The 56793-nt window shown below is 76.2% G+C and carries 47 protein-coding genes (2 of these 47 only partly in view); 32 read left to right on the top strand and 15 right to left on the bottom strand.

Going from position 1 to position 56793, the window contains the following annotated elements; genetic code table 11:
• Positions 1-10 carry the 5' portion of a glycoside hydrolase family 27 protein gene (locus MUU72_RS17295; RefSeq protein WP_248014175.1) on the bottom strand. The gene continues 1286 nt to the left of window position 1, outside the view, so the window shows 10 of its 1296 coding nt (coding positions 1-10); its start codon is at positions 8-10; its stop codon lies off the left edge, out of view.
• Between the two features lie 195 nt (positions 11-205).
• Between MUU72_RS17295 and MUU72_RS17300 the strand changes: the two genes are divergently transcribed.
• From MUU72_RS17300 to MUU72_RS17320, 5 genes are all read left to right on the top strand, one after another.
• Positions 206-1774: a phytoene desaturase family protein gene (locus tag MUU72_RS17300; RefSeq protein WP_248014176.1), complete on the top strand. Its 1569-nt coding sequence runs from the start codon at positions 206-208 to the stop codon at positions 1772-1774.
• 100 nt (positions 1775-1874) lie between these two features.
• On the top strand, positions 1875-2978 hold the full coding sequence (locus MUU72_RS17305) for an NAD(P)H-dependent flavin oxidoreductase (protein WP_248014177.1): 1104 nt from the start codon (positions 1875-1877) through the stop codon (positions 2976-2978).
• Positions 2979-3016: 38 nt separating this feature from the next.
• Positions 3017-4567: an acyl-CoA synthetase gene (locus MUU72_RS17310; protein ID WP_248014178.1), complete on the top strand. Its 1551-nt coding sequence runs from the start codon at positions 3017-3019 to the stop codon at positions 4565-4567.
• A gap of 103 nt (positions 4568-4670) precedes the next feature.
• Positions 4671-6233 (top strand): acyl-CoA synthetase, encoded by a 1563-nt coding sequence (locus MUU72_RS17315; RefSeq protein WP_248014179.1) that lies wholly within the window; start codon positions 4671-4673, stop codon positions 6231-6233.
• Positions 6234-6314: 81 nt separating this feature from the next.
• Positions 6315-7115: a VOC family protein gene (locus tag MUU72_RS17320; protein ID WP_248014180.1), complete on the top strand. Its 801-nt coding sequence runs from the start codon at positions 6315-6317 to the stop codon at positions 7113-7115.
• 54 nt (positions 7116-7169) lie between these two features.
• On the opposite strand, the gene paaK is transcribed toward MUU72_RS17320, so the two are convergent.
• Positions 7170-8531 carry a phenylacetate--CoA ligase PaaK gene (gene paaK / locus MUU72_RS17325; RefSeq protein ID WP_248014229.1) on the bottom strand — a complete coding sequence of 454 codons (1362 nt, stop codon included), beginning with the start codon at positions 8529-8531 and terminating at the stop codon, positions 7170-7172.
• Positions 8532-8652: 121 nt separating this feature from the next.
• On the opposite strand from paaK, the gene MUU72_RS17330 reads away from it, so the two are divergent.
• The gene (locus MUU72_RS17330) at positions 8653-9348 is read left to right on the top strand and encodes an alpha/beta fold hydrolase (RefSeq protein ID WP_248014181.1); all 696 of its coding nucleotides are present in this window, start codon (positions 8653-8655) and stop codon (positions 9346-9348) included.
• A 79-nt stretch (positions 9349-9427) separates the two neighbouring features.
• Entirely contained in the window at positions 9428-10099 is a 672-nt protein-coding gene (locus MUU72_RS17335) for a chorismate mutase (protein ID WP_248014182.1), read from the top strand.
• A 48-nt stretch (positions 10100-10147) separates the two neighbouring features.
• Here MUU72_RS17335 and MUU72_RS17340 read toward each other — a convergent pair whose 3' ends face one another.
• Positions 10148-11788 carry an acyl-CoA synthetase gene (locus MUU72_RS17340; protein ID WP_248014183.1) on the bottom strand — a complete coding sequence of 547 codons (1641 nt, stop codon included), beginning with the start codon at positions 11786-11788 and terminating at the stop codon, positions 10148-10150.
• A gap of 162 nt (positions 11789-11950) precedes the next feature.
• On the opposite strand from MUU72_RS17340, the gene MUU72_RS17345 reads away from it, so the two are divergent.
• The 5 genes from MUU72_RS17345 to MUU72_RS17365 all read left to right on the top strand — a co-directional run bounded on the left by MUU72_RS17345 (position 11951) and on the right by MUU72_RS17365 (position 16334).
• Entirely contained in the window at positions 11951-12796 is an 846-nt protein-coding gene (locus MUU72_RS17345; protein ID WP_248014184.1) for a crotonase/enoyl-CoA hydratase family protein, read from the top strand.
• Positions 12797-12820: 24 nt separating this feature from the next.
• A complete protein-coding gene (locus MUU72_RS17350) occupies positions 12821-13768 on the top strand; it encodes a Zn-ribbon domain-containing OB-fold protein (RefSeq protein ID WP_248014185.1) in 948 nt (315 codons plus the stop codon).
• Entirely contained in the window at positions 13768-14814 is a 1047-nt protein-coding gene (locus tag MUU72_RS17355) for a thiolase family protein (protein WP_248014186.1), read from the top strand. Before MUU72_RS17350 ends, MUU72_RS17355 begins: the two co-directional genes overlap by 1 nt.
• Positions 14811-15992 (top strand): thiolase family protein, encoded by a 1182-nt coding sequence (locus MUU72_RS17360; protein WP_248014187.1) that lies wholly within the window; start codon positions 14811-14813, stop codon positions 15990-15992. The genes MUU72_RS17355 and MUU72_RS17360 overlap by 4 nt, the downstream gene beginning before the upstream one ends.
• A gap of 99 nt (positions 15993-16091) precedes the next feature.
• Positions 16092-16334: a DUF397 domain-containing protein gene (locus MUU72_RS17365; protein ID WP_248014188.1), complete on the top strand. Its 243-nt coding sequence runs from the start codon at positions 16092-16094 to the stop codon at positions 16332-16334.
• Positions 16335-16420: 86 nt separating this feature from the next.
• Here the strand turns inward: MUU72_RS17365 and MUU72_RS17370 are convergent, their stop codons facing one another.
• From MUU72_RS17370 to MUU72_RS17380, 3 genes are read right to left on the bottom strand one after another with little or no spacing between them, the layout of a single operon-like run.
• Positions 16421-17131: a leucine-rich repeat domain-containing protein gene (locus MUU72_RS17370; RefSeq protein WP_248014230.1), complete on the bottom strand. Its 711-nt coding sequence runs from the start codon at positions 17129-17131 to the stop codon at positions 16421-16423.
• 23 nt (positions 17132-17154) lie between these two features.
• Entirely contained in the window at positions 17155-17919 is a 765-nt protein-coding gene (locus MUU72_RS17375) for a maleylpyruvate isomerase family mycothiol-dependent enzyme (RefSeq protein ID WP_248014189.1), read from the bottom strand.
• Positions 17916-18572, bottom strand: coding sequence for a pyridoxine/pyridoxamine 5'-phosphate oxidase (locus MUU72_RS17380; RefSeq protein ID WP_248014190.1), 657 nt, complete (start codon positions 18570-18572; stop codon positions 17916-17918). The genes MUU72_RS17375 and MUU72_RS17380 overlap by 4 nt, the downstream gene beginning before the upstream one ends.
• Before the next feature lie 51 nt (positions 18573-18623).
• Here MUU72_RS17380 and MUU72_RS17385 point away from each other — a divergent pair, with 51 nt between their 5' ends.
• Both MUU72_RS17385 and MUU72_RS17390 read left to right on the top strand, forming a co-directional pair.
• Complete coding sequence (locus MUU72_RS17385) at positions 18624-19238, top strand: CGNR zinc finger domain-containing protein (RefSeq protein ID WP_248014191.1); 615 nt, start codon at positions 18624-18626, stop codon at positions 19236-19238.
• A 75-nt stretch (positions 19239-19313) separates the two neighbouring features.
• Positions 19314-19814, top strand: a complete 501-nt coding sequence (locus MUU72_RS17390; RefSeq protein ID WP_248014192.1) for a hypothetical protein — start codon at positions 19314-19316, stop codon at positions 19812-19814.
• Positions 19815-19907: 93 nt separating this feature from the next.
• Here MUU72_RS17390 and MUU72_RS17395 read toward each other — a convergent pair whose 3' ends face one another.
• Together MUU72_RS17395 and MUU72_RS17400 are read right to left on the bottom strand one after the other, a co-directional pair.
• A complete protein-coding gene (locus tag MUU72_RS17395) occupies positions 19908-21923 on the bottom strand; it encodes an N-acetylmuramoyl-L-alanine amidase (RefSeq protein ID WP_248014193.1) in 2016 nt (671 codons plus the stop codon).
• A gap of 336 nt (positions 21924-22259) precedes the next feature.
• Positions 22260-23387: an aminoglycoside phosphotransferase family protein gene (locus MUU72_RS17400; RefSeq protein WP_248014194.1), complete on the bottom strand. Its 1128-nt coding sequence runs from the start codon at positions 23385-23387 to the stop codon at positions 22260-22262.
• A 285-nt stretch (positions 23388-23672) separates the two neighbouring features.
• Here MUU72_RS17400 and MUU72_RS17405 point away from each other — a divergent pair, with 285 nt between their 5' ends.
• Positions 23673-25193, top strand: coding sequence for a DNA-binding protein NsdB (locus tag MUU72_RS17405; protein WP_248014195.1), 1521 nt, complete (start codon positions 23673-23675; stop codon positions 25191-25193).
• Between the two features lie 235 nt (positions 25194-25428).
• On the opposite strand, the gene MUU72_RS17410 is transcribed toward MUU72_RS17405, so the two are convergent.
• On the bottom strand, positions 25429-26895 hold the full coding sequence (locus MUU72_RS17410) for a PP2C family protein-serine/threonine phosphatase (protein ID WP_248014196.1): 1467 nt from the start codon (positions 26893-26895) through the stop codon (positions 25429-25431).
• 312 nt (positions 26896-27207) lie between these two features.
• Here MUU72_RS17410 and MUU72_RS17415 point away from each other — a divergent pair, with 312 nt between their 5' ends.
• The 5 genes from MUU72_RS17415 to MUU72_RS17435 all read left to right on the top strand — a co-directional run bounded on the left by MUU72_RS17415 (position 27208) and on the right by MUU72_RS17435 (position 35577).
• Entirely contained in the window at positions 27208-28632 is a 1425-nt protein-coding gene (locus MUU72_RS17415; RefSeq protein WP_248014197.1) for a HEAT repeat domain-containing protein, read from the top strand.
• A gap of 111 nt (positions 28633-28743) precedes the next feature.
• Positions 28744-29865 (top strand): glycosyltransferase family 4 protein, encoded by a 1122-nt coding sequence (locus tag MUU72_RS17420; protein ID WP_248014198.1) that lies wholly within the window; start codon positions 28744-28746, stop codon positions 29863-29865.
• On the top strand, positions 29862-31097 hold the full coding sequence (locus MUU72_RS17425; protein ID WP_248014199.1) for a glycosyltransferase: 1236 nt from the start codon (positions 29862-29864) through the stop codon (positions 31095-31097). The genes MUU72_RS17420 and MUU72_RS17425 overlap by 4 nt, the downstream gene beginning before the upstream one ends.
• Complete coding sequence (locus MUU72_RS17430) at positions 31094-31954, top strand: SGNH/GDSL hydrolase family protein (RefSeq protein ID WP_248014200.1); 861 nt, start codon at positions 31094-31096, stop codon at positions 31952-31954. The genes MUU72_RS17425 and MUU72_RS17430 overlap by 4 nt, the downstream gene beginning before the upstream one ends.
• Positions 31951-35577 (top strand): hydantoinase B/oxoprolinase family protein, encoded by a 3627-nt coding sequence (locus MUU72_RS17435; protein WP_248014201.1) that lies wholly within the window; start codon positions 31951-31953, stop codon positions 35575-35577. Before MUU72_RS17430 ends, MUU72_RS17435 begins: the two co-directional genes overlap by 4 nt.
• Before the next feature lie 238 nt (positions 35578-35815).
• On the opposite strand, the gene MUU72_RS17440 is transcribed toward MUU72_RS17435, so the two are convergent.
• The 3 genes from MUU72_RS17440 to MUU72_RS17450 are packed head-to-tail and all read right to left on the bottom strand — an operon-like array spanning position 35816 to position 38159.
• Positions 35816-36682 (bottom strand): 5-oxoprolinase subunit C family protein, encoded by an 867-nt coding sequence (locus MUU72_RS17440; RefSeq protein WP_248014202.1) that lies wholly within the window; start codon positions 36680-36682, stop codon positions 35816-35818.
• Positions 36679-37386: a 5-oxoprolinase subunit PxpB gene (pxpB, locus tag MUU72_RS17445; protein ID WP_248014203.1), complete on the bottom strand. Its 708-nt coding sequence runs from the start codon at positions 37384-37386 to the stop codon at positions 36679-36681. The genes MUU72_RS17440 and pxpB overlap by 4 nt, the downstream gene beginning before the upstream one ends.
• Entirely contained in the window at positions 37383-38159 is a 777-nt protein-coding gene (locus tag MUU72_RS17450) for a LamB/YcsF family protein (protein ID WP_248014204.1), read from the bottom strand. Before MUU72_RS17450 ends, pxpB begins: the two co-directional genes overlap by 4 nt.
• A gap of 226 nt (positions 38160-38385) precedes the next feature.
• Here MUU72_RS17450 and MUU72_RS17455 point away from each other — a divergent pair, with 226 nt between their 5' ends.
• The 7 genes from MUU72_RS17455 (at position 38386) to MUU72_RS17485 (ending at position 49155) form a co-directional block, all read left to right on the top strand.
• Positions 38386-39129, top strand: coding sequence for a GntR family transcriptional regulator (locus tag MUU72_RS17455; protein ID WP_248014205.1), 744 nt, complete (start codon positions 38386-38388; stop codon positions 39127-39129).
• A 162-nt stretch (positions 39130-39291) separates the two neighbouring features.
• Complete coding sequence (locus MUU72_RS17460) at positions 39292-40002, top strand: DUF969 domain-containing protein (RefSeq protein WP_248014206.1); 711 nt, start codon at positions 39292-39294, stop codon at positions 40000-40002.
• Positions 39999-40967 (top strand): DUF979 domain-containing protein, encoded by a 969-nt coding sequence (locus MUU72_RS17465; protein ID WP_248014207.1) that lies wholly within the window; start codon positions 39999-40001, stop codon positions 40965-40967. The genes MUU72_RS17460 and MUU72_RS17465 overlap by 4 nt, the downstream gene beginning before the upstream one ends.
• Before the next feature lie 14 nt (positions 40968-40981).
• Positions 40982-41662, top strand: a complete 681-nt coding sequence (pcp, locus tag MUU72_RS17470; protein ID WP_248014208.1) for a pyroglutamyl-peptidase I — start codon at positions 40982-40984, stop codon at positions 41660-41662.
• 145 nt (positions 41663-41807) lie between these two features.
• Positions 41808-43346: a hypothetical protein gene (locus MUU72_RS17475; RefSeq protein ID WP_248014209.1), complete on the top strand. Its 1539-nt coding sequence runs from the start codon at positions 41808-41810 to the stop codon at positions 43344-43346.
• A gap of 154 nt (positions 43347-43500) precedes the next feature.
• Positions 43501-44412 (top strand): hypothetical protein, encoded by a 912-nt coding sequence (locus MUU72_RS17480; protein ID WP_372503154.1) that lies wholly within the window; start codon positions 43501-43503, stop codon positions 44410-44412.
• Positions 44413-44478: 66 nt separating this feature from the next.
• Positions 44479-49155 carry a coiled-coil domain-containing protein gene (locus MUU72_RS17485; RefSeq protein ID WP_248014210.1) on the top strand — a complete coding sequence of 1559 codons (4677 nt, stop codon included), beginning with the start codon at positions 44479-44481 and terminating at the stop codon, positions 49153-49155.
• Positions 49156-49158: 3 nt separating this feature from the next.
• Here MUU72_RS17485 and MUU72_RS17490 read toward each other — a convergent pair whose 3' ends face one another.
• Positions 49159-49962, bottom strand: coding sequence for an IclR family transcriptional regulator (locus MUU72_RS17490; RefSeq protein WP_248014211.1), 804 nt, complete (start codon positions 49960-49962; stop codon positions 49159-49161).
• A gap of 193 nt (positions 49963-50155) precedes the next feature.
• A complete protein-coding gene (locus tag MUU72_RS17495) occupies positions 50156-50539 on the bottom strand; it encodes a hypothetical protein (RefSeq protein ID WP_248014212.1) in 384 nt (127 codons plus the stop codon).
• 368 nt (positions 50540-50907) lie between these two features.
• Here MUU72_RS17495 and MUU72_RS17500 point away from each other — a divergent pair, with 368 nt between their 5' ends.
• From MUU72_RS17500 to MUU72_RS17520, 5 genes are all read left to right on the top strand, one after another.
• Complete coding sequence (locus MUU72_RS17500; protein ID WP_248014213.1) at positions 50908-53523, top strand: sensor histidine kinase; 2616 nt, start codon at positions 50908-50910, stop codon at positions 53521-53523.
• Positions 53520-53945: a roadblock/LC7 domain-containing protein gene (locus MUU72_RS17505; protein WP_248014214.1), complete on the top strand. Its 426-nt coding sequence runs from the start codon at positions 53520-53522 to the stop codon at positions 53943-53945. The genes MUU72_RS17500 and MUU72_RS17505 overlap by 4 nt, the downstream gene beginning before the upstream one ends.
• Before the next feature lie 31 nt (positions 53946-53976).
• Complete coding sequence (locus MUU72_RS17510) at positions 53977-54390, top strand: DUF742 domain-containing protein (RefSeq protein WP_248014215.1); 414 nt, start codon at positions 53977-53979, stop codon at positions 54388-54390.
• A 74-nt stretch (positions 54391-54464) separates the two neighbouring features.
• On the top strand, positions 54465-55334 hold the full coding sequence (locus tag MUU72_RS17515) for an alpha/beta fold hydrolase (RefSeq protein ID WP_248014216.1): 870 nt from the start codon (positions 54465-54467) through the stop codon (positions 55332-55334).
• A gap of 206 nt (positions 55335-55540) precedes the next feature.
• Positions 55541-56152, top strand: coding sequence for a GTP-binding protein (locus MUU72_RS17520; RefSeq protein WP_248014217.1), 612 nt, complete (start codon positions 55541-55543; stop codon positions 56150-56152).
• Between the two features lie 118 nt (positions 56153-56270).
• On the opposite strand, the gene MUU72_RS17525 is transcribed toward MUU72_RS17520, so the two are convergent.
• Positions 56271-56793, bottom strand: the final stretch of a protein-coding gene (locus MUU72_RS17525; RefSeq protein WP_248014218.1) for a GGDEF domain-containing protein. It continues 1172 nt past the right edge of the window; the window shows 523 of its 1695 coding nt (coding positions 1173-1695); the start codon falls outside the window, past its right edge; the stop codon is at positions 56271-56273.

Genomic DNA, 56793 nt, shown 5'->3' on the forward strand with positions numbered 1-56793 from the left:
GACGGGGCACGGGTCACCTCACGTGGTGGGTGGGTCGGCCGGGAGAACGGCCGGCGGGGCGGTTCCAGGGCGGCGCACGGCCGGACGCTAGGAGCAGCCTGACGGGCGGTCAAGAAGCCGCACCGGCACGAACAGACGATTCATTCCGCTGCCGCCGCCCCGCGGCCTCCCTGGCGGCCGCCGGTCCCGCGTGCTACCAAGAGGCATGCCGGAACGGACTTCGTACGACGTGGTCATCGTCGGTGGCGGGCACAACGGCCTGGTCGCGGCCGGGTACCTCGCCCGCGCCGGGCGGAGCGTGCTGGTGCTGGAGCGGCTGGACCGCACCGGTGGCGCCGCCGTCTCCGCCCGCGCCTTCGCCGGGACCGACGCCCGGCTCTCCCGCTACTCCTACCTCGTCAGCCTGCTGCCGCCGAAGATCGTGCGGGACCTCGGGCTGCGCTTCGCGGTCCGCAAGCGCACCGTCTCCTCCTACACCCCGGCGGTGCGCGCCGGGCGCCCCACCGGCCTGCTGGTCGGCGGCGGCCGGGCCCGCACCCGGGAGTCGTTCGCCCGGCTCACCGGCTCGGACCGCGAGTACGACGCCTGGCGGGACTTCTACGCCACCACCCGCCGGCTCGCCGAGCGGGTCTTCCCCACCCTCACCGAACCGCTCCCCACCCGCGCCGCGCTGCGCGCCCGGATCGGTGACGACGCCACCTGGCACGCCCTCTTCGAACGCCCCCTCGGGGAGCTGATCGAGCGCACCTTCCAGGACGACCTGGTGCGCGGGGTGGTGCTCACCGACGGGCTGATCGGCACCTTCACCACCGCCCACGACCCGGAGCTCCGGCAGAACCGCTGCTTCCTCTACCACGTCATCGGGGGCGGCACCGGCGACTGGGACGTGCCGCTCGGCGGGATGGGCGCGCTGACCGACGCGCTGGCCGGCGCCGCCCGCCGGGCCGGCGCCGAGCTGGTCACCGGGTGCCCGGTCACCGCACTGGCCACCGACGGCCGCTCCGCGGAGGTCACCACCGGGGACGGGCGCACGATCGCCGCCCGCCGCGTCCTGGTCAACGCCGCCCCCCGCGAACTGGCCCGCCTGCTCGGCGAGCCCGAACCGCCGGCCGCCGACGGGTCCCAGCTCAAGGTCAACATGCTGCTCACCCGGCTGCCCCGGCTCCGCGACCGGCACACCGACCCCCGGGAGGCGTTCTCCGGCACCTTCCACATCGCCGAGGGCTACGGCCAGTTGGAGGCCGCCTACCAGGAGGCGGCGGCCGGCCGGCTGCCCGCCGCCCCGCCCTCGGAGATCTACTGCCACTCCCTGACCGACCCCGCGATCCTGGGCGCCGACCTGGTCCGCCGCGGCTACCACACCCTCACCCTCTTCGGCCTGCACACCCCCGCCCGCCTGTTCGCGGCCGACCACGACGCCACCCGCGACCGGCTGCTGGCCGCCACCCTCGCCCAGCTGGACGCCCACCTCGCCGAACCGCTCGCCGACTGCCTGGCCCTGGACGCCGACGGCCGCCCCTGCGTCGAGGCCCGCACGCCGCTGGACCTGGACCGCGAACTGCGGCTGCCCGGCGGCAACATCTTCCACCGCGAGCTGGCCTTCCCCTACGCGCCCGACGAGGACGCCCTGACCACCCCCGCCGCCCGCTGGGGCGTGGCCACCGCCCACCCCGCCGTCCTCCTGTGCGGCGCCGGCGCCCTCCGCGGCGGCGGCGTCAGCGGCATTCCCGGCCACAACGCGGCCATGGCCGTACTGGAGGAAGCGGCGGGGTGACCCGGCCGCGCGGTCGATCAACTGCCCTTGCCGGGCAAGTTTCTGACGTAGCATCAGAAAATCTCTTCCCTCGGGCGGCGGGCTGCGGCATCCTGCGCGCATGCAGACGGAGCTGAGCAACGCGCTGGGAGCCGAGCACGCCGTCTTCGGGTTCACGCCGTTCCCCGCGGTGGCCGCGGCGATCACCCGGGCCGGCGGCTTCGGGGTGCTCGGCGCGGTCCGCTACACCGCCCCCGGTGACCTGGCCCGCGACCTGGACTGGATGCAGGAGCACACCGACGGACTGCCCTACGGGCTGGACGTGGTGATGCCCGCCAAGAAGGTCGAGGGCGTCACCGAGGCCGACGTCGAGGCGATGATCCCCGAGGAGCACCGGCGGTACACCGAGGCGCTTCTGGCGAAGTACGGCGTGCCGCCGCTCCCGCCCGGCGAGGCGTCCGGCTGGCGGATCACCGGCTGGATGGAGCAGGTCGCCCGCACCCAGCTCGACGTCGCCTTCGACTACCCGATCAAGCTGCTCGCCAACGCACTGGGCTCACCGCCCGCCGACGTCATCGAGCGCGCCCACGCGCACGACGTCCGGGTCGCCGCGCTGGCCGGCAGCCCGCGCCACGCCCGCCACCACAAGGCCGCCGGGATCGACGTCGTGGTGGCGCAGGGCTACGAGGCCGGCGGGCACACCGGCGAGATCGCGACCATGGTGCTCACCCCCGAGGTGGTGGCCGCCGTCGACCCGCTGCCGGTGCTCGCCGCGGGCGGTATCGGCACCGGCGAGCAGATCGCCGCCGGCCTCGCGCTCGGCGCGCAGGGCGTCTGGCTCGGCTCGATCTGGCTCACCACCGAGGAGGCCGATCTGCACTCCCGGCGGCTGACCGCGAAACTGCTCGCCGCGGGCCCCGGCGACACCGTCCGCTCCCGCGCCCTGACCGGGAAACCCGCCCGCCAGCTGCGCACCGCCTGGACCGACGCCTGGGACGACCCCGAGGGCCCCGGCACGCTGCCGATGCCGCTCCAGGGCCTGCTGGTCGCCGAGGCCAACTCCCGGATCCAGCGGCACGAGGTCGAGCCGCTGCTCGGCACCCCGGTCGGCCAGATCGTCGGCCGGATGACCGCTGAACGCAGTGTCCAGGCCGTCTTCGACGACCTCACCCGCGGCTTCGAGCGGGCCATCGACCGCATCAACCGGATCGCCGGACGCGCCTGACCCCGCCCGGCCGAGGAGGACCCCAGGAGGGCACCGCCATGACCGACACGCCCAACGGCTTCTGGGCGCAGGCCACCGCCGACCCCGGCCGGACGGTCCTGATCGCCCCGGACGGCGCCGAGTGGACCGCCGGACGGCTGCACGCCGCCGCCAACCGGCTCGTCCACGGCCTGCGCGCCGCCGGACTGGAACGAGGTGACGCGTTCGCCGCCGTCCTCCCCAACGGGGTGGAGTTCTTCACCGCCTACCTCGCCGCCGCCCAGGCCGGCTTCTACCTCGTCCCGGTCAACCACCACCTCGTCGGCCCGGAGATCGCCTGGATCGTCGCCGACTCCGGCGCCAAGGTGCTGATCGCCCACGAGCGGTTCGGTGACGCGGCCCGGGCCGCCGCCGACGAGGCCGGCCTTCCGGCCGCCCGGCGGTACGCCGTCGGCACGGTCCGCGGCTTCCGCCCGTACGCCGAACTCCTGGCCGGGCAGCCGGAGTCCGCGCCCGGGGACCGCACCCTGGGCTGGGTGATGAACTACACCTCCGGCACCACCGGGCGCCCGCGCGGCATCCGCCGCCCGCTGCCCGGCAAACCCCCCGAGGAGACCTACCTCGGCGGCTTCCTCGCCATCTTCGGCATCCGCCCGTTCGACGGCAACGTCCACCTGGTGTGCTCGCCGCTCTACCACACCGCCGTCCTCCAGTTCGCCGGCGCCTCCCTGCACCTGGGGCACCGCGTCGTCCTGATGGACAAGTGGGCGCCGGAGGAGATGCTGCGCCTGATCGAGCGGCACCGGTGCACCCACACCCATATGGTCCCCACCCAGTTCCACCGCCTCCTCGCGCTCCCGGCGGAGGGCCGCGGCCGCTACGACGTGTCGTCGATGCGGCACGCCCTGCACGGCGCCGCGCCCTGCCCCGACCACGTCAAACGCGCGATGATCGACTGGTGGGGCGGGTGCGTGGAGGAGTACTACGCGGCCAGCGAGGGCGGCGGGGCCTTCGCGACCGCCGAGGACTGGCTGAAGAAGCCCGGGACGGTCGGCCGGGCCTGGCCGATCAGTGAGATCGCGGTCTTCGACGACGACGGCACCCGGCTGCCGGCCGGCCAACTGGGCACCGTCTACCTGAAGATGACCACCGGGGGCTTCTCGTACCACAAGGACGAGGGCAAGACCCGGAAGAACCGCATCGGCGACTTCTTCACCGTCGGCGACCTCGGCTACCTCGACGAGGACGGCTACCTCTTCCTCCGCGACCGCAAGATCGACATGATCATCTCCGGCGGGGTCAACATCTACCCCGCGGAGATCGAGTCGGTGCTCCTGGCCCACCCCGCCGTCGCCGACGCCGCCGCCTTCGGCATCCCGCACGACGACTGGGGCGAGGAGGTCAAGGCGGTGGTCGAACCGGCCGAGGGCCACCGGCCCGGCCCGGAGCTGGCCGCCGCGCTCCTCGACCACTGCGCCCGCCGCCTGGCGGGCTACAAACGCCCCCGCTCCGTCGACTTCACCACCGCCCTGCCCCGCGACCCCAACGGCAAGCTCTACAAGCGGCGGCTGCGCGACCCGTACTGGGAGGGGCGCGAACGCGCCGTCTAGCGGCGCGGGCCGCCGCCGCGCGGACCCGGCGGCGGGCGCGCCGGCCCTGCGCCGCCCCGCCCGGTGCCTTGACCCGCCCCCGGGCGGCCTCCAGGATCTCGGCATGACGGAAGCCATGGAGGCCCTGGAGGGCGCGCGCGGCAACACGGTGGACGGGATCCTGCGGCGCAGTGCACGCCGGGTGCCGGAGCGGACGGCGGTGCGCTACGCCGGGCGCGCCTGGACCTACCGCGAGCTGGACGGGGCGGTGACCGCCGCCGCCCGGCTGCTGCTGTCCCGGGGCCTGCGCCCGGGGGACCGGGTGGCGTCCTACGGGCGCAACTCCGACGCGTACCTGATCGGCTTCCTGGCCTGCGCCCGCGCCGGACTGGTGCACGTACCGGTCAACCACGCCCTGACCGGCGGTGAACTGGACTACCTCCTGGGCCAGTCGGGCAGCGCGCTCGTCCTCACCGACCCGGACCTGGCCCCCCGGCTGCCGGCGGACGTGCCGGCCCTGCCGCTGCACGGGGCGCCGGACGGGCTGCTGGAGCGGCTGGCGGCGGGGGCGGGGGACGCCGGGCCGGCCGGGGAGGGCCCGCTGCCCGCGGTGGGCGGCGACGCCCTCGTCCAGCTCCTCTACACCTCGGGCACCACCGCGCTCCCCAAGGGCGCGATGATGACCCACCGCGCCCTGGTGCACGCGTACACCAGCGCGATCGTCGCCCTCGACCTCGCGGAGACCGACCGCCCCGTCCACGCGCTGCCGCTCTACCACTCCGCCCAGATGCACGTCTTCCTGCTGCCCTACCTGGCGGTGGGCGCGGAGAACACCGTCCTGGACGGGCCGGACCCGGAGCGGATCCTGGCACTGGCCGAGGAGGGCCGCGCGGACAGCCTGTTCGCCCCGCCGACGGTGTGGATCGCGCTCGCCGGCCACCCCGGCTTCGGCACCCGCGACCTGAGCGGGCTGCGGAAGGCGTACTACGGCGCGTCGGTCATGCCGGTGCCGGTCCTGGAACGGCTCCGCGAGCGGCTGCCGGACCTCGCCTTCTACAACTGCTTCGGGCAGAGCGAGATCGGCCCGCTGGCGACCGTGCTGCGGCCGGAGGAGCACGCGGGCCGGATGGACTCCTGCGGGCGCCCGGTGCTGTTCGTGGAGGCCCGGGTGGTCGGCGAGGACGGCCGGGAGGTGCCGGACGGCACCCGGGGCGAGATCGTCTACCGCTCACCGCAGCTGTGCACGGGCTACTGGGACAAGCCGGAGGAGACCGCCGAGGCGTTCCGGGACGGCTGGTTCCACTCCGGCGACCTCGCCGTCCGGGACGCGGAGGGCTACTTCACGGTGGTCGACCGGGTCAAGGACGTCATCAACTCCGGCGGGGTGCTCGTCGCCTCGCGCCAGGTCGAGGACGCGCTGTACACGCATCCGCAGGTGGCCGAGGCCGCGGTCATCGGCCTGCCGGACGAGCGGTGGATCGAGGCGGTGACGGCGGTGGTGGTCCGGCGCGCCGACGGGGCGGGCGGGGCCGGTGCGGTGACCGAGGCGGAGCTGATCGCCGTGGCGCGGGCCCGGCTCGCGCCGTTCAAGGTGCCCAAGCGGGTGCTGTTCGTGGACGCGCTGCCGCGCAACGCCAGCGGCAAGGTCCTCAAGCGTGCGCTGCGCGAGCGGTTCGGCACCCGCTGAGCGGCGCGCGGCGGACGCGGTGTCAGTGCCCGCTGCCATGCTGGGGAACGGCACTGACGACCGTGTGATCGGAGCACCCTCATGCTGACGACCCGCTACGTCCCCGGCGCGCCGAACTGGCTCGATCTCGGCGCCCCCGATGTCGACGCCGCCGCGGCGTTCTACGCCGCGGTGTTCGGCTGGACGTTCCACTCGGCCGGCCCGCAGGGCGGCGGCTACGGCTTCTTCCAGCTCGACGGGAGGACCGTCGGCGCGGTCGGCCCGCTGTCGGAGGAGGGCGCGGCACCGGCCTGGACGGTGTACTTCCACACCACCGACGCGGACGCCACCTGCGCGGCGGTGGAGCAGGCCGGCGGCCGGGTCCGGGCCGCGCCGATGGACGTCTTCACGGCCGGCCGGCTGGCCCAGCTCACCGACCCCACCGGCGCCGACTTCGCCGTCTGGCAGCCCGGCGACGTCGCCGGCCTGGACGTGGTCATGGAGCCGAACACCCTGTGCTGGACGGAGCTGTACACCACCGACGTCGCCGCGGCCCAGGGCTTCTACCGCACGGTCTTCCGGTGGAGCCACCGCGACGTGCCCACCGGCGGCGAGGTCGGCTACAGCCTCGTCTCCGCGCCCGGCGGGGGCGTGGGGGAGGACACCGCGCACGGCGGCATCCTCCAGCTCCCGCAGCAGAATCTGGACGCCGGTTCGACGTCCGAGTGGCATCCGTACTTCGGCGTCACCGACTGCGACGCCGGCTATGCGGCGGCGCTCGAAGCGGGCGCCGGGGTCCTCATCCCGCCGATGGACGCCCCCGGCGTCGGCCGCCTGGCGATGGTGACGGACCCGGCGGGCGCCCCGTTCGCGATGATCAAGGGGGATCCGTCGACGGCCTGACCCGCCGGGCCCCGGGCCGCCCGGGCCGGCGCCGCCCGTCCCGCCGGCCCGGTGTCACCCCTCCCGCCGCGCGTCCACGATCCGCTTGAACTTCCCCACCGAGCGCTCCAGGGTCTCCGGATCGACGATCTCGACCGCGACCGTGACGCCGATCCCGTCCTTGACGCCGCGCGCGATCCGGCCGGCCGCCGCCGCGCGGTCGTCCGCCGTGGCATCCGGGCGGGCCTCGGCGCGGACGGTCAGCCGGTCCAGCCGGCCCTCCCGGGTCAGCCGCAGCTGGAAGTGGGGTGCGACGCCGGGCGTCCGCAGCACGATCTCCTCGATCTGGGCCGGGAAGAGATTGACCCCGCGCAGGATGATCATGTCGTCGCTGCGCCCGGTGATCTTCTCCATCCGGCGGAAGGCCGGCCGGGCGGTACCGGGCAGCAGCCGGGTCAGGTCCCGGGTGCGGTAGCGGACGATCGGCATGGCCTCCCTGGTGAGGGAGGTGAGGACCAGTTCGCCGTGCGCGCCGTCCGGGAGCACCTCGCCGGTGATCGGGTCGACGATCTCGGGCAGGAAGTGGTCCTCCCAGAGGTGCAGCCCGTCCTTGGTCTCCACGCACTCCTGCGCCACGCCGGGGCCCATCACCTCCGACAGCCCGTAGATGTCCACCGCGTCGAGGGCGAACCGCTCCTCGATCTCCCGGCGCATCTCCTGCGTCCAGGGCTCGGCCCCGAAGACGCCCACCTTCAGCGAGGTGGTCCGCGGGTCGATGCCCTGCCGTTCGAACTCGTCCAGCAGGGTGAGCATGTACGACGGCGTCACCATGATGATCTCGGGCCGGAAGTCCTGGATGAGCTGCACCTGACGGCTGGTCATACCGCCGGAGGCCGGGACGACGGTGCAGCCGAGCCGCTCCGCCCCGTAGTGCGCGCCGAGCCCGCCGGTGAACAGCCCGTAGCCGTAGGCGATGTGCACGGTGTGGCCGGGTCGGCCGCCCGCCGCGCGGAGCGAACGGGCCACCAGTTCAGCCCAGTTGGCGAGGTCCCGCTCGGTGTACCCGACGACGGTGGGCCGCCCGGTGGTGCCGCTGGACGCGTGCAGCCGGCGGATCCGGTCCCTGGGCACCGCGAACATCCCGAACGGGTAGTGCGCCCGCAGGTCGTCCTTGACCGTGAACGGGAAGCGGGCCAGGTCGGCCACCGAGCGGCAGTCCTCGGGGTGCACCCCCGCCCGGTCGAAGGCCGTGCGGTAGAAGGGGACGTTGTCGTAGGCGTGGCGCAACGAGGCGCGCAGGCGGGTGAGTTGCAGGGCGTGCAGGGCGTCCGCCGAGAGCCGCTCGGCGTCCTCGCACCACTCGCCCCCGCAGGAGCCGCCCGCCGGTCCGCCGGGCGCCCGGCCGGTCGTCGTGCTGTCCGTCGCCGCTTCCGGCATGGATCTCACCGCCTCGTGTCCCTACCGATCATTCGGTAGCCGCGTGCGGGTCCAAGTAATCAGCGCGCGGCGAACACGTCAAGAGGCGTGCCGCGGACGGTCCCCGGGTAGCGTCGGGCGCATGGGTGACGTACAGAAGGTGCAGGTCGGTGACGTCCAGCTGGCATACCGGGTCTGGGGGGAGGCGGACGCGCCCCCGGCGGTACTGCTGCACAGCCTCGGGGAGGACGGTGAGGACTGGCGCGGGGTGGTCGGCCGGCTCGCCACCACCCACCGGGTCTACGCCCCGGACCAGCGCGGACACGGCCGCAGCGACTGGCCGGGGGAGTACGGCTTCGAGCGCTGGCGGGACGACGCGATCGGCTTCGTGCAGGCGCTCGGCCTCGGCCCGGTCACGCTCATCGGCCACTCGGTGGGGGCGACCGCCGCCCTGCTGCTGGCCGCCCACCGGCCGGACCTGGTCGCGTACCTGGTCGCGGAGGAGCCCGCCCCGCCGGTGCCCGCCGAACCGCCGCAGGAGGTCCCAGCGCCGCCGCCAGGACCGGCGTCCTTCGACTGGCAGGCCAAGACCGCCGTGGTCGCCGAACGCAACGCCCCCGCGCCGCACTGGCACGCGGCCCTCGCCGGGATCACCGCCCCCACCCTGGTCATCTCCGGCGGTGCCACCAGCCCCATCCCCCCGCACCACCTCGCCGAGCTGGCCGAGGCCATCCCCACCGCCCGGCTGGTGACCATCGAGGACGCCGGCCACCTCGTCCACGAGGACCGGCCCGGCGACTACCTGGCGGCGGTGACGTCCTTCCTGGCGGGGACGTGACCGCCGCGGGCCGGTGGCCCGTAAGCTGCCACCGGCAGGGGCCCCCGCGAGGGGCCGACGCAGCGACGAAAGGGCCGATGTGCGGACGACCTCCTTCCCGCGCCGCGCGCTGATCGCCGGGGCGGCCGCGGCCGTGCTGGCCACCGGGGCCGGGAGCGCCGCCGCGGCGCCGCACGCCACCGCCGCGCGAACGGGCGCCGCCGGCCCGGCCGTTGCGGCCTCCGCGACGGCGCCCGCAAGCCCGGCCGCACGTGCGACCGCAAGCGCGTCCGGGCAGCTGCGGACGCTGGTCGCGCTGGCCGCCGAGCGGCTGGCCACCGCCGATCCGGTGGCCGCCGCGAAGTGGGGCACCGGCAGCCCGATCGACGACCCGGCCCGCGAACAGCAGGTGCTCACGGACGTGGCGGCGCAGGCCCGGGCGCTGGGCGCCGACCCCGCGGTGACGGTACGGGTCTTCCGGGACCAGATCGAGGCGAGCAAGCTCGTCCAGCGCGGACTGCACCGCCGCTGGGCCGCCGACCCCGCGCAGGCCCCCGCCACCCGCCCGGACCTGGCCCGGGTCCGCGCGGAGATCAACCGCATCAACGGCGCGCTGGTCCGGGCGCTGGCCGCCGCCCCGCGGGCCCGGACCGCCCCCGGCTGCGCACCGCGGGTGGCGGCCGACGCGCTCCGGGTGAGCCACCGGCGGCGCTGGGACGTGCTGCACACGGCGGGGCTGGCCCGGTCGCTGCGGTCGGTCTGCGGCGGGTAGCCGGCCGGGCGCGCCCGGTCCTCCCCGCGGGCGGTCCGCCGCCCCCGTTCACCCCGCCGCCGCCCCCTCGGCCCCCGCCGCGACCGCCTTCGCCCAGCGGTAGTCCGCCTTGCCGCTGGGGGAGCGCCGGATGCGGTCGGTGAAGACGACGCTGCGCGGGATCTTGTAGCCGGCCAGCCGGGTGCGGCAGTGGGACTGGAGGGCGGCCAGGTCCAACGGGCCGGATTCCGCGCGCAGTTGGACCACGGCGGCGACCCGGCTGCCCCAGCGGTCGTCGGGGACGCCGGCCACCAGCGCGTCGTAGACGTCCGGATGCGCCTTCAGGGCCTGCTCGACCTCCTCCGGGTAGATCTTCTCGCCGCCGGAGTTGATGCACTGCGAGCCCCGCCCCAGCACGGTGACCACGCCCTGCGCGTCGACGGTGGCCATGTCGCCGAGCAGCACCCACCGGTCGCCGTCCGCCTCGAAGAACGTCTCGGCGGTCTTCGCCGGGTCGTTGTGGTAGCCCAGCGGCACGTGGCCGCGCAGCGCGAGGCGGCCCACCTCGCCGGCCGCGACCGGGCGGTGGCCGGCGGCCGGATCCACCACCGCCGTACGGGAGTTGACGTGCAGCCGGAAGCCCTTCTCCGGGCCGGAGTCGTCGGTGGCGGTGCCGTTGAAGCCGGACTCCGAGGAGCCGAAGTTGTTCAGCAGCAGCGCGTGCGGCACCAGCGCGGCGAACTGCGCGCGGACCGTGTCCGAGAGGATCGCCCCGGAGCTGCTGACGCTCAGCAGCGAGGAGCAGTCGGTGCCCTTGAGCGGTCCGGCGAGCGCGTCCACCAGCGGCCGCAGCATGGCGTCGCCCACCAGGGAGATGCAGGTGACCCGCTCCCGCTCGACGGTGTGCAGCACCTCCTCCGGGGCGAACTTGCGGTGCAGTACCACCTTCTGGCCGAAGTGCAGGGCGATGAACGCGGTGAGCAGGGAGGTGCCGTGCATCAGCGGGGGCGTGGGGAAGAAGACCAGGCCCTCGCCCCCGGCCGCGACCCGTTCGGCCAGCTCCCCGGGGGAGGTGACCGGCGCGCCGGTCGGCGCGCCGCCGCCCATCCCGGAGAAGAAGAGGTCCTCGTGGCGCCACACCACGCCCTTGGGCATTCCCGTGGTCCCGCCGGTGTAGAGGACGATCCGGTCGTCGGCGGAGCGCGGCCCGAATCCGCGGGCGGGCGAACCGGCCGCCTCGGCCGCCGCCAGCGGTACGGGGGCGATCCGCGGCTCGGGCGCCCCGGCGGGCGGGGTGCCGACCCGGACCAGGTGCCGCAGCTTCGGGGTCCGCGGCAGCGCCCCGGCGACCCGCTCGGTGAACTCCGCGTCGAAGACCAGCGCCACCAGGTCCGCGTCCCGGTAGAGGTAGACCAGTTCCTCTTCCACGTACCGGTAGTTGACGTTGACCGGGACGGCCCGGATCTTCAGGCAGGCGTAGACGGCCTGGAGGTAGGCGACACCGTTGTAGAGGTGCAGTCCGACGTGGTCGCCGGGGCCGATGCCCTGGTCCTCGAGGTGGTGGGCCAGGCGGTTGGCGGCGCGGTCCAGTTCCGCGTAGGTCAGCCGCCGCTCGGCGCCGCCGCCCGGGCGGTCGGCGTGCACCAGCGCCTCCCGGTCCGGGACGGTGTCGGCGATCGACTCGAAGAGGTCGGCGAGGTTGTACTCCATGGCTCCTCCAGACCGGGCGGCGTCGGCTCGGCGGTCATTAGAGCGCCACCGGCAGGCGCAGGGAAGGGCCCGCACCAAGGAAACTGACGCAGCGTCAGAAAAAGCCTTGAACTCGCCGGCCCGCTCCTGCAACCTGTTCTCGTCGCCAGACGGGAGGACCGCATGGGCGGGACCGAACATGCCGCGAGCGCCCCGGTACGGCCGGAGGACGCCGGCACCGAACACCTCACCGTGGAACGCACCGGCGCGACGCTGGTGCTCACCCTCAACCGGCCGGAGGCCAGGAACGCGCTCTCCCTGCCGATGCTGGTCGGCCTGTACGACGGCTGGCTGGCCGCCGACGCCGACGACGGCATCCGCTCCATCGTGCTGACCGGCGCCGGCGGCGCCTTCTGCGCCGGTATGGACCTCAAGGCGCTGGCCGGCGGCGGAATGGCCGGCGAGCGGTACCGGGACCGGCTGCGCGCCGACCCCGACCTGCACTGGAAGGCGATGCTGCGCCACCACCGCCCGCGCAAACCGGTGATCGCCGCCGTCGAGGGCCACTGCGTCGCGGGCGGCACCGAGATCCTCCAGGGCACCGACATCCGGGTCGCCGGCGAGAGCGCCACCTTCGGCCTCTACGAGGTGCGCCGCGGCCTGTTCCCGATCGGCGGCTCCACCGTCCGGCTGCCCCGCCAGATCCCCCGCACGCACGCCCTGGAGATGCTGCTCACCGGTCGCCCCTACCCGGCGCCGGAGGCCGCCCGGATCGGCCTGATCGGCCGCGTCGTCCCCGACGGCACCGCGCTGGAGGCGGCCCTGGAGACCGCCGAGCGGATCAACGCCTGCGGCCCGCTCGCCGTCGAGGCGGTCAAGGCGTCCGTCTACGAGACCGCCGAACTCACCGAGGCCGACGGACTCGCCGCCGAACTCGCCCGCGGCTGGCCGGTCTTCGACACCGCCGACGCCAAGGAGGGCGCCCGCGCCTTCGCCGAGAAGCGCCCCCCGGTCTTCCGGCGCGCCTGACCCCACCCGACCCAGGAGCCCCGCATGTCAGAGGTCCTCACCGCGCCGCTCGTCGTCGAATTCCCCTTCACCCGCTCCCTCGGGCCGGTCCAGCGCGCCTTCCTCACCGGCCTGCGCGAACGCACCGTCCTCGGCGTCCGGGCCCGCGACGGCCGGATCGTGGTCCCGCCGGCCGAGTACGACCCGGTGACCGCCGACGAGCTGAGCGACCTGGTCGAGGTCGCCCCGGTGGGCACCGTCACCACCTGGGCCTGGAACCCCGCCCCGCGCCGCGGCCAGCCGCTGGCCACCCCGTTCGCCTGGGTCCTGGTCCGCCTCGACGGCGCCGACACCGCCCTGCTGCACGCCCTGGACGCCCCCGGCCCGGACGCGGTGCGCACCGGCCTGCGGGTCCGGATCCGCTGGGCCGCCGCCCGCACCGGGGCGATCACCGACATCGCCTGCTTCGAACCCGCGGACGGCGAACCGGCCGGCGGCCCGCCCGCCGCCCACCCCGGCCGGTTCGCCGACCCGGTCACCGGCATCACCGCCCCCGCCCGGCTCGACTACACCTACGCGCCCGGCCGCACCCAGTCCCGCTTCCTCCGGGGCCTCGCCGAGCGCAGGACGCTGGGCGAACGCTGCCCGGCCTGCCGCAAGGTCTACGTCCCGCCCCGCGGCGCCTGCCCCACCTGCGGGGTGGCCACCGGCGAACAGGTCGAGGTCGGCCCCCGCGGCACCGTCACCACCTTCTGCATCGTCAACATCAAGGCCCGCAACCTCGACATCGACGTGCCCTACGTCTACGCCCACATCGCCCTGGACGGCGCCGACCTCGCCCTGCACGCCCGGATCGGCGGCATCCCCTACGACCGGGTGCGGATGGGCCTGCGCGTCGAACCCGTCTGGACCGACGGCGCCCGCTACCCCGACCACTACCGCCCCACCGGCGAGCCCGACGCCGACTACGACAGCTACAAGGAGCTGATCTGATGTCCGAGCCAGTGCGCGGCCCGGTGCGCGAGGTCGCCATCGTCGCCTTCGCGCAGAGCGGGCACGTCGCCGACAGCACCGACACCTCCGAGGTCGAGATGGTGATGCCGGTCCTGCACGACGTGCTGGCCCGAACCGGCCTGAAGGCCCGGGACATCGGCTTCACCTGCTCCGGCTCCTGCGACTACCTCGCCGGCCGCGCCTTCTCCTTCACCATGGCGCTGGACGGCGTCGGCGCCTGGCCGCCGATCTCCGAATCCCACGTGGAGATGGACGGCGCCTGGGCGCTGTACGAGGCGTGGGTCGCGCTCCTGACCGGCGAGGCCGACACCGCGCTGGTCTACGCGTACGGCAAGTCCTCACCGGGCGACCTGCGCGAGGTGCTCACCCGCCAGCTCGACCCGTACTACCTCGCCCCGCTGTGGCCCGACTCGGTGGCCCTGGCCGCGCTCCAGGCCCAGGCGCTGTGCGACGCCGGGCTCACCGACGCCCGCGAACTGGCCGCGATCGGCGCGCGCAGCCGCGGCGGAGCGGACACCGGGCCGGGCCGGCAGGTCGTCGGACCGCTGCGCACCGGCGACTGCCCGCCGGTGGTCGACGGCGCCGCCGCGGTGGTGCTCGCCGCCGGCGACACCGCCCGCCGGCTCACCGAGCGCCCGGCCTGGATCCGCGGCCTGGACCACCGCATCGAGGCCCACAGCCCGGGCGCCCGTGACCTCACCGACTCGCCCTCGACCCGGCTCGCCGCCGAACGCGCCGGAGCCTTCGACGCCCCGGTCGACACCGCCGAACTGCACGCCCCGTTCAGCTCCCAGGAGGTCGTCCTGCGCCGTGCCCTGCGGCTCGACGCCCCCGGCGGCACCGTCCGGATCAACCCGTCCGGCGGCGCGCTGGCCGCCAACCCCGTGATGGCCGCCGGGCTGATCCGGCTGGGCGAGGCGGCCGCCGCCATCCACCGCGGCGCGTCCGACCGCGCCCTGGCGCACGCCACCTCGGGGCCCTGCCTCCAGCAGAACCTGGTCGCCGTCCTGGAGGGGGAGCGATGAGCGGTACCGCGTCCGCGAAGGAGCCGGTGGCCGTCGTCGGCATCGGCCAGACCAAGCACGTCGCCGCCCGGCGCGACGTCTCGATCGCCGGACTCGTCCGCGAGGCCGCCCAACGGGCCCTGGAAGACGCCGGGTTGACCTGGAGCGAGATCGACGCCGTGGTGATCGGCAAGGCGCCGGACTTCTTCGAGGGGGTGATGATGCCGGAGCTGTACCTCGCCGACGCGCTCGGCGCGGTCGGCAAACCGATGCTGCGGGTGCACACCGCCGGCTCGGTCGGCGGCTCCACCGCCCTGGTCGCCGCCAACCTCGTCGCCGCCCGGGTGCACCGCACCGTCCTCACCCTCGCCTTCGAGAAGCAGTCCGAGTCCAACGCGATGTGGGGCCTGTCCCTGCCGATCCCGTTCCAGCAGCCGCTGCTGGCCGGCGCCGGCGGCTTCTTCGCCCCGCACGTCCGCGCCTACCTGCGGCGCTCCGGCGCCCCCGCCGCCATCGGCTCCCTGGTCGCCTACAAGGACCGCCGCAACGCCCTGAAGAACCCCTACGCCCACCTCCACGAACACGACCTCACCCTGGAGAAGGTCCAGTCCTCGCCGATGCTCTGGGACCCGATCCGCTACTCCGAGACCTGCCCCTCCTCCGACGGCGCCTGCGCCATGGTCCTGACCGACCGGACCGGCGCGGCCCGCGCCCCGCACCCGCCGGCCTGGGTGCACGGCGGGGCGATGCGCAGCGAGCCCACCCTCTTCGCCGGCAAGGACTTCGTCTCCCCACGCGCCGGGAAGGACTGCGCCGCGGACGTCTACCGGCAGGCCGGCATCACCGACCCGCGCCGCGAGATCGACGCCGTCGAGATGTACGTCCCGTTCTCCTGGTACGAGCCGATGTGGCTGGAGAACCTCGGCTTCGCACCCGAGGGCGAGGGCTGGAAGCTCACCGAGTCCGGCGCCACCGAACTCGGCGGTGAGCTGCCGGTCAACCCCTCCGGCGGGGTGCTCTCCACCAACCCCATCGGCGCCTCCGGCATGCTCCGCTTCGCCGAGGCCGCGCTCCAGGTCCGCGGCCGGGCGGGCGCGCACCAGGTCGACGGCGCGCGGCGGGCGCTGGGGCACGCCTACGGCGGCGGCGCCCAGTTCTTCGCCATGTGGCTGGTGGGCGCCGAGCCCCCGCCCCGCTGACCGCCGCGGCCGCCCGCCCGGCGCCCGCCGGACGTCCTCTGTCCGTCCCCGGACCCAGTCGTTACGCTGGCCCGGACGACGACCGGGAGGAGCGGTTACGTGGCCGACAGCATCACCGACCAGCGGCTCGCGGGCGGGCCCAGGCCCCAGCTCGACCTGACCGACGCCGAGTGGCGGACCAGCACCCGCGGCGTGGGCGGAGATGTCCAGATCGCCTTCGTCGAGGGTTACGTGGCGATGCGCAACGGCCGCAGCCCGGAGATACCGGCGCTGATCTTCACCCCGGCGGAGTGGCGCGGCTTCGTCCTCGGCGCCCGGGCGGGCGAGTTCGACCTGACCTGACCTGACCTGACCTGCGGCGCGGCGGCCCCGAGGTGAACGGACCGGTGCCCGGCGGGCCTTGCGCGGCGCCCGCCGGGCACCGGACGTCAGGTGAGCACCACGCAGCCCCGCTCCCGCAGCGCCCGGACCGGTGCCGCCGTGTCCGCCACCGCGTTCCAGCGCAGGTCCAGCTTCTCCAGCGCCGGCAACGCGCCGAGCCACGCGGGCAGTTCGGTGATCCCGTTGCCGCGCAGATCCAGCCACCGCAGCCGCGGCAGCCCCCGCAGCACCCCGGGGACGCCGGGCAGCGCGTTGTCCCGCAGCTCCAGCACCCGCAGCTGGGCCAGCTGTGCGACGCCGTCCGGCAGCGCGGTCAGGGCGTTGCCGCCCAGCCACAGCTCCCGCAGTCGCCGCAGCCGCCCCACCGACGCCGGCAGTGCGCTCAACTCCGCCCGCTGCACCCGGAGTTCGACCAGCCCGGCCATCGCGCCCAGCCCCTCCGGCAGCCGCCCGAGCGGATTGTCCCCGGCGTTGAGGTACGCCAGCCGGTCCAGCCGGCACAGCGCGTCCGGCAGCGCGGCCAGGCGGTTGTCGTGGACGTAGAGGTAGCGGGTCAGTCCGCCGGCCAGCGCGCCGATCTCCGCCGGGAGCGCGGTGAGCGCGTTGTGGCCCAGATCCAGGGTGTGCAGCCGGCGCAGCCCGCCGAGCGCGCCGGACACCTCGGTCAGCCGGTTGTCCGCCAGGATCAGCACCTCGCAGTCCGTCCGCCGCCAGACCTCCTCGGGGACCGCCGCGAGACCGGCCCGCCAGTGGTTGATCCACCGGTCCGCGGGCCGCCCGGTCACGGCCACGGCCGCAGCTCGGGCAGCGGCCCGGCGGCCCCCGCGCGGTCAGCGGCCGGCGGCGCGTCCGGCTCCCGGCCGGCCAGCCACGCGGTGAGCGCGGTCAGCGGGCCGCGGACGGTCACCACCGGGGCGCCGGCCGGACCGTACTCCCGCACCGGCCGGGCCGTCCCCTCCGCGTGCGCCGTCCCCTGGTCCACCGGCACCAGGACCAGTCGCACGCCCTCCGGCGCCCGGGGCGCCAGATATTCCAGCAGGTGGTGGCACAGCTCGCGCGGCCACTGCGCCGGGCCGGGGCCGAGCCGGGCGTCCGCGGTGTGCACCGCCAGCTCCCGCCACCAGCACAGCAGCGCGCCCCGCAGGTCGCCGTCCCGGTAGCGCACCGGCCGGGACCAGTCGCCGGGCCCGACCGCCGCCCAGGCCGCCGACGCCTCGTCCAGCGCCGCGCCGACCGCCGCCCGCAGCTCCGCCGCACCGCGCCGGGCGCCCTCCTCGATGGCCGCGGTACGGGCCGGGAAACCGCCGTCGTACGGCTCGACCAGCTCGCCGTGCAGCGCGGCGCGCGCCTGGCGGGCCATCGCCAGGCCGATGCCCTCGATGTGCGAGAGGACGTGGGCGCGCGACCAGCCCGGCAGCGCGCTGGGCTCCCGCACCGCGGGGTCGGTCAGACCGGGGAGCAGGGCGCGCAGCCGCTCCTGCCCGGCCGCCACCGCCGCCCGCACCGCGGCGGCGTCCGGCGGCCCGGCCGGTGCCGCATCGGTCACGGCCACAGCAGCTCCTTCGTCCACGCCGCACCCGCGCGCCGGTACACCAGCCGGGTGTGGTTGCGGTCCCTGGCGCCCTGCCAGAACTCCACCGACTCGGCCCGCACGGTGTAGAGCGTCCACTCCGGCGGTACGAGCCCGGGGTCGCGGGCCAGGCGGTCCGCGGCCCCGGCCACCGCGGCGTCCCGCTCCTGAAGCGAGGCCAGCGGGCTGCTCTGCCGGCCGAGCAGTGCCTCGGCCCGCGCCCCGGTGCCGCGGGCCAGGAAGTCGGCGGCCGACCGCTCGGCGCTCTCCGGCACCACCGGGCCGCGCACCCGCACCTGCCGGGCCAGCGGCTGCCAGTAGAAGGTCAGCGCGGCGTACGGGCGGACGGCCAGCTCCCGGCCCTTGCCGCTGCCCAGGTGCGCGGCGAACCGCCAGCCCGCCGCGTCCACGTCCTTGAGGATCAGCGTGCGGGCGGACGGATTGCCGTCCGCGCCGGCGGTGGCGACCGTCATCGCGTGCGGTTCGGGGACCTGCGCGCGGAGGGCGCCCAGCAGCCATGCGGTGAACAGCTCCACCGGCTCCGCGGGCGTCCTTTCCGGATCGAACACCGGCAGCGGATCTCCTCCGAACACCGGGAGATCGCGGAGCAGTTGACGGAGATCGGCCATGGGCTCCCCCTCACATTCCTAATGGTTGATCGTGACCGTACCATTAGCGTCATGGACGCAACACAGCTCGCCCTGGATCTCGCCGTCACCCTCCGCCACGACGGACACGGCGGGGTCGCCGACGACCTCGCCGACACCGCGGGACTGGCGGCCTGGCTCCACGACCGGGCCGCCGCCCTGGACTGCGCCGCCGACGGCCCGCCCCCGGCCGACGAGGCGCTGCTGACCGCCGTACGGGAGCTGCGCGCCGCGGTCCGCGCGCTCTTCGCCCGCGCGGTCCGCCCGGGCCCGCCCAGCCCCGCCGACGCCCACCGGCTGCTCCCGGAGGACACCGCGCTCGGCCGGCTCAACGCCGCCGCGGCCCGCGTGCCGACCGCCCCCCGCCTGCTCTGGGAAGCCGGCGCCGACCCCGTCCTGCGCGACCTCCCGGCCGGCTCACCGCCCGCCGCCGACCGGCTCACCGCCGCCCTGGCCCGCGCCGCCCTCACCTTCCTCGCGGGCCCGGACCGCACCCGGCTGCGGGCCTGCCCGGCCCCCCGCTGCGTGCGCTACTTCGTCAAGGACCACGCCCGCCAGGAGTGGTGCAGCCCCTCCTGCGGCAACCGCGCCCGGGTCGCCCGCCACCACCGGCGCCACCGCGCCGCCCCCGGCGGGCAAACCGGCTGACCAGGCCACCCGTACACCGCTGCCCCGCGCGGACGTCCGCGCCGTCCGCCGGGCCGGGCCACGTACGATGGCGGCATGTCCTTCCTCCGCCGCCGCAGCGCTGCCACGCCCGCCGGTCCAGACTTCGACGTACTGGCCATGGACCCGGGGGACTGGCCCGGCAATCTCGGGGCCGGGCTGCTGCCCGCGCCGGACGGGAGCTGCCAGGGCGTCTTCCTCCGCTACGACCTGTTCGGCGGCCGCGGCCCGGCGATGATCATCGGCAATCTGCCGGAGGGGTCCCCGGCCCGCGAGGTCGAGGAGGACCAGGTGCCCTTCGAGGTCGCCCAGCTGCTCGCCGCGCTCGGCAACGACGAGCCGGTGACGGTCGTCGAGACCGAGGACACCCCCGTGATGCACCAGGACAACCTCCTGATCGTCAAGCGCGTCAAGTGCTCCGAGGGCCGGATCTCCTGCGTCCAGTTCGACCGCAGCGACGGCGTCCTGGTGACCATCGCCAGCTGGGACCGCCCGATCACCGACGACCTCTACGCGCTGCTCAAGCCGCTGCCCGCGGAGCTGTTCCAGCAGGGCTGAGCGGGCGGTGGGCGGCCGCGCAGCGACGCGCGCCCGGCAGCGGTCCCCCGACCGCCACCGGGCGCGCGCCCTGTTCCCGCACCGCTCCGGCCGCTACGACTCCGAGGACCGCACGTCCACATCGGCCGCCCGGACGTAGCCGATGCGGTGGCCCACCTGGATCTCGTAGTACCGGTCCTCGCCGCGCACCACCACGTGCCGGGCGATGTCGAAGGTCGGCGCGTAGAGGTAGTCCGCCCGGACCTGCCCGCCGACCGCGTACCGCTGGCCCGACAGCAGCTTGTACGGCAGCGGCGTGACCGCCTGCACCGGCACCTGCGACGGGTACGCCTCCTTCTCCGGATAGGCCCGCCCGTAGACCGGGATCTCCGCCCGGCCCGCCTTCGGCGTCACCACCGGCCCCTTGGCGTCCACCGCCGTCGGGTGCGACCGCGGGTTGCGGAACCACGCCTGCTGCCCCAGATACCAGATCGCCGTCCAGTCACCGGACCGGCCCGCCACCGCGAACCGCTGCCCGGTCGTCGCCCGCGCCCCGGTGTCGTTCACCCCGGTCGTGGTCGCCGCACCGTCCGGGTGCAGCCCGATGTCCTGGATCAGCGGCGCGCTCTCACTGGGCGCGGTGTGCAGCCGGACGGCCGTGGAACCGTGCTCCGGGCAGGGTGTGCCGGCCTTCTCGCAGCCGGTGTAGACCGGCCGGTTGCGGTCGTAGGACGGCCGGATGGTCACCAGCCCGCCGTCCCGGCCCGCGGTGCGCTCGAACGGCCGCCCCAGCAGCGCGAAGTAGTGCGCCCAGTCCCAGTACGGGCCGGGGTCGGTGTGCATCCCCGGGACCGTGCCCGGCGTGGTGCCGGGGACGTTGTCGTGGCCCAGGACGTGCTGCCGGTCCAGCGGGATCCGGTACTTCTTCGCCAGATACTTCACCAGCCGGGCCGACGTCCGGTACATCGCCTCGGTGTACCAGGCGTCCGGCGCGGCCAGGAACCCCTCGTGCTCGATGCCGATCGAGTGCGTGTTGACGAACCAGTTGCCCGCGTGCCAGGCGACGTCCTTGGTCGGTACGTGCTGCGCGATCAGCCCGTCGGCGGAGCGGATCGTGTAGTGCCAGGAGACGTACTTGGGGTCCTTGATCAGCCGCAGGGTGGTCTCCCACGAGCCCTCGGTGTCGTGGATGACGAGGGTGTCGATCCGCTGGTCCCGGGGCCGGTCGGCCAGATCGTGGTTGCCGTAGTTGGTGCCGTTGTCGTACTCCTCGTAGGGCGCCGGCCAGGACTCGCAGGCCACCGACCAGGGGCACTCCAGCGCCCCGGCGCCACCGGGCGCGGCGGCGCGCTGCGCGGTGGCCGCGCCGAGACGTTTCTCCTGGGCCGGGTCGGGGGCCAGCCGGGGCGCGGCGGCCAGCGTGACCCGCTGCCCGGCGTCCGTGGTGCGGCTCTGCCCCTGCCGCAGCACCGCGAAGACGTCCCGGGCGAACGCCGCCCCGCTGCGCGGATCGTCCTGGCCGCCGTAGCGCGCCACCGCCGCGTACCACCGCGCCGGATCGCCGCCGGCCGGCAGGCCCAGCGCGCGCTGCTGGGCGGCCAGCAGCGCGGCGCCGCCGAGTACGTTCGCGGCCGGGTCGGTGCGCAGCTTCGCCGCCGGCAGCCCGGTCAGCTTCGCCGCCTCCGGCAGCGTCCGCAGCCGCGCCGGGAGGCGGTCGGGCAGCACCGCCCGGTGGGCCGCCGGGCGCGGGGCGGCGCGGACCGGCCGGGCGGTGTCGCCGCGGGCGTCCTCGTCGTCCGCGCTGAACTCCGGCGCCCGCGCCAGCGCCGCCCGGGCGTCGGTCAGGTGCATCGGCCCGTAGCCCCCGGAGACACTGGGCGCGCCGCCGTGGCCGTCCCAGCGTGACTCCAGGTACGAGACGCCCAGCAGCACACTGCGCGGGACGTGGTAGCGGGCGGCGGCGTCGCTGAAGGCTTGCTGGAGCGCGTCGGGCCCGGACTGCCCGGCGCCCGCGGACGGGGCCGCCGAGACCAGCGGCAGCAGCAGCGCCGCCGCGGTGAGGGCGGTGGCGGACCGGCGCAGCGCGCGGCGGCGGGGTCTTGACGCGTCGTCGGGGGCGGATCCTCGCAAAACAGCCTCCTCAGGCCGGCCCGGGCCGGGACGGGGTGACGGTGGTGTGCCGGCGGCCTGCCCGGTGCGCGGACGCACCGGCCGGACCGCCGCCGTGCGGGAGAACCCGAGACTAAGCCCCCGGTGGGCCGAGAACCATAGGTTTGCCGACGCGTCGTCAGCCACCGCACCGGAACGGGTTTCCGCATGTCAGGGCAGCACCGCCAGGAGCCTTCCCGGGCCGGGCCCGGGACCTGCGGAGCGTCAGTGGAATGGACCAATGCGCGGGTGAGCGGCGCGCCCGCACCGGGCCGCGCCGCTCAGCCGATCCCTGGGGTGCCGCCCGCACCCCGGTGGTCAACGGGTGCCCACCGCCGCCCGCACCGCCCGCCGCGCCATCTGCGCGTCGTCGTGCAGCCTGCGCAGCAGCAGCCGCTGCTCCTCACCGGCCGTGGGACCCCCGGGCTGCCCCGGGACGGCGGCCGGCGCGGGCTCCCGCATCGTCCGCTGCACCGCCGTCTCGTACCGCCGGATCTCCCGGGTGAGCACCAGCATGAGGTTCACCAGGAAGGCGTCCCGGGCCGTGGTGCCCGCCGCCTGGGCGAGCTGGCTGATGTGCCGGCGCGCCGCCGGCGCCTCGCCGAGCACCGTCCACAGCGTCGCCAGGTCGTAGCCCGGCAGGTACCAGCCGGCGCTGTCCCAGTCCAGCAGCGCCGGGCCGGCCGGGGAGAGCAGGACGTTGTTCAGCAGGGCATCGCCGTGGCAGAACTGGCCCTGGGTGTGCGCCAGCCCGTGCAGCAGCTTCTGGAGGTCGCCCAGATCGCGGTCGGTGAGCAGCCCCAGGTCGTGGTAGCGCCCGATCCGGCCCGCGTAGTCGAGCGGGGCGTCGAACAGCCCGGCGGGCGGGCGCCAGGCGTTCACCCGGCAGATCGCCCCGAGCGCGGCCCGCACATCGGCCCGCGGCGGCGCCTCGGCGGGATGCCGCGCCAGGGCCGCCACCCGGCCCGGCATCCGCTCCAGCACCAGCGTGCAGTTGTCGGGGTCGGCGGCCACCAGCCGGGGCACCCGGACCGGGGGACGGTGCCGGACGAACGCCCGGTACGCACTTATTTCCTGCCGGAAGCTCTCGGCCCACGCGGGGGAGTGGTCCAGTAAACACTTGGCCACCGCGCTCATCCGGCCGGTCGTCCCCAGGAGCAGTACGGTCTTCCCGCCGCGGCGCAGCACCTGAACCGGGTTGAACTCCGGGCAGATCCGGTGCACCGAGGCGACGGCGGCGCGCAGCTGGGCGCCCTGCGGGCCGGACAAGTCGAGTCTCCCGCTCAGCGGTTGGGTGCCCAGCCCCTGTGCCCGCCGGTTCCGGCCGCCGGGGAGACCGGCCACCGCCCCCGCGGGAGGGGAGGGGTCCAGATACGGACCGCTCCCGGCGGGGTGCGGGCGGTACGTCCGGGTGGGGGCGGTCACGGCGGACGATGCTGCATACATGGGTGAGACAGATCCCTTCGTGCGCCGACGAGTTGCGTGCGCTCCCGGTCCGGTGGCGGGAACCCGTGAACGGGTCCCGTACGGGCGGCCGGTCCACAGGGCCCCGTGCAGGGCGCGCACCCTGGGGAATGCGGTCCCGCCACCGGGCCGGGGGCTGCACACCTACCGAACACGCGGGTGCGGGTGGCAGACCATCTGGCGCACCCTGGCGAACCCTGGCGAATGCTCGCAGCCCATGTCAGCGGCCGTTACTGTCAACTCAGTCGAGGAACCTGGGGGCTTGACGTGAGCAGGGAGCCGAACACCCGTCTCGCGGACCTTTTCGGCCTGGCCGGCTGGTCCAAGGGCGAACTGGCGAGACTGGTCAACCGGCAGGCGGCGGCCATGGGCCATCCGCAGCTGGCGACCGACACCTCGCGGGTCCGGCGCTGGATCGACATGGGGGAGACGCCCCGCGATCCGGTGCCCAAGGTACTGGCCTCCTTGTTCACCGAGCGCCTCGGCCGTGTCGTAACCACCGAGGACCTCGGGTTCGCCCGGCCCGGTCGCGCGGGGAAGCGGCAGGCCATGGACGGTCTGCCGTGGGCACCCGAGCGGACCGCCGCGGTCCTCACGGAATTCACGGGAATGGACCTCATGCTCAATCGACGCGGCTTGGTGGGGGCGGGCGCGGCGCTCGCCGCGGGCTCCGCACTCACCGGCGCCATGCACGACTGGCTGCACACCGACCCCGGCCCGACCGCCCTCCGCCACGACGATCCGCTCGCCGGCGAATCCCTGTACGAACTCGACCAGATCGGCCTCGACCGCTACGAGGCGGCGCCCGTGGGGTCCCAGGAGATCGACGCCCTGGAGCACTCCGTGGAGGTCTTCCGCCGGTGGGACGCGGCCCGCGGCGGCGGCCTCCAGCGCAAGGCCGTGGTGGGCCAGCTCAACGAGGTCGGCGGCATGCTCGCCTACCGCCACCCCGACCACCTCCAGCGCCGGCTGTGGGGGGTGGCGGCCAACCTCGCGGTGCTGGCCGGCTGGATGTCGCACGACGTGGGCCTGGAGCCCACCGCGCAGAAGTACTTCATCATCGCCGCGCACGCGGCCCGCGAGGGTGGCGACCGCCCGCGCGCCGGCGAGGCGCTCTCCCGCGCCGCCCGCCAGATGGTCCACCTCGGCCGCCCGGACGACGCCCTGGACCTGATGAAACTGGCCCAGTCCGGCTCCGGCCAGGAGACCCTGCCGCGCACCCGCGCCATGCTGCACACCATCGAGGCGTGGGCGCACGCCTCCAAGGGCCACGGCCAGGCGATGCGCCGCACCCTCGGCGAGGCCGAGGAGCTGTTCGTCTCCGACCGCGGCGACGTGCCGCCGCCCGCCTGGATGCAGATGTTCGACGAGGCGGACCTGCACGGCATGCAGGCCCTGGCGTTCCGCACCCTCGCCGAGCACGACCCCTCCGCCGCCAGGATCGCGCAGAGCCATGCCAAGAAGGCGCTCCAGCTGCGCAAGAGCGGTCACCAGCGGTCGCAGATCTTCGACTACATCTCGATGGCCTCGGCCTGCTTCCTCGGCGACGACCCCGAACAGGCCGACCGCTACGCCCGGCTCGCGCTGGTCTCCATCGGGGAGAACTCCTCGCACCGCACCTGGGACCGGCTGCGCGAGATGTTCCGGCTCACCGGCCAGTACGCCGGCTGCGGCCCGATCCAGGAACTCCGCGAGGAGCTCCAGCAGGTCCTGCCGAAGGCGAAGCCCAAGGGGAAGACGGCGACCCTGGGCCCCGGCACGGGCCTGGGCGCGAACTTCTCGGTCTGACCGCCGGAAGGTGTCCGGACTCCGGGGGCGGACGCCTCACCCGCACGACGATCCCGTGGCCCCGTCGGTCCCGGCGCGGTCCGGCACCCGATCCCTCCTCCACCGCACCCACCCCACCCGACTCACCCCTCACCCACCCCGCCACCGCCCACCGCCCTCGGTGCGTTCCCGGGTCCCCCGGGGCGGCCGGCGCCGGGTGGCCGGTCCGCCCTCGACGGTCGCGCCGTGCGGTGCGTCAGCCGCCGACCCTGGCGATCAGGACGCAGGCGTCGTCCTCCCGCTCGGTGGCGCCGAACTCCTCGACCACGATCCGGACGCTCTCCTGCGCACTGCGGGCCGCGCCGAAGCGCGGTGCCAGGGCCAGCAGCCGCTCGGCGCTCTCCTGGGCGCTGTCCGGGCCGTGCGTGCGCCGCGGCACCAGGCCGTCGGTGTGCAGCACCAGCAGATCGCCCGGCTCCAGCCGCTCGGTGTGCTGGCCGTAGCCCGCGCCCGTGGTGGCGCCCAGCAGGACGCCCTCCGGCGGGTCCAGCGCGCGCCCCGTGCCGCCGCGGAAGAGCAGCGGTGCGGGGTGCCCGGCCTGGGCCCACTCCAGCGAGCGGGTCGCCGGGTCGAACTGGCAGCACACCGCGCTGCCCAGCGCCGGCTGGGTGGCGGTGTCCAGGAGCTGGTTGAGGAAGGCCATCAGCTGCCCCGGCCGGTGCCCGGCCACCGCCATCCCGCGCAGCGCCCCGAGCACCATCGCCATCCCGGACGTCGCGGCGACGCCGTGGCCGGTGAGGTCGCCGACGCTCAACAGCGTCCGCCCGTCCGGGAGTTGGAGGGCGTCGTACCAGTCGCCGCCGATCAGGGCGGAGGTGGCGGCGGGGAGGTAGCGGCCGGCCAGGTCCAGGGTGACCGGACCGCCCTCGGGGAAGCGCAGCGAGCCGCGCCACGGCGGCAGCACGGCCTCCTGGAGCTCGACCGCGAGCCGGTGCTCGGTCTGCGCGAGGTGCCGCTCCCGGCGGAGCGAGTCCCCGGTCTCCCGGACCGCCGTCTGGCTGCGCCGCAGCTCGCTGACGTCCCGCAGCACCGCCCACATGCAGGCCGTGCCGCCGTCGGCGTCGAGCACCGGCTCGCCGACCATGTGGACCGTGCGCAGCCCGGTGTCCGCGCGCAGGATGCGGAACTCGCCGTCGATCGGCCGGCCGTCCACCAGGCAGTCGGTGACCATGACGGCCAGTTTCTCCTGGTCGTCGGGGTGCACCAGGGAGGGCAGCTCGTCCAGGGTCAGCGGCCCGTCGGCCGGCTCCCGGCCCACCATCGCGTACAGCTCGTCGGACCAGGTCACCTCGTCGGTGAGGAGGTTCCACTCGGCGCTGCCCACCCGGCGCAGCAGCGCCCCGCGATCGGGCGCCTCGGGCTCGGGCGGGGCGGCCGGGCGGCCGGCGTACGGCTCGGCCTCCTCGGCGCGCGCGGCGGGCAGGCCCTCTCTGAGCTGGTCGAGGTGGCCGCCGAGGTCGTCCAGGTGGTGGACGGCGAGGTCGCACAGGGCGCGCTGCCAGCGCAGCTGCGGGTCGGCGGCGAGGTCTCCGGCCACCGAGGACTCTCTGCGTACCGCGTCGAGCCCACCGCGCAGGGTGCGGGCCTGCGAGATGAGGGCCTCGACCGCGTCACGCTCGGGCGTCCGATCGGCTGGGTGGTCCGCGAAGAGAGGGGGCGGCATGACGTACTCCGTGATCAGGCGGCGCCGGTTGGATAGGGGCCGGTTACGACTCTTGCACAGGCCGCGACGGTGCGTAAGGGAATTGGCATTACCCGATACGGTGGTGCATCTGGCATATGCCAATGGCTTCCCTGCGGCAACCGGGCCGAATCGGCGGAATGAAACGTTCCACGCTAGGCTGCGGCCGCCGTACAGCTGTCTACCCCGCCGATCCATGGTGGGAACGACGCATAGGGCCCGCGGTCACCGGCAAGAATGCCGGTCGGCGGAAATCCCGTTGCCAGCCCGTCCCCCGCATCGGATGCTGACCTCATGTTCGATCCAGACATAGCGCCCAGTGGCACCCTGCTCGGCCTCCTCCAGCGAGGCCGCGGCGACGGGACCCTGCACGCCCTCGCGGCGCCGCGGGCCGAGGCGCTCGCGGCACTCAACACCTGCGTGCTGCGCGACCCCCGCCGGGACTGGCAGGTGGAGAACCGCTCGCTCTATTACGCGCGCCTCTACATGCAGCTCGACGGCGGCCTGGAGGAGATCGAACGCCACCTCTTCCACCCCGACGACCTCACCGACACCGGTGAGGAGCGCACCGGGCTCGCCCTGGCCGTCCTGGGCCACCTCGCCGCCTACGGCCGGGACGCCGCCCGCCTGCTGCTGCGCAGCTACGCCGCGGCCGGCAGCAACTGGCGCTGGGCCCTGGACGAACTCGCGCTGCGGGACGACGACGCCGGCCTGCTGAGCCTGGCGCCCGCCGTGCTGGCCCGGTTCCCCGGGACCCCGCAGGGCGAGGCGGAGCTGGCCGCCGCGGTCCGCGACGCCTTCGAACCGCGGCCCTGGCGGCTGTGGGCGGAGGACCCCCGCTACGGCGCGCGGCTGGCCGCCGCCGGGGAGCAGGGCTCGTTCGACCGCTGGCAGCGCCAGCTCCGGCCGCGCGGGCCACGCCCCGGCTGGAGCGTGTCGGAGGTGCTGGAGTGGGCCCAGCAGGAGCTGGAGGCCCGCCCCGGTGAGCACCGCTACCTCGCCGCGGCACGCTGCCTGAGCGCGGTGGCCGGGCCCGAGGACCGCGCCGAACTGCTGCGGGCCGGCCGCGGCGGACCGGACGTGGCGCGCGCCGCCGTCCTGCACCACCTCGCCGAACGGGGCGACCCGGCGGTCCTCGACCTCATCGAGGAAGCCGCCACCGACCCGCTCTCCTCCGAGGCCCTGGTCGCCGCCGCGTTGTCCTCGTACGAGCGGATGCGCAGCGTGGCCGCCGTGGAGCGGGCCCGCGCCTGGGTGGTGCGCACCGACCGGCTGGGCGCCTCCGCCGCCGCGATGCTCGCCCGCCGGGGCGCCCGCCGCGACACCGACCTGGTGCTGGCCGCGCTGCGCCGCACCGTACGGGAAGAGGGGCCGGACGCCGCCGGGCTGTGGGAGCTGGTCGACGGCGCCGGACGGCTGGGCATCGCCTGCGCCGCCCCGGTGCTCCGCCACCTCTACCGCGAGACCGCCTCGTCCCAGCTGCGCGGCCGGGCCGCCGCCGCGCTCGCCGCCACCGACCCCGGGTTCGCGGCCGGCTTCGCCGTCGAGTGCCTGTGGGACTGCGAGGAGACCACCCGGGAGCTGGCCGCCCGGCACGCCGCCACCGGTGACGACCGGGTCGTCGAGCAGCTCCGCCGGCTCGCCGCCGACCCGGCCGAGGAGGCCGAGGTGCAGACCGCGGTGCGCGCCCGGATCGGACCGGACGCCCCGGCGGCCTAGCCGGGACGCGCCCCGCCCCGTCGGGGCGGGTGGGCGAACGCTCATGGGACGTTCGCCGGACGGCAAGGTCCTCGTGGCCCGGTCCACGCACGGCCCGCCGACAACAGCGGTATGCGTGTCGCCCTCGTCACCGAATCCTTCCCGCCCGACGTCAACGGTGTCGCACACTGCGCCCTGGAAACCGCCCGCCACCTCGTCCGGCGCGGCCACGATCCGCTGGTCGTCGCCCCGCTGGCGAACTCCGTCCCGGCCGCCGCCGCGCAGGCGCGGGAGAGTCCGTGCCCGGTGGTGCGGGTGCCCTCGATGCCGCTGCCCGGCTACCCGCAGGTGCGGATCGCGCTGCCGGGGCGGCGGCTGTCCGCGGCGCTGGACGGGCACCGGCCCGACCTGGTGCACCTGGCCAGCCCGTTCGTCCTCGGGGCGCGGGGGATGGCGGCCGCGGCCCGGCGCGGGGTGCCGGCGGTCGCGGTCTACCAGACCGACATGGCGCGCTACGCCCGGACGTACCTGGGGCGCGGCGGGGCGGCGGCCTGGCGGCGGATCCGGGCGGTGCACGCCGCCGCCGACCTCACCCTGGCGCCGTCCAGCGCGGCGCTGCTGGACCTGACCGAGCACGGCGTGCCCCGGGTGCGGCTGTGGCCGCGCGGGGTCGATTCGGCGCGCCGGCGGGACGCGGTGCTGCGCAGCTCGTTGCTGGCGGGGCGGGAGCTGCTGGTGGGGTACGTGGGGCGGCTGGCGCCGGAGAAGGACGTCCGGCTGCTCGCCGGGGCCTCCCGGCTGCCCGGGGTCCGCACCGTGGTGATCGGCGAGGGCCCCAGCGCCGCCGCGCTGCGGGCGCAGCTCCCGGAGGCGCGGTTCCTGGGCCGCCGCACCGGTGACGAACTGGCCCGGCTGTACGCCTCGTTGGACCTCTTCGTGCACACCGGCCCGTACGAGACCTTCTGCCAGACCGTGCAGGAGGCGATGGCGTCCGGCGTCCCGGTGGTGGCGCCGGCCGCCGGCGGGCCGCTGGACCTCGTCGACCACGGGCGGACCGGGCTGCTGGTGCCGCCCGGCGACGGGGACGCGCTCCGGGACGCGGTGCGGACCCTGGCCGGCAGCCCGGAGCTGCGGGCGCGCTACGGCGCCGCCGGCCGGCGGGCGGTCGCGGCCCGCACCTGGGAGGCGGTCGGCGACGAACTGCTGGGCCACTACGCGGACGTGCTGGCCGACCGGACGGCGGTGGCGGCATGACCGCCCGCCGGGTCCGCCCCGCCGGGACCGGGCTGCGGATCGTCCGGATCGCCAACTTCGTCACCCCCGAGTCCGGCGGGCTGCGCACCGCCCTGCGCGAACTGGGCGCCGGCTACCGGGCCGCCGGGCACGACCCGGTGCTGGTCGTTCCCGGCCCGCCGGACGCGCTGGGGCCGCGCGGCTTCCGGGACGAGGACGGCGCGCAGGGGCGGGTCCTGACCCTGCCGGGCGTGCCGGTGCCCGGCAGCGGCGGCTACCGGGTGCTGACCGGCCGCCCCCGGCTCCAGCGGCTGCTGGCCGCGCTGGCCCCGGACCGGCTGGAGGTCTGCGACCGCACGACGCTGCGCTGGACGGGGGAGTGGGCGCGGCGGGCCCGGGTGCCGGCGGTGATGGTGTCGCACGAGAGCGTGGACGGGGTGCTGCGCACCTGGGGCGTGCCGCGCCCGCTGGCCCGCGCGGTCGCCGACCGGGCCAACCTCCGCACCGCGCACGCCTACAGCCGGGTGGTGTGCACCACCGAGTGGGCGGCGGCGGAGTTCGTCCGGGCCGGGGCGCGCAACGTGGTCCGGGCGCCGCTCGGCGTCGACCTCGCGGCCTGCCACCCGGAGCTGCGCAGCGCCGTGCTGCGCGGCCACCACGCCGGGCGGGCCGCGGTCCTGCTGCTGATGTGCTCCCGGCTGTCGGCGGAGAAGCGGCCGGGGCGGGCCCTGGACGCGCTGGCCGAGCTGCGGCGGCGGGGTGTCGACGCGGTGCTGGTGGTGGCCGGCGACGGGCCGCTGCGGGCCCGGCTGGCGGCCCGGGCGCGGGCCGGGCGGCTGCCGGCGGTGTTCCTGGGGCACGTCGCCGACCGGGGCCGGCTGGCCGCGCTCCAGGCGAGCGCCGACCTGGTGCTGGCGCCCGGCCCGGCCGAGACGTTCGGGCTCGCGGCGCTGGAGGCGCTGGCCTGCGGCACCCCGGTGGTGGCCAGCGCGGCCTCGGCGCTGGCCGGCCTGGTCGGCGCGGGCGGCGACACCGCGCTGGATGACGGGCCGTCCTTCGCCGACGCGGTGCAGCGGGTCCTGGCGCGGCCCGAACCGGTCCGCCGGGCCGCCGCCCGCAAGCGCGCCGAGGGCTACGGCTGGCGGCCGGCGGTGGACGCGTTCCTGGCCGCCCACGACGCGGTGCGGCCGGGCGGCGGACGGCCCGCCGCGGCGCCCTGGCCGAGCCCGGTCGCGCCCCGGGGCCGGCGGTGACGGCGCGCTTCGTGGCGCTCGGCGACTCGCTGACCGAGGGCCTGGGCGACCCGGTGCCGGGGGGCGGCTGGCGGGGCTGGGCGGCGCTGCTGGCCACCGCCCTGGGCGAGCCGCCCGGCGGCGTCCAGCTGGTCAACCTGGCGCGCAGCGGGGCGCTGGCCGTGGACGTGGTGCGCGAGCAGCTGCCGGTGGCCCGCGCACTGGCCCCCCGCTACGCGTCCCTGGTGGCCGGGGCCAACGACACGCTGCGGGCCGGTTTCGCGATCGGACCGGTGGCCGCCGCCCTGGACCGCGCGCACGGCACGCTCAGCGCCGGCGGGGCCGTGGTGCTGACCGCCTGCCTGCCCGACCCCGGCCGGATGCTGGGCCTGCCCGCCCCGCTGGCCCGGCCGCTGGCCCGCCGGATGCGCGCCGTCAACACCGTCGTGCACGCGGTCGCGGCCCGCCACGGCGGCGTCCACCTGCACCTCGCCGGCCGGCCCTGGGTGGCCGACCGGGCCTCCTGGAGCGTGGACCGGCTGCACCCCGGTGAGCGCGGCCACCGGCTGCTGGCCCGCGCCTTCCACGGCGCGCTCGCCGCCCGGGGCCTGGCGCCCGGCCCGCCGCCCCCGCTCACCCTCGACGGCCCGCCCCCGACCCGGACCGGCGCCGCGGTGTGGCTGGCCACCCGCGGCACCCGCTGGGTCGCCGACCGCTGCACCGACCTGCTGCCGGACCTGCTGGCGCTGGCCGTACGGGAGTGCCGGCACCAGCTGGCCGGCACCGGGCGGCTGCTGGACGCCGCGGCCGAGGGCGCCACCCGCCGGGCCCTCGCGGCCCTGTCCGAGCCGGGCGGCGCTGCGACAATGGCGGGGTGACCGGACGCTGGGAGTTCTGGATCGACCGCGGGGGCACGTTCACCGATGTCGTCGGCCGGCGGCCGGACGGGCGGCTGGTCACCGGCAAGCTCCTCTCGCACCGCCCCGAGCGCTACCGCGACGCCGCGGTCGCCGGGATCCGGATGATGCTGGGCCTCGGCCCGGACGAGCCGGTGCCCGCCGAGCGGGTCGCGGTCGTCCGGATGGGCACCACCGTCGCCACCAACGCCCTGCTGGAGCGCACCGGCGAGCCCACCGTCCTGCTGATCACCGAGGGCTTCCGGGACGCCCTGCGGATCGCCTACCAGAACCGCCCGCGGATCTTCGACCGGCGGATCGTGCTGCCCGAGGCGCTCTACGACCGGGTGATCGAGGTGCCCGAACGGGTCGGCGCGCACGGGGAGGCGGTCCGGCCGCTGGACCGGGACCGGGTCCGGCGCGCGCTGCGGGCCGCCCGCGCGGACGGGCTGCGCAGCGCCGCCGTGGTGCTGCTGCACGGCTACCGCCACCCCGCGCACGAGGAGCAGGTCGCCGCGCTCGCCAGGGAGGCGGGCTTCCCGCAGGTGAGCTGCTCGCACGAGGTCAGCCCGCTGATGAAGCTGGTGTCCCGCGGCGACACCACCGTCGTCGACGCCTACCTCTCGCCGATCCTCGGCCGCTACGTCGCCGAGGTCGCCGCCCAACTCCCCGGCGTCCGGCTGCTGTTCATGCAGTCCAACGGCGGGCTGCGGCAGGCCGCGCACTTCCGCGGCAAGGACGCGGTGCTCTCGGGCCCGGCGGGCGGGGTGGTCGGGATGGCGCGGGCGGCCGCCGCGGCCGCGGGCGGCGGACCGGGCCCGGACGGCGGTTTCGACCGGGTGATCGGCTTCGACATGGGCGGCACCTCCACCGATGTCTCGCACTACGCGGGGGAGTTCGAGCGGGTCTTCGGCAGCGAGGTCGCCGGGGTCCGGATGCGGGCCCCGATGATGGACATCCACACCGTCGCGGCCGGCGGCGGCTCGGTCCTGCACTTCGACGGCCGCCGGTACCGCGTCGGCCCCGACTCGGCCGGCGCCGACCCCGGGCCGGCCTGCTACCGCCGCGGCGGCCCGCTCACCGTCACCGACGCCAACGTCATGCTCGGCCGCATCCAGCCCCGCCACTTCCCGCAGGTCTTCGGACCGGACGGCGACCAGCCGCTGGACGCCGCCGCGGTCCGCACGCGGTTCGCCGAGCTGGCCGCCCGGGCCGCCGCCGAGACCGGGGACGACCGCGGCCCCGAGGACGTCGCCGCCGGCTTCCTGGACATCGCGGTGCGCAACATGGCCAACGCGGTCAAGAAGATCTCCGTCCAGCGCGGCCGGGACATCACCCGCTACGCCCTGGTCAGCTTCGGCGGCGCGGGCGGCCAGCACGCCTGCGCGGTCGCCGACGCGCTGGGCGTCACCACCGTCCTGGTGCCGCCGCTGGCCGGGGTGCTCTCCGCGTACGGCATCGGGGTCGCCGACGCCACCGCGATGCGCGAACAGGCCGTCGAGGAGCCCCTCGGGGAGCGGGACGGGGCGGACCGGGTCCGGCGGGTGTGCGACGCGCTGGCCCGGCAGACCCGGCGGGAACTCCGCGCCGACGGCGTCCCGGAGGAGTCCCTCACCACCCGCGCCCGGGTGCTGGTCCGCTACGCCGGGACCGACTCCCCGCTCGGCGTCCCGCTCGGCGCGGCCGACGCCATGGCCGCGGACTTCACCCGGGCGCACCGGGAGCGCTACGGCTTCACCATGGACAAGCCGCTGGTCGCCGAGGCGGTGTCCGTGGAGACCCGCGGCGCGGCCGGCGGCGCCGCCGGGTACCGCCACCACTTCGCCGCGCGGGAGGGGGCGCCGGCGGCGGTGGAGACCGTCCGGATGCACACCGGCGGCCGCTGGACGGACACCGGTCTGTACCGCCGCGGCGACCTGCGCCCCGGCGACACCCTCGGCGGCCCGGCGATCATCGCCGAGGACGACGCCACCACCGTCCTGGACCCCGGCTGGCGGGCCGCCGTCGGCGAGCGCGGCCACCTGCTGCTCACCCGCGCCCGGCCGCGCCCCGCCCGGACCGCCGTCGGCACCGCGGCCGACCCGGTGATGCTGGAGGTCTTCAACAGCCTCTTCATGGCCATCGCCGAGCAGATGGGCGTCCGGCTGGAGAACACCGCGCACTCGGTCAACATCAAGGAGCGGCTGGACTTCTCCTGCGCCCTGTTCGACGCCGCGGGCGGCCTCGTCGCCAACGCCCCGCACATCCCGGTGCACCTGGGATCGATGGGGGAGACCGTTGAGGAGGTGCTGCGGCGGCGCGGCGACGACCTGCGGCCGGGCGATGTGTACGCGGTCAACGACCCGTACCACGGCGGGACGCACCTGCCGGACGTCACCGTCGTCACACCGGTGTTCGACCCGCACGGCACCGAGCTGCTGTTCCTGGTGGCCTCGCGCGGCCACCACGCCGAGATCGGCGGCATCACCCCCGGTTCGATGCCCGCGTTCAGCCGCACCATCGAGGAGGAGGGCGTCCGCTTCGACAACTGGCTGCTGGTCCGCGGCGGGCGGCTGCGGGAACGGGAGACCCGGGCGCTGCTCACCTCCGGCCCGTACCCCTCCCGCGCCCCGGACGCCAACCTCGCCGACCTGCGCGCCCAGATCGCCGCCAACGAAAAGGGCATCCGCGAACTGCGCCGGATGACCGGTGAGTTCGGACTGGACGTGGTCCGCGCCTACATGCGGCACGTCCAGGACAACGCCGAGGAGTCGGTGCGCCGGATCCTCCCCGGGCTACCGGACGGGCGGTACCGCTACGAGACCGACAGCGGCGCGCGGATCTGCGTCGCGCTGACCGTGGACCGCGCCGCCCGCAGCGCCGTGCTGGACTTCGCCGGCACCTCCCCGCAGCAGCCCGGCAACACCAACGCGCCCAGCTCGGTGGTGCGGGCCGCGGTGCTGTACGTGCTGCGCACCCTGGTCGCCGAGGACATCCCGCTGAACAGCGGCTGCCTCAAGCCCGTCGAGATCCGCATCCCGCCCGGCTCGATGCTGGCGCCCGTGCCGCCGGCGGCGACCGTCGCGGGCAACGTGGAGACCTCGCAGGCGGTCACCGGCGCGCTCTACGCGGCGATCGGCGTCCAGGCCGAGGGCTCCGGCACGATGAACAACCTCACCTTCGGCAACGGGCGGGTGCAGTACTACGAGACCGTCGCCAGCGGCTCGGGCGCCGGCGAGGGCTTCGACGGCGCGGACGCCGTCCAGACCCATATGACCAACTCCCGGCTCACCGACCCGGAGGTGCTGGAGTGGCGGTACCCGGTGCGGGTGGACGCCTTCGCGCTGCGCGCGGGCAGCGGCGGCACCGGCCGCTGGCACGGCGGCCGCGGCGCGGAACGGCGGCTGCGCTTCCTGGAGCCGATGACCCTCGCCCTGCTCTCCGGCCACCGCCGGGTCCCGCCCTACGGCATGGCGGGCGGCGGACCGGGCGCGCTGGGCGCCAACTTCCTGCTGCGCGCGGACGGTTCGCGCGAGGAGCTGCGCGGCTGCGACACCGCCGAGGTCGGCCCGGACGACGTCCTGGTGATCCGGACACCGGGGGGCGGCGGCTACGGGGCACCGTGACCGGCGGCCGGCCGGGGGTGCCCCGGGCCCCGGCCGGACCCCGGCGCCGCCACTCAGGCGCATCGGGGTTCCTTCCGGCCGGCGGACCGAACGATCGCACTCGGCGAGCGACCGGCGACGGAACGTACCTGTGGGCTCGTCCCGGTGGTGCCGGGCGCGGCGGGGCGCGCAGGGTGAACGCCCGGTGCGCGGTGGGTGGTTGGGCCCGCGGGGGCGCGCTCCGCCGCCGCGTCCCCCGCTACCGCAGCCGGACGAACCGCACCGGCGTCCCCGGCACCGCCTGGGCCGCCGCGGGCAGGAACCGCTCCGGGACGACCCCGGCCACCGGGTAGCCGCCGGTGGTGGGGTGGTCGTGCAGGAACAGCACCGGCAGGCCGTTCGGCGGCACCTGGAGCGCGCCCAGCGGCATGCCCTCGCTGGGGAGTTCGCCGTCCCGGGCGCGTTCCAGCGCCGGGCCCTCGGTGCGCAGCCCGATGCGGTTGGTGGCCGGGGAGACCCGGAACGCGGCGGTGGCCAGGGTGCGCAGCCCGGCGGCGGTGAACCAGTCGTCGCGCGGGCCGGGCAGGAACGGCAGGACCAGCTCGGCCGGGGGACCGGGCTGCGGCACCGCGTCGGCGGCCGCGGGGGGCGGCCCGTACGGGGGGCCCAGCGGCAGGACCGCGCCGTCCGCGAGCGGCTCGGGGCCCAGGCCGGAGAGCAGGTCGGTGGCGCGGCTGCCGAGCACCGGCTCCGCGTCGATCCCGCCGGCGACGGCCACGTAGGAGCGCAGGCCGTGGGTGGCCGGGCCGGCCTCCAGGACGGCGCCGGCCGGGACGCGGACCGGCGCGCCCCAGGGGGCGGGGCGGCCGTCGACGCTCACCGGGCAGGCGGCGCCGGTGACCGCGGCCGTGGCGGCGGTGCGCAGGCGGACGGCGCAGCCGGTGACGGTGGTCTCCAGGGTGGCGGCCGTGGCGGGGTTGCCCACCAGGCGGTTGGCGAGCCGGTGCGCGGGCTCGTCGAGCGCACCGGACCGCGGTACCCCCAGGTGCGCGTGGCCGGGCCGGCCGAGGTCCTGGACGGTGGTCAGCGCGCCGGCGCGGACCACCGTGAGGGCGCGGTCGGTCATCGGGCGGACTCCTGGGGGGCGGGTCGGGACGGGCCGGTGCGCGGCGCGGGCACGGGGGCGTCCACGGGGACGAAGCGGACCGGCGTGCCGGGGGCGAGCAGTGCGGCCGGCTCGCGCCGCGGGTCCCACAGGACCGCGTCGGTGCGGCCGATCAGCTGCCAGCCGCCGGGGGAGGAGCGCGGGTAGACCCCGGTGTACGGACCGGCCAGGCCGATCGAGCCGGCCGGGACGCGGGTGCGCGGGGTCGCCCGGCGCGGTACGCCCAGCCGCTCCGGAAGCCCCGTCAGATAGCCGAAGCCGGGCGCGAATCCGCAGAACGCGACCCGGAACGCGGTCCCGGCGTGCAGCCGGACCACCTCCTCGGCGGTGACGCCCCACAGCGCGGCGACCTCGGCGAGGTCGGGGCCGTCGTAGCGGACCGGGATCTCGACGGCCGGGCGGTCGCCGGCGGCCGGCGGCGGGACCCGCCAGCCGGGCAGCTCCGCGGCCAGCGCGCCCGGGTCGGCCAGCCCGTCGAGGAAGACCGTCCGGGCGGCCGGCACGATCTCGCGGACCGCGGGGAGGGTGCCGCCGGCGGCCCGCCGCAGCAGCTCGGCGTGGAGCGCCCCGGCGTCCTCGGCGCGGTCCAGCTCGACCAGCAGCCCGTGCTCGCCGACCGGCAGCGCCCGCAGGGGCAGCGGCCCGGCCGCCGGCCGCGGCGTCATACGAAGCTCCGCACGCGGACCCCGGCCGCGGCCAGTTCGGACCGCACCCGCCGGGCCAGTCCGGCGGCGCCGGGGGTGTCGCCGTGCAGGCACAGGGAGCGCGCGGCGACCGTGATCCGGGTGCCGTCGCGGGAGGTGACCGCCTTGTCCCGGGCCAGCCCGACGGCCCGCTTGACCACCGTGTCCGGGTCGTGCACGACGGCACCCTCCTCGCGGCGCGGTACGAGGGTGCCGCGGTCGGTGTAGGCGCGGTCGGCGAACGCCTCCCCGACGACCGGGAGTCCGGCCTCCGCGGCGGCCGCGTGCAGCCGGGAGCCGGGCAGCCCGAGGACCGGGAGGCGGCCGCCCGCGGCGCGGATCCCGGCGGCCACCGCGGCGGCCTGCTCCGCGTCGTGCACGCAGCGGTTGTAGAGCGCGCCGTGCGGTTTGACGTAACCGACCCGGGCGCCGGCGGCACGGGCGAAGACCTCCAGCGCGCCGATCTGGTAGGTGATCTCGTCGGCCAGTTCCCCGGGCGGGACGTCCATCGCGCGGCGGCCGAAGCCGGCCAGGTCGCGGTAGGAGACCTGGGCGCCGATCACCACCCCCCGCTCCGCGGCCAGTTCGCAGACCCGGCGCATGGTGGACGGGTCGCCGGCGTGGAAGCCGCAGGCGACGTTGGCGCTGGTGACGACGGAGAGCAGGGCCTCGTCGTCGGTGAGCTGCCAGCGGCCGAAGCCTTCCCCGAGGTCGGCGTTGAGGTCGATGACGGGCGGGGCGGCCGGTTCAGTCATGGACATCCGTTCCGGGAGCGCGGAGGGGGAGCGCCGGTGCCCGGGCGGGTGCGCGGGCGGCGGTGCGGCCGACCGGTGCCGGCCACCGCAGCGCAAGCTACAGATTGTTGAACGATCCCACAAGAGGTGTGTTGTCCTGTCCCGCCATCTGGGATTGACTTCCGCTCAACATCGCAGCCGGACGGGCCGCCCGGCCCGTCCGCAACGAAAGCGGAGCGGAGCGCGCATGGCCGGCGGAGTGACCAGGAACGACCAGCGGCGGCTCGCCGACGTCGCCGAACTGGAACGGGACCGCGCCCTGCTCGACCGCGCCGGCACCGCCGAGCGGGTCGCCGACATCCTGCGCGGCCGGATCACCGAGGGCTACTTCCCGCCCGGCGCCCGGCTGTCCGAGCAGAGCATCGGCGGGGCGCTGGGCGTCTCCCGCAACACCCTGCGCGAGTCGTTCCGGCTGCTCACCCACGAGCGGCTGCTGGAGCACCGGCTCAACCGCGGGGTGTTCGTCCGGGTGGTGACCGTCGAGGACCTCGACGACATCTTCCGGGTGCGGATGCTGGTGGAGTGCGCGGCCGTGCGCGGGCTGGGCCAGGGCCCGTACGGGCCGGCGGCGGACGCGTCGGTCCGGGCGATCGAGGCGGCGGTGCGGGCCGGTGAGACGGCCGCCGCGGACCGCGCCTGGGACGAGCTGTCCACCGCCAACCTCCGCTTCCACCAGGCGATCGTCGCGCTGGCCGGCAGCCCGCGGACCGACGAGCTGATGCGCGGCGTGCTGGCCGAACTCCGGCTGGTCTTCCACGTGATGGACGACCCCCAGCGCTTCCACTCGCCCTACCTCGTCCGCAACCGGCAGATCGTCCGGACGCTGCTGGCCGGCGACGCGGCCGGGGCCGAGCAGCTGCTGCGGGCCTATCTGGAGGACTCCCGCACCCAGCTGTCGGCGGCCTACGCCCAGCGCATCGCCGAGCGCTAGCGACGTTCGTCCGCGCTTTCCCCGCCGTCAACCCCTTGTCGGATCGTTCAACAATCACATAGCCTCCGCAGCAATCTCTTGTCGCTCCCCCGGATCCGCGGCCCCGGTGCCCCGTGGGCCGCCCGATTCCGCGGGGGACCGTACGCGGAAGGCGGTCGCTCCTTGATCGTGCTCCTTGGCGTGCTCGTGGTCGTCCTCGGCTTCGCCACGAAACGCAACCCCCTGCTGGTCGTCGCGGTGGCCGGGATCGTCACCGGCCTCCTCGGCGGACTCGACCCGGTCAAGGTGCTCGCCGCCTTCGGCGACGGCTTCGCCGGCAGCCGGTCGGTGACCATCTTCGCCATCACCCTCCCGGTCATCGGCCTCCTGGAGCGCTACGGCCTCCAGGAACAGGCCCGTGCCCTGATCGCCCGCTTCGGCAAACTCACCACCGGCCGCTTCCTCACCCTCTACCTGGGCCTGCGGCAGATCGGCGCGGCCGTCGGGCTGACCAACGTCTTCGGGCCGGCGCAGACCGTCCGCCCGCTCGCCGCCCCGATGGCGGAGGCCGCCGCCGAGCGCCGCCACGGCCGGTTGCCGGGCCGCACCCGGGAGAAGGTCCGCTCCTTCGCCGCCAGCGCGGACAACGTCGGCCTCTTCTTCGGCGAGGACGTCTTCCTCGCGGTCGGCTCGATCCTGTTGATCACCGGCTTCGTCAACACCACCTACGGCACCCACCTCGAACCGCTGCACCTGGCGCTGTGGGCGATCCCCACCGCGGTGTGCGCGTTCGCCGTCCACGGCTGGCGGCTGCTGCGCCTGGACCGCCACCTGGAGCGCGAACTGCTCACCGCCGCCGCGCAGTCCACGACCACCGCGGAGGCGAACCGATGATCAAGGCGGAGTGGTTCTACTGGCTGGTCGGCCTGAGCTTTTTGGTGATGGCCGCCCAGATGGTCACCGACCGCGGCAACCCCAAGCGCTTCGGCACCGGCGCCTTCTGGGGCCTGGTCGGCGCCGGCTTCATCTACAGCAGCTGGGTCGTCACCAAGCGGGCGCCGGCCGAGCCCCTGGGCGCCGCGGTGCTGGTGATGGCCGTCCTGGCCGGCTTCGGCTGCACCGGGCGCGGCACCCCGCGCACCACCACCCCCCAGGAGCGCACCGCGAGCGCCGCCCGCCTGGGCAACCGGCTGTTCATCCCGGCGCTGACCATCCCGGCCGTCGCGATGGCCTGCGCACTCGGCGTCAAACACCTCTCCATCGGGGGCGAGCCGGTCCTCCAGCAGGGCAGCGAGACCATCCTCGGCCTGGGCATCGGGGCGGTGGCCGCCCTCGCCGTCGCCATGCTGCTGCTGCGCGAGAAGCGGCTGTCGGTACCGGTACAGTCCGGCCGCACCATGCTGGAGGCGATGGGCTGGGCGATGCTGCTGCCGCAGATGCTGGCCACCCTCGGCACCATCTTCCAGGTCTCCGGCGTCGGCGGCCAGGTCGGCAAGCTCGCCACCGCCGTGCTCCCGAAGGACTCCCTCTACGTCGCGGTGGCCGTCTACTGCCTGGGCATGTTCGCCTTCACGCTCGTCATGGGCAACGCCTTCGCCGCCTTCCCCGTGATGACCGCGGCCGTCGGCTGGCCCGTCCTGATCGGCCACTTCCACGGCAACCCCGCCGCCGTCCTCGCCCTCGGCATGCTGGCCGGCTTCTGCGGCACCCTCGTGACGCCCATGGCCGCCAACTTCAACATCGTCCCGGCGGCGCTGCTGGAACTGAAGGACCAGTACGGGCCCATCAAGGCGCAGCTGCCGACCGCCGGCATCCTGCTCGGCTGCAACATCCTGATCATGGCGCTGTTCGCCTTCTGACCCCGGGAGACCGGATGACCTCCACCACGACCCCCGCCCCGGCGGGCCCCGCGACCCGGGTCCTGCTCACCGGCTTCGAGCCCTTCGGCGGCGAGACCGCCAACCCCTCCTGGGAGGCGGTGCGCACCGCGGTGGCCGCACCGCTCGACGGGCTGGCGTTGCACGCCGTGCAACTGCCCTGCGTCTACGGCCGGTCGCTCTCCCATCTGCGCGCCGCGATCGACGAGATATGTCCCGACGTCGTGGTGTGTGTCGGGCAGGCCGGCGGGCGCCCGGACATCACCGTCGAACGGGTCGCCGTCAACGTCGACGACGCCCGCATCCCCGACACCGCCGGCGCCGCACCCATCGACGAGCCCATCGTCCCCGGCGGCCCCGCCGCCTACTTCTCCACCCTCCCGATCAAGGCGTGCGTGGCGGCCGTCCGCGCCGCGGGCCTGCCCGCCTCGGTCTCCAACACCGCCGGCACCTTCGTCTGCAACCACGTCTTCTACGGGCTCGCCCACCTCATCGCCACCGAACTGCCGCACCTCCGCGGCGGTTTCGTGCACGTCCCCTACGCGCCCGAGCAGGTCACCGACCGCGCCCAGCCCTCGCTGCCGGTCGGCGCGACCGCCACCGCCCTGCGCGAGATCGCCGCCACCGCCGCCCGCACCCGCACCGACCTGCGCATCGCCGAGGGGGCCACGCACTGACCCGCCGGACCGGCCGGTAAAATGATCAGCCGGCCGGACGGCGGGTCCGGGTCACCGGTCCGTCAAGGGGCCCGGTCGCGGTCCACCCATGGCGGGATCCGCGCCGTTTCGTCCGTTGTCAGTACCAGCGCCTACTCTGTGCGACGTGACTTTTTCCGCCCCCGGGGCCGCTGCGCCCCAGCTCAACGGCCAGGCCCGGCCCGCGCCGGGCCCCGCCGCCGACGAAGGACTGGCCCGCCGGCTGCGCGCCCTGGCGTGCACCGCGCCGCTGCACGACCTCGACGCGCGCAAGGCCAACCTCGCGGGCGAGTACGGCGTCTACGCCATGGCGGAGGTGGCCCTCGCGGTCATCGACCTGGTCACCCTCAACATGGACTTCGACACCGGCGCCGACCACGAGGAGATAGTGGCCAAGGTCCTCCCGCGGGTCGCCGCCCAGGCCCCGGACCGCCCCGCCGCCGAGCACGAGCGGGTCGCCCGCTGGGTGCTGGAGAACCTCATCAACGTCGGCAGCGTCGACCGCGGCTTCCGCGCCGTCTACGGCACCTTCGGCACCGACGGCCGGTACGTCCGCCGCGACTACGACTTCAAGCTCATCGAAGAGGTCCCCGGCGCCGGCGGCGAGGTCTACCTCCGCGCCACCGACGAAGCCGTCAACGTCCTGGTCGGTGCCCTCGACACCGACGTCACCAGCGCCCAGATCGCCGCCGAGGTCAAGCTGGAGGTGCTGATCAGCCGCGGCCGCCTGGCCGACGCCCAGCTCGCCGCCGAACAGGCCCGCTACCGCACCGTCCAGTACGCCGAGACCCTCCGCAAGACCCTGGAGGCCACCCGGCGCAACGTCCGCTCGGTCGACTGGCTGCGCACCGTCCCCGACATGATCAACGAGGCGCTGGACCACGTGGCCGACCGCTACCGCCACGAGAACGCCATCCTCACCAACATCCGCAAGGCTCGCGACGAGGCCGAGGCGGTGGACGCCCGCACCGGCGAGCACAAGCGCCGCGCCGCCGAGCTCGTGGACATTGTCAAGGACTGCATCCGCCGCCACACCCAGCTCCAGTCCCGCCTCCTGGAGGCCGGCCCGCTCTTCCGCGCCGAACAGGACCGCCAGGCGTTCGCCGCCCCCGCCGCCCGCACCGGCCTGGACCTCTACGGCCAGCTCGTCGCCCCCGTCCTGCCGCTCCCCGTCGAGCAGGCCACCCGGGTCACCGACGCCTTCTTCGCCCGCGGCACCGGACTGCGCACCCCCGCCGCCGTCCGGGTCGCCGACCTCGTCGAGGTGCTGCTCACCCCGCCCGCCGAGCGCGAGCACCTGGGCGCCGAGATGCCCGAGCCGGACCTCGTCGCCACCCCCGACGACAGCCGCTTCAGCGAGGCCCAGCTGGACGCCGCGATGGCCCTGCTCGACCTGCCCGCCGACGCCCCCCGCCGGCTGTCCGGCCTGCTCGCCGAGGCCCGCCGCACCGACCCCGAACTCCCCTACCTGGTCGCCCTGCTGGCGGTGCACGCCGCCAGCCCGCCGGTCGGCACCGCCTACCGCCAGGGCGAGCAGCGGCTGCTGTTCGCCGTGGACGACGGCACCGAGCTGACCGACCCCGAGTTCGGCGGCGCCGACCTCATCGTCGGCACCGCCCTGCTGGACGCCGCCGGGATGGCCGCCGACCGCTCGGAGGTGGCCTGATGCCTGCGCCCCAGCGCCGCCCCCCGACCGCGGCCGGCCCGCCCCCGCCGCGCCGCGCGACACCCCCGACCGCCCCCCGCAAGGAGCTTGCCCCGTGACCCAGTACGACGCCGGCGAGGTGCCGCAGCCCACCCCGGCGCCCGGCACCGGCGAGGTGGCCTGGGGCGCACCGGCCGACGCCCCCCGAACGGCCCCGGCCGCCCCCCTCCCCGACGCCCCCGGCGAGCAGGTGCGCACCCCCGCGCTCACCCCCGCCGACGCCGCCGACGCCGCCCGGCTGGTCTCCTACGGCCTCCAGCCCAAGCTGCTGCCGGCCCGCGACGCCGGCTACGCCGACCTGCTGCGCCGCTATCGGGACGAGCCGGCCTTCGCCCGGCTCGCGGACGCCGTCGCCGGCGGCCTCGGCCTGATCGTCCTGGAGGTCTCCACCCGCGCCGGCATGGCCGTCACCGCCGCCGAGGACTCCGTCTTCGCCGTCCGCATGGGCGACTACGCCCGCCGCGCCTCCGCCGACTCCGCCGACCGCTTCCTGCACGGCCTGGCCCACCTGGCCGTCGCCGCCCTGGCGTTCCCCCGCCCGGAGGACCTCGCCGACGACGGCTACATCGGCCGGATCACCGTCAACGGCGTCGACGCCTTCGTCCGCCAGGCGTGCCGCCGCCTGGAGGAGCGCGCGGAGCAGGACGGCGAGAACACCGACCCGGCCACCGGCGCCCCCGGCCTGGAGTCCGCCTGGCGGGTCTACGCCCGGCGCAGCGCCACCGGCGCCACCAAGGACGCCCGCCGGCTGGCCGGTTCGACCACCGGCATCATCGCCAAGGCCGTCGCCTTCCTCGTCGACTCCGGCTTCCTCCAGCGCACCGGCGACGACGCCGGCGGCGCCTACCGCACCACCGCCCGCTACCAGCTCCAGGTCCGCGACATGGCCGGCAGCGCCGCCATGGCCGAGCTGCTGGAGCTGGGCATCGTCCCGGTCTCCGACGGCAGCGCCTCGCTGCTGCCCGGCGAGGAGACCGACGATCTCGACCTGGTCGCCGAGGCCGGTCTGCCGTTCCACTCCGGCTGACCGCCCGCCGCCCGGCCCCGCCCCGCCCCGCCCACCGACCCACCCACACACCAACGAGAGTCCGCCATGTACGAGCTGTCCCGGGTCCGCCTCTACTCCATCGGGCCCGCCGGTGCGCGCTACGCCGACACCGTCCTGGACCTGCGCGGGGTCGGCGCGCCGGTGCCCCAGCCGGCCCCGGCGCAGGCGGACTTCTTCGAGGACGAGCCGGTCGGCCCGCCGCGCCGCCCGGCCCCGGCCGGCGTGCTCTTCCTGGAGAACGGCGGCGGCAAGTCCGTCCTGCTCAAGCTGATCTTCTCGGTGATGCTGCCCGGCCACCGCAACACCCTGGGCGGCGCCAGCTCCGGCGTGCTCCGCAAGTTCCTGCTGGCCGACGACTGCGGCCACGTCGCCCTGGAGTGGCAGCACGTCCTCACCGGCGAGACCGTCGTCGTCGGCAAGGTCAGCGAATGGCGCGGCCGCCAGGTCTCCAACGACCCCCGCAAGTTCGCCGAGGCGTGGTACAGCTTCCGGCCCGGCCCCGGCATGAGCCTGGACTCCCTCCCGGTCGCCGAGGCCACCCTCGTCCGCCCCCGCACCGAGCAGGGCGAGGGCAGCTCCGGCGCGCACGGCCGGCGCCGCACCATGAAGGGGTTCCGCGACGCCCTCACCGAGGCCGGCAAGAGCTACCCGAACCTCGACGTGGTCTGGGAAGAGGTCCACGAGCGCTGGAACGAACACCTCGGCGACCTCGGCCTGGACCCCGAACTCTTCCGCTACCAGCGGGAGATGAACGCCGACGAGGGCGAGGCGGCCGGCCTCTTCGCGGTCAAGAACGACTCCGACTTCACCGACCTGCTGCTGCGCGCGGTCACCGACACCCGGGACACCGACGGCCTGGCCGACCTCGTCCACGGCTTCGCCCACAAGCTCGGCCGCCGCGCCGAGCTGACCGCCGAACGGGACTTCACCGCCGGCTCGCTGGACCTGCTCTCCCGGATCGCCGAGGCCGCCGAGGCCCGCGAGCGGGCCCGGGGGGTGCACGCCGGTGCCGAGCGCCGCACCCGCGCCCTGGCCCAGCGGCTGTCCGCGCGCGGTACCGAGGAGCGCGGCCGGGCCGCCGAACTGGCCGAGGCGGTGGCCGGCGCCGCGCACCGGGTCACCGACGCCGAGCGCACCCGCGAGCGCCGCGCCCTGGTCTCCGCCGAACTCGCCTACCGCCACGCCTCGCTGGCCCTGGCAGCCGCCGAGAAGGGCGCCGCCGCCCAGCGCCGCGAGCTGAACGACGCCCGTACGCTGCACAGCGCCTGGCAGGCCGCCGAGATCGCGCTGCGCCACCGCGCCGCCGCCGACCGCTCGGCCCGGGTCGCCGCCGCCATCCGCGAGGCCGAACGGGACGCCGCCCCCGCACTGGCCGCCCGCGCCACCGCCGCCGCCGACCTGGTGCGCGCCCTGCACGGCGCCGCCGAGGCCGGGGAGCGGCTCGCCAACGAGGAGGAGGAGCGGTCCGCCGCCCTCCAGGAGGCCGGCGAGTCCGCGCACCGGGACGCCACCACCGCCGCCACCCGCGCCCAGCGCGCCCGCAGCGAGGCCGAGCACCTCAAGCAGCGGCTCGCCGAGGTCGCCCAGGAGACCGAGGAGGCGGTCCGGGCCGGCTGGCTCGACGGCGCCGCGCAGGACGCCGACCCGGCCCGCGCCGCGCTCGCCGCCTCGGACGCCGAGAAGACCGCGGTGGCCGCCTGGGACTCGGCCCGGGAGACCGCTCGCCAGGCCACCGAGCAGGCCCGCGAGGCCGCCGCCCGGCACGCCGCCGCCGAACTCGCCGCGGCCCGCGCCGAGGACGCCGCCCAGGCCGCCGAGCGCGCCCACGACGCCGAGCGCCGGGCCGCCGAGTCGATCGGCGCCGAGCAGCGGCTCACCGAACTCCTCGGCCTGCCCGAGGCGTCCGCGATCCCGCTGCCCGGCCCGCGCACCGCCGAGGGCGGCGCAGCCACCGCCGACCCCTCGCGGCGCGCCGCCGGGCCGCTCACCGCCGAGGAGCTGGACCGCGCCGCCGACGCCCTGCGCGACCTCCTGGAGGACGGCGTCGCCGCGGCCGAACGCCAGCTGTTCGACCTGCGCACGGCCGCCGCCGACGACGCCCGGATCCTGGGCGCCCTGGGCGACGGCGGGCTGCTGCCGCCCGGCCCGGACGTGCTGGCCGCGGTGGAGTATCTGGGCGAGCACGGCGTCCCCGCGCTGCCCGGCTGGCGCTATCTGGCCCAGTCCGTCGACCCCGCCGACCACGCCCGGGTGCTGTCCGCCCGCCCCGAGCTGGTCGACGGCGTGATCATCACCGACCCGGACACCCACGCCCGGGCCCGCGAGGTGCTCTCCCAGGCCGCGCTGCTGCCCCGCTCCACCGTCGCGGTCGGCACCGCCGCCGCCCTGCTGGCCCCCACCGGGCCCCAGGACGCCGAGGACACCGGCGTCTTCCTCGTCCCGCCGAACCCGGCGATGCACGACGAGTCCGCCGCCGACGAGGAGCGCCGCGCCCTGCGCGCCCGCGCCACCGCCCGCGACGAGGAGATCCGGACGCTGGCCGCCCGACTCGGCCAGGACCGCGCGCTCGCCGCCCGGCTGGCCTCCTGGCGGGCCGGCTGCCCGGCGGGCCGGCTCGCCGAGCTGGCCGAGGCCGCCGCGGCCGCCCGGACCGCCGCGGAGCAGGCCGCCGCCGAACTGGCCGAGGCCCGGGCCGCCCGCGCCGAGACCGAGGAGACCGCCGCCGAGGCCACCCGGGTGCGCGACGAGCGGCAGGAGGCCGCCCAGCGCGCCCGGCGCGCCGCCGACCTGCTGGCCGGCCTCGCCCACCGGCTCCGCGAACGGGCCGGCTGGCAGACCCGGATGCGCGAACTGGCCGACGAGGCCGCCGAGTTCGAGGCCCGCGCCGAGGAGTGCGTGGACCGCGCCCGGGCCGCCGACGAGGACCGCAGGGCCGCCCAGCGGGCCGCCGACGACGCCCGCCGCACCGCCCGCGCGCTGCGCGCCGAGCGCTCCGAGATCGCCGGCGTCCCGGACGACCTCGGCGAGGCCCCCGAGGAGCCCACCGCCTCGCTGCCCGCGCTCCGCGAGGCGTACCGCGCCGCCTCCCAGCTCTACGAGAAGGTCGGCGTCGGCGCCGACCTGCGCGCCGAGCAGGCCCGCGCCGAGGGCGACGAGTCCGCCGCGCTGGCCGAGCTCAACCGCCTCACCAACAAGGTCCGCACCCGCGCCGAGCAGCTCCTACAGAGCCCGGACGCCGCCGACGGCCCGTCCCGCCAGGCCGCCGCGGCCCGCGCCGAGTCGCTGGTCCAGATGCTGGAGGGCCGCGCCTCGGCCGCCAGCGAGCAGCTGGGCCGGCTGCGCGGCGAGGCGGAGCGGCTGGCACCCACCGACGGCGAGGCGCACACCGAGCTGCCCGAGGAACTGGTGCCCGCCGACGCCGAGGGGGCCAAGGAGCTGCTGCGCACCGCCAACGCCGAACTCGCCACCGCCACCGAGGCGCTGGAGGCCGCCCGCGCCGAGCACGAGGAGCTGCTCCGGGCCCACCGCGCCGCCGAGGACGCGGCCGGCGGCTTCGACGAGACCGCCGCGCTGCTGCGCGATCTGCTGCGCGACCACCAGGAGCCCGAGGAGGGCGCGGACCCGCCGGCCGAGCCGTACGCGGGCGGACTGGCCGAGGCCCGGCAGGCCGCCGCCGAGTCCCGCCGCTCGCTGCGCGGCTGCGCCGCGGACCTCTCCGCCGCCGAGGCCGCGGTCCGCGAGGCCGCCGACATCCTCGTCCGGCACGCCAACTCCACCCGCTACGAGCAGGTGCGCACCCCCGCCCGGCAGCAGATCCGGGAGCTGCCCGCGGCGGCCCTGCCGGACCACGCCGCCGCGTGGGCCGAGGCGTTCGCGCCCCGCCTGCGGGTGCTCACCGACGAACTGGCCCAGCTGGAGCGCAACCGCGACTCCATCGTGGACCGGCTCCGCGGCCTGGTGGAGTCCTCGCTGACGACGCTCCGTTCGGCCCAGCGGCTGTCCCGGCTCCCCGAGGGCCTGGGGGAGTGGTCCGGCCAGGAGTTCCTGCGGATCCGCTTCGAGGACCCCGACCAGGCCACGCTCACCGAGCGGCTGGGCGAGGTCATCGACGAGGCGACCCGCGCGGCGGTGCGGAAGAACAGCGATCTGCGCCGGGACGGCATGTCCCTGCTGCTGCGCGGGGTGCACGCCGCGCTCCAGCCGCGCGGGGTGGCGGTGGAGATCCTCAAGCCGGACGCGGTACTGCGCGCCGAGCGGGTGCCGGTCGGGCAGATGGGCGACGTCTTCTCCGGCGGCCAGCTGCTGACCGCGGCCATCGCCCTGTACTGCACGATGGCCGCGCTGCGCAGCAACGACCGGGGCCGGGACAAGCAGCGGCACGCCGGCACGCTGTTCCTGGACAACCCCATCGGCCGGGCCAACGCCACGTACCTGCTGGAGCTCCAGCGGGCCGTCGCCGACGCCCTCGGGGTCCAGCTGCTCTACACCACGGGCCTGTTCGACACCACCGCGCTCGCGGAGTTCCCGCTGGTCATCCGGTTGCGCAACGACGCGGACCTGCGCGCGGGCCTGAAGTACATCAGCGTCGAGGAGCACCTGCGCCCCGGTCTGCCGCAGGCCGATCCGGCCGCGGAGACGGTGCACGGGCAGATCACCGCGACCCGGATGTACCGCCGCCCGGACCAGGCCGCCGAGGCGGGGGCGCCGGCGGGGGCGGAGTAGCGCTCAGCCGCCGTACCCCATCCGGCGGGAGAGGTCCGCGGCGGCCCGCACCGACGCCTCCGCCAGCTCCGGCAGCCGCTCCCCGGCCATCCGGTACGCGGGGCCGGAGACCCCGATCGCCCCGACCACCGAGCCGTCGTAGGACCGCACCGGCGCCGCCACGGCGTTCAGCCCCGTCTCGAACTCCTCGGCGGTCCAGGCCGAACCGCTTGCCAGGACGGCCGCCAGCTCCGCCCGGACGGCGCCGGGGTCGGTCACGGTGTGCGCGGTGAACCGCGGCAGCGGGCGGCCCAGCAGCGCCTCCCGCCGGTCGTCGGGCAGGTGCGCCAGCAGCACCTTGCCGCTGGCGGTGGCGTGCAGCGGGGTGCGGCGGCCCAGCCAGTTGAAGGCGGTCACCGCGGCCGCACCCCGGGCCTGCATGATGTTGACCGCGGCATCGCCGTCCAGCACGGCGATGTTGGCGGTCTCCCCGGTGGCGTCGGCCAGCGCCCGGCACACCGGCTGGCCCTCCTGCGAGATGTCCAGCCGGATCGCCGCCGCCCCGGCCAGCCGCAGCACTCCGGTGCCCAGGAAGTACTTGCCGCGCTCCTTCTCCTGCTCGACCAGCCCGCGGTTCTCCAGGACGCCCAGGATGCGGAACGCGGTCGACTTGTGCACGCCCAGCTCGGCGGCGAGTTCGGTGACCCCGGCCTCGCCGAGCCGGGCCAGGCTCTCCAGCACGCTCACCGCGCGCTCCACGGACTGGACGGACCCCGCCCCGCGCCGCTCCCCGCCCCGCTCCGCCGCCGTACCGGTCGTGTTCGCCATGGCTCCCGCCCTCACCCCGTCACCCCCGGCGGGCACCGTGGGGGCCGTTCCCCGGGCAGCCCGGCGGGGCCTGACCCGGTGTCGGATTCCGTTGCGCATCGTGCGCCGCGATGCGTGATCGACGGATCATAGCGAGCGGTCGGCCGCCGGACGGCCCCCGGACCGCTGTCGATGCCCGCGGCGCCCCGGCCGGTCAGGCCGCCGCGCGGTCCGTGCCCGCCGGCCCCCCGGCGCCGCGGCGGCGCTCCCGGCGGCGGGCCTGCCGCCGCTCCCGGCGCAGTTCCCGGGCGGTGCTGCTCGGCTCGGACCGGACCCCGTGGCGCTGGATCCAGACCTGGCGGGTCACCCAGACGTCGAGCACCGCCCAGGTCGCCACGATCGTGCTGGCGACCGTGGTGAGCACCGCGGGGAAGGCGTACCACGAGCCCGCGAGCGTGCACAGGAAGGCCACCATGGCCTCGATCAGGGTGACCGCCACGATGATCACCGCGCGGACCGCGGCCGTCCGCACCGGGTCGGCCATCCGGCGCCGGACCGCCACTTCCTCCTGCCACAAAGGACGCCTGCCGCCGTCCACCGCGTCACACTCCCCGCACTCTCCCGCGCCCCGCCCCGGGCCGTCCGACTCTTCGGCGGCTGCCCGGATTCACCGGATACATGCCACACCCGCCGGGCTCCTGTCCAGCCCGCGGCCACCTCCCCGATCACCCGCCGGGGGCCGCGGAAGCACCCGCCGGGGGCCGCGGTCCGCTACGCGCCCGGGTGGCCATAGCCACACTCGGCGGCCCGGCACCCGGGCATCGCCGGACAAGTCATGACGATCCCGTCGTGCCCGCGCCCCGGGCCCGTTCGCCGGGCCTTCGGATCGGTCCCCCGACAGTAGTAGGCTCGCGCCGCTGTTGACGGAACACCATCCCCGGCCCCGGGGTTGAGGTAGGGGAGGCCATGCGCTTTCGCGGGAAGTCGGTCCGCCGGAAGATCGTGGCGCTGCTGCTCGTGCCGCTGGTGTCCCTGACGCTCATGTGGAGCGTCAGCACGTACGTCACCGGACGCCAGGCCAACCAGCTCCTCGACGTCGGCAACGTCGTCCGCGGCCTCGGCTACCCCGTCGAGGACGTCATCCAGGCCCTCCAGCGCGAACGCCGCCAGAGCCTGCTCTACCTCGCCGACCGCCGCGGCGCCAACGCGCTGACCGAACTCCGCGGCCAGAGCCGGGCCACCGACGACGCGGTGGCCCGCCTGCACGACGACGTCGACACCCAGGACGCCCGCTCCGACCTCACCGGCGAGGCCGGCCGCCGGGTCGACGCCCTCGTCAAGGGCCTGGACGGCCTGGACGCGCTGCGCGCCCAGGTCGAGGACAACCGCGTCAGCCGCGACGAGGCCATGGAGTCCTACGACGCCCTCGTCGACCCCGGCTACAACCTGCTCGCCGCGCTCCACTCCCTGGAGAACGTCGAGATGGACAAGCAGGGCCGCGCGCTGGTCAACCTCACCCGCGCCCGCGAGGCGTTCGCCCGCGAGGACGCCCTGATGTCCGCGGTCCTCGCCTCCGGCAGCATCAGCAAGCACGACCAGCGCGAACTGTCCGACCGGGTCGCCGAGCGCCGCATCCTCTACAGCACCAACCTGCCGCTGCTGCCCGCCACCGACCGCGGCGCCTACGACGACTACTGGCACTCCGCCACCGGCCGTGAACTGGCCTCCTACGAGGACCGCGTGATCGCCGCCGACCCCGCGGGCGCCGCGCACGCGGTCAACGCCGACCGCTGGAACACCACCGCCGAGAAGGTCCTCGGCGACCTCGCCCAGATGGGCAAGGACGCCGGCGAGCGCTACCAGCAGCGGGTCGAGCCGATCGCCACCAGGATCGTCCTCAAGGCCGTCGGCACCGGCGTACTGGGCTTCCTGGCGCTGCTGGTCTCGGTCGTCGTCTCACTGCGCATCGGCCGCCGGCACGTCCGGGACCTGACCCGGCTCCGCAAGACCGCCCACGAGGTCGCCGGCGTCCGGCTGCCCAGCGTGATGCGCCGGCTGGCGGCCGGCGAACACGTCGACGTGGAGGCCGAGGCGCCCCGGCTGGAGTTCGGCCCGGACGAGACCGGCCAGGTCGGCCAGGCCCTCAACACCCTCCAGCGGGCCGCCGTCGAAGCCGCCGTCAAACAGGCCGACATGCGGCGCGGCGTCTCCGAGGTGTTCGTCAACCTCGCCCGCCGCAGCCAGGTCCTGCTGCACCGCCAGCTGACCCTGCTGGACATCATGGAGCGGCGCACCGAGGACACCGACGAACTCGCCGACCTCTTCCGCCTCGACCACATGACCACCCGCATGCGCCGGCACGCCGAGGGCCTGGTCATCCTCTCCGGCGCCGCCCCCTCCCGGCAGTGGCGCAAACCGGTCCAGCTGATGGACGTGGTGCGCGCCGCGGTCGCCGAGGTGGAGGACTACGAGCGCATCGAGGTCCGCCGACTGCCCCGCCTCGCGGTGGACGGGCCCGCGGTCTCCGACCTGATCCACCTGATCGCCGAACTCGTGGAGAACGCCACCGTCTTCTCCCCGCCGCACACCGCCGTCCAGGTGCTCGGCGAGCGGGTCCCCAGCGGCTACGCCCTGGAGATCCACGACCGGGGCCTGGGCATGGCCCCCGACCAGCTGCTCGACGCCAACCTCCGGCTCGCCGAGACCCCGGAGTTCGAACTCTCCGACACCGACCGGCTCGGCCTGTTCGTGGTCAGCCGGCTCGCCCAGCGGCAGGGCGTCCGGGTCTCCCTCCAGCCCTCGCCGTACGGCGGCACCACCGCGGTGGTCCTCATCCCCCGCGCGCTGCTCACCGAGGCCGGCGAGGGCCCCCGGGACACCGGCCGGGCCGCCGCCGGCACCGCGGACACCCCGCCGGACACCGCGGCCGACGACACCCCCGCCGCGGACCCGCTCGCCCAGGTGCCGGTGCCGCTGCCCCGCCGCACCCGCCGCGACGACCGGTCCGGCCCGGTGCCGGCGCAGCCGCCGGCCGGCCGCCCCCGGCCCACCGCCGTCCCGTCCGGCGAACAGCACCAGCAGGCCGGCGACCAGGCCCCGACCGGTGCGCCCGCCCCGCTGCCGCGCCGTGCGCCGGTGCTGGTCTCCGACCACGGCCGGACGGTGGACGGCGCCCGCACCCCGAACGCCCCGCGCGACGGGGACCGCGCCCCGGACGCCGCCCCGGCCTCCGGGCCGCCGGACGCCCCGCGCACCGCACCGGCCGGCGGCGGCCCCGCCGCCCCGGCCACCACCCCCCAGGGCCTGCCCCGCCGGGTCCGCCAGGCCAGCCTCGCGCCGCAGCTCAAGGGCGGCCCGGCCGACGGCCCGGCGGCGGACCGCCCGGCCGGCCCGGACGCCGGCGACCGGGACGCCGAGGCGGTCCGCGCCCGGATGTCCTCGCTCCAGCGCGGCTGGCAGCGCGCCCGCCGGGAGCACGACGAGGCCCCGCACACCCCCACATCCCCGGAACCGGGCGACGGCGACGCCGCCCCCGGGGGCGCAACAGCACCACGAACCACATCGGGAGAGGACGGTCCATGACCGCACCGAAGGCATCAGCGTCCACCGCGGCCCCGTCGCACGGATCCGGCGAGCTGAACTGGCTGCTGGACGAGCTGGTCGAGCGGGTCGGCAGCATCCGCAAAGCCCTGGTCCTCTCCAGCGACGGCCTGGCCACCGGCGGCTCCAAGGACCTCAGCCGCGAGGACAGCGAACACCTGGCCGCCGTCGCCTCCGGCTTCCACAGCCTGGCCAAGGGCGTCGGCCGGCACTTCGACGCCGGCCAGGTCCGCCAGACCATGGTCGAGCTGGACGACGCGTTCCTCTTCGTCAGCGCGGCCGGCGACGGCAGCTGCCTGGCGGTGCTCGCCGACGCCGATTCCGACGTCGGGCAGATCGCCTACGAGATGACGCTGCTCGTCAAGCGCGTGGGCACGCACCTGGGCACCGCGCCCCGGTCCTGACCCACCGCCCGAGTACGACTACGGTGGCGCCATGACCGATCAGGACGGCCGGCCGGGACCGGAACGGGAGCAGGCCCGCTGGTTCGACGACGAGGCCGGCCCCGTCGTCCGCCCGTACGCCATGACGCGCGGGCGCACCCGCACGGCCGCCGAGGGACGGCTGGACCTGATCGCGCTGGTGATCGCGGAGAGCCGCGCCGGGGAGCCGATCGCCGACCAGACGCTCTCCCCGGAACACGTCGACATCGTCGAACTGTGCCGGGAGGCACCGCAGTCGGTCGCCGAGCTGGCGGCCGAGTTCGACCTGCCGGTGGGCGTGGTCCGGGTCCTGATCGGCGATCTGCTGGACGCCGGGCTGGTGCACGTCACCCGCCCGGTGCCGCCCGCCGAACTCCCCGACGCGCAGGTGCTGCGCGAGGTCATCGACGGCCTGCGCGCCCTGTGACGGCCCCGCCGCCCGCCCGGTCCCGGGCGGGCGGCACCGTCCGCCCCCGGCCACCCCCCACCCGAGGAGCCGCCATGCCCGCCGAACCCACCCCCTTCGAACGCCTCCGGATTCCCGTCGGCCCGCACACCTTCGACGCCCTGGCCTGCGGACCGGCCGACGGCGAACCGGTCCTGCTGCTGCACGGCTGGCCCGAGTTCGCCGACTCCTGGCGCGCGGTGCTGCCCGCCCTGGGCGCCGCCGGCTACCGCGCGCTCGCCGTCGACCAGCGCGGCTACTCCCCGGACGCCCGCCCGCCCCGGATCGCCGACTACGCCGTCCCCGCCCTCGTCGCCGACGCCCTCGCCTTCGCCGGCAGCCAGGGCACCGGCCCCTTCCACCTCGTCGCACACGACTGGGGCGGCCTCGTCGCCTGGGCGCTGGCCGGCGCCCACCCCGAGCGGCTGGCCTCGCTCACTGTCCTCGCCACCCCGCACCCCGAGGCCCTCGACCGCGCCGCCGCCGACGACCCCGACCAGCACCGCCGGCTCGACTACGTCCGCTTCTTCCGCCGGCCGGACGGCGCCGCCGAGGGCGCGCTGCTCGCCGCCGGCGCGGCCCGGCTGCGCGCCCTCTACCGCGACCAGGTCCCCGCCGACCTGATCGAGGCCAACGTCCGCCGGCTCGCCGCACCGGGCGCGCTGACCGCCACCCTGAACTGGTACCGCGCCCCCGAGACCGTCCTGTCGGTCCCCGCCGGCCGGATCGCGGTGCCCACCCTCTTCCTGTGGGGCAGCGAGGACGTCGCACTGGGCCGCACCGCGGCCGAGGCGACGGGGGAGTGGGTGGACGGCCCCTACCGCTTCGTGGAGCTGACCGGCGCCGGCCACTGGCTGCCCGAGGAGCAGCCGGCCCGGGTCGTCCCGGAGATCCTCGGCCACCTCGCCGCCCACCGGCGGCGCTGAGCCGGCCCGCACGGTCCTTTTGGGACGGTTGGCGGGCCTCTGCCCGCCGGCCCCCGGCGGAACGGACCGGACCTCAAGTGGGCGCCGTCCGCAGCACGTTGTACGGTGCACTGGCGGTCGCCGCCGGCGACCGCCCCGCACCGCGGGACGGCTGCGCGCTGTCCCGGTGCGCCCCGCGTCCCCGGACATTCAGGAGAAGGAATCGCATGGTCTTCGGGCGTTCTGAGCGCCGGCGCCGGTCCGGGCCGGCCGAGCCGGTGACGCTCAAGATCCTCGTCGCGGGCGGCTTCGGCGTCGGCAAGACCACCCTGGTGGGCGCGGTCAGCGAGATCCGGCCGCTGCGCACCGAGGAGCGGCTGACCGAGGCCGGCCGCCCGGTCGACGACCTGCACGGCGTCGAGGCCAAGTCCACCACCACCGTCGCCATGGACTTCGGCCGGATCACCGTCCACGACGAACTGGTCCTCTACCTCTTCGGCACCCCCGGCCAGGACCGCTTCTGGTTCCTGTGGGACGACCTGGCCGGCGGCGCGCTCGGCGCGGTGGTGCTCGCCGACACCCGCCGCCTGGCTGACAGCTTCGCCGCCATCGACTACTTCGAACGCCGCGGTCTGCCCTTCGTCGTCGCGGTCAACTGCTTCGACGGCGCCGACCGCTACCCCGCCGAGGCGGTCCGGGACGCCCTGGACCTCGACCCCGAGGTGCCGGTGCTGCTCTGCGACGCCCGGGAGCGCGAGTCCGCCCGGGACGTGCTGGTCGCCGTCGTCGAGCACGCGATGCGGCGCGGCGCCCGCCACCCGGAGCCCGCGCTGCCCTGACCGGGCCCGGACGCACGGCTCGTCCCCCGCCACCGGGGCGCGGACCGCACTCCGCCACCCCGGGACGCGGACCGCGGCCCGGCCCGCCCACCGGCCGGTCCCCAGCACCGGGGAGCCCTCAAGGCCGGACCCGGCACGGGAGTTGGGGAGCGGGCGGGCCGCCGGGGGCCGCCCCGCGCCGCACCTCGATGCCCTCCGCGCCCAGCCGCCCCACCACCCAGCTCGCCCCCGGCAGGTCCTTGGCGGCCTTCTTCAGCGGCGCCAGCGCGGCCGCCGCCGGACCGTGCCCGGAGACGCTGCCGGCCGGGCACACCACCGTCGCCAGCGACAACGTCACCGGCCGACCGCCCGCCGACCACGCCACGTCCAGCAGCGCCTTGGCGAACGGCTCCAGCCCGTCCGCCCCGGCCAGCACCAGGAAGTCGTCGCCGCCGATGTGCCCCACCCGGCTCGCCGGCTCGTCCGCCGCCACCTCCGCCAGCGTCCGGCCCACCGCCCGGATCAGCTCGTCCCCGGCCGCGAACCCGGCGCCGTCGTTGACCTGCTTGAAGCCGTCCACGTCCAGCCAGCTCAGGGCGACCTCCCGGCCCTCCGCGATCCGCCGGTCCACCTCGGCGTTGACCGCGTCCGAACCGGGCAGC

The sequence above is a fragment of the Streptomyces rhizoryzae genome (assembly GCF_023155275.1).
GTDB lineage: Bacteria > Actinomycetota > Actinomycetes > Streptomycetales > Streptomycetaceae > Streptomyces > Streptomyces rhizoryzae.

What these genes read in the sequence shown, in the direction of transcription:
- MUU72_RS17300 (WP_248014176.1), top strand. Translation starts at nt 206, where the DNA reads ATGCCGGAACGGACTTCGTACGACGTGGTCATCGTCGGTGGCGGGCAC.
- MUU72_RS17305 (WP_248014177.1), top strand. Translation starts at nt 1,875, where the DNA reads ATGCAGACGGAGCTGAGCAACGCGCTGGGAGCCGAGCACGCCGTCTTC.
- MUU72_RS17310 (WP_248014178.1), top strand. Translation starts at nt 3,017, where the DNA reads ATGACCGACACGCCCAACGGCTTCTGGGCGCAGGCCACCGCCGACCCC.
- MUU72_RS17315 (WP_248014179.1), top strand. Translation starts at nt 4,671, where the DNA reads ATGACGGAAGCCATGGAGGCCCTGGAGGGCGCGCGCGGCAACACGGTG.
- MUU72_RS17320 (WP_248014180.1), top strand. Translation starts at nt 6,315, where the DNA reads ATGCTGACGACCCGCTACGTCCCCGGCGCGCCGAACTGGCTCGATCTC.
- paaK (WP_248014229.1), bottom strand. Translation starts at nt 8,531, where the DNA reads ATGCCGGAAGCGGCGACGGACAGCACGACGACCGGCCGGGCGCCCGGC.
- MUU72_RS17330 (WP_248014181.1), top strand. Translation starts at nt 8,653, where the DNA reads ATGGGTGACGTACAGAAGGTGCAGGTCGGTGACGTCCAGCTGGCATAC.
- MUU72_RS17340 (WP_248014183.1), bottom strand. Translation starts at nt 11,788, where the DNA reads ATGGAGTACAACCTCGCCGACCTCTTCGAGTCGATCGCCGACACCGTC.
- MUU72_RS17345 (WP_248014184.1), top strand. Translation starts at nt 11,951, where the DNA reads ATGGGCGGGACCGAACATGCCGCGAGCGCCCCGGTACGGCCGGAGGAC.
- MUU72_RS17350 (WP_248014185.1), top strand. Translation starts at nt 12,821, where the DNA reads ATGTCAGAGGTCCTCACCGCGCCGCTCGTCGTCGAATTCCCCTTCACC.
- MUU72_RS17355 (WP_248014186.1), top strand. Translation starts at nt 13,768, where the DNA reads ATGTCCGAGCCAGTGCGCGGCCCGGTGCGCGAGGTCGCCATCGTCGCC.
- MUU72_RS17360 (WP_248014187.1), top strand. Translation starts at nt 14,811, where the DNA reads ATGAGCGGTACCGCGTCCGCGAAGGAGCCGGTGGCCGTCGTCGGCATC.
- MUU72_RS17380 (WP_248014190.1), bottom strand. Translation starts at nt 18,572, where the DNA reads ATGGCCGATCTCCGTCAACTGCTCCGCGATCTCCCGGTGTTCGGAGGA.
- MUU72_RS17385 (WP_248014191.1), top strand. Translation starts at nt 18,624, where the DNA reads ATGGACGCAACACAGCTCGCCCTGGATCTCGCCGTCACCCTCCGCCAC.
- MUU72_RS17390 (WP_248014192.1), top strand. Translation starts at nt 19,314, where the DNA reads ATGTCCTTCCTCCGCCGCCGCAGCGCTGCCACGCCCGCCGGTCCAGAC.
- MUU72_RS17400 (WP_248014194.1), bottom strand. Translation starts at nt 23,387, where the DNA reads ATGTATGCAGCATCGTCCGCCGTGACCGCCCCCACCCGGACGTACCGC.
- MUU72_RS17410 (WP_248014196.1), bottom strand. Translation starts at nt 26,895, where the DNA reads ATGCCGCCCCCTCTCTTCGCGGACCACCCAGCCGATCGGACGCCCGAG.
- MUU72_RS17415 (WP_248014197.1), top strand. Translation starts at nt 27,208, where the DNA reads ATGTTCGATCCAGACATAGCGCCCAGTGGCACCCTGCTCGGCCTCCTC.
- MUU72_RS17420 (WP_248014198.1), top strand. Translation starts at nt 28,744, where the DNA reads ATGCGTGTCGCCCTCGTCACCGAATCCTTCCCGCCCGACGTCAACGGT.
- MUU72_RS17425 (WP_248014199.1), top strand. Translation starts at nt 29,862, where the DNA reads ATGACCGCCCGCCGGGTCCGCCCCGCCGGGACCGGGCTGCGGATCGTC.
- MUU72_RS17440 (WP_248014202.1), bottom strand. Translation starts at nt 36,682, where the DNA reads ATGACCGACCGCGCCCTCACGGTGGTCCGCGCCGGCGCGCTGACCACC.
- pxpB (WP_248014203.1), bottom strand. Translation starts at nt 37,386, where the DNA reads ATGACGCCGCGGCCGGCGGCCGGGCCGCTGCCCCTGCGGGCGCTGCCG.
- MUU72_RS17450 (WP_248014204.1), bottom strand. Translation starts at nt 38,159, where the DNA reads ATGACTGAACCGGCCGCCCCGCCCGTCATCGACCTCAACGCCGACCTC.
- MUU72_RS17455 (WP_248014205.1), top strand. Translation starts at nt 38,386, where the DNA reads ATGGCCGGCGGAGTGACCAGGAACGACCAGCGGCGGCTCGCCGACGTC.
- MUU72_RS17465 (WP_248014207.1), top strand. Translation starts at nt 39,999, where the DNA reads ATGATCAAGGCGGAGTGGTTCTACTGGCTGGTCGGCCTGAGCTTTTTG.
- pcp (WP_248014208.1), top strand. Translation starts at nt 40,982, where the DNA reads ATGACCTCCACCACGACCCCCGCCCCGGCGGGCCCCGCGACCCGGGTC.
- MUU72_RS17485 (WP_248014210.1), top strand. Translation starts at nt 44,479, where the DNA reads ATGTACGAGCTGTCCCGGGTCCGCCTCTACTCCATCGGGCCCGCCGGT.
- MUU72_RS17490 (WP_248014211.1), bottom strand. Translation starts at nt 49,962, where the DNA reads ATGGCGAACACGACCGGTACGGCGGCGGAGCGGGGCGGGGAGCGGCGC.
- MUU72_RS17500 (WP_248014213.1), top strand. Translation starts at nt 50,908, where the DNA reads ATGCGCTTTCGCGGGAAGTCGGTCCGCCGGAAGATCGTGGCGCTGCTG.
- MUU72_RS17505 (WP_248014214.1), top strand. Translation starts at nt 53,520, where the DNA reads ATGACCGCACCGAAGGCATCAGCGTCCACCGCGGCCCCGTCGCACGGA.
- MUU72_RS17510 (WP_248014215.1), top strand. Translation starts at nt 53,977, where the DNA reads ATGACCGATCAGGACGGCCGGCCGGGACCGGAACGGGAGCAGGCCCGC.
- MUU72_RS17515 (WP_248014216.1), top strand. Translation starts at nt 54,465, where the DNA reads ATGCCCGCCGAACCCACCCCCTTCGAACGCCTCCGGATTCCCGTCGGC.
- MUU72_RS17520 (WP_248014217.1), top strand. Translation starts at nt 55,541, where the DNA reads ATGGTCTTCGGGCGTTCTGAGCGCCGGCGCCGGTCCGGGCCGGCCGAG.